Genomic DNA, 44,628 nt, shown 5'->3' with positions numbered 1-44,628 from the left:
GTTAATGGGTCCTGACCCTAGCGCAGCATTGGCCAAAGCGTTGCGGCCAGTGCCACACCCATGGCGATGTTGAACCATTTGAGGCGGACGGGATCGGCCAGAAAACCGCGCAGCGCGACCCCAAAGCCGGCCCAGACGGAAACGCTTGGAAAATTGACGACGACAAAGGCGAGCGCCACCAGAAGAACCGTGAGAAATGGTGCAGCCGGATCCGTGTAGACCGCCATCGCGGTCAACGCCATAACCCAGGCCTTCGGGTTGACCCACTGAAAGGCGGCAGCTTCCAGAAACGTCATCGGCTGGGACTTGCTGTCGCCCCCCTGACTGAGGGCCCGCGACATGGCGATGCGCCACGCAAGATAGAGCAGGTAAGCCCCCCCGGCGACTTTCAGCACCACATGAAGAGCCGGCATGGCCGTAAGCACCGCGCCGAGGCCGAAGCCAACAGCCAGAAGCAGCGAGGCAAATCCCCCTGCAATTCCAAACATGTGCGGAATGGTGCGCCGAAAGCCGAAATTTACGCCGGAAGCCAGCAGCATGAAATTGTTGGGCCCCGGCGTGACCGAGGAAACGAAAGAAAAAATCAGCAAGGCAAGGAAGACGTCGGGCGACATCCGTTTGCTCCCAGGCAGGAATCCGACAGAGGGTTTGAATGTCAGTATTATTGACCCGGTTTCCGGCGCAGGCCATTTGAAACTTGTCACCCTACGCCGAAAAATTGTCCCTTCCGCTGCCGGGAGGCCTCTACATGCCCTCCGGCCCGCGGTTCATCGCTGCAACGCCGGTACGGCAGACCTCGACAAGGCCAAGCGGCTTCATGATGGCGATGAACTGCTCGATCTTGGAAACGCGCCCCGTGATCTCGAAAATGAAGTGCTCCGTATTGGCGTCGATCACCTGCGCGCGGAAAGCATCGGCCAGACGGAGCGCCTCTACGCGGTCGTCGCCCTGTCCCCTCACCTTCACCAGCGCGAGTTCGCGTTCCATCGGGCGATCATGGCCACGCTCGTCGGCGACGACTGAAAGATCGATCACCCGGTGAACGGGCACGATACGCTCAAGCTGATGCTTGATCTGTTCGAGAACGTGGCCCGTACCGCGCGTCACGATGGTGATGCGCGAGAGATGCCGCTCGTGCTCCGTCTCCGAAACGGTCAGGCTGTCGATGTTGTAGCCCCGGCCGGAAAACAGGCCGATGACGCGGGCAAGAACGCCCGGTTCGTTGTCTACCAGAACCGCCAGCGTGTGCGTTTCGGCGGCTTCGGTCTCCTTGGTAATGAAATAGGCAGAGCCGGTGGGTTGTAGCTGCGCGTTCATTGCATGAATCTCTTTTGCAAAACCATCTTGTAACTGACTGAAAACAAAGCACCTTGCCGACCTGACAAGGCGCTCCGGCCCCGTCAGACCAGTTGCCGGCCCTTTTCGTCGATCGCGTTGGCGACCGCCTCGTCGCTGGCCTCGTCGGGAAGCAGCATCTCGTTGTGCGCCTTGCCGGACGGGATCATCGGGAAGCAGTTGGCGAGTGCCGCAACGCGGCAGTCGAAGATCACCGGCTTGTTCACCTCGATCATCTCGCGGATGGCATCGTCCAGCGCCGCCGGCTTGTCGCACATGATGCCGTGGCAGCCATAGGCCTCAGCCAGCTTGACGAAATCGGGCATCGCCTCGGTATAGGAGTGCGACAGGCGGTTGCCGTGCAGAAGCTGCTGCCACTGACGCACCATACCCATATACTGATTGTTCAGGATGAAGATCTTGATCGGCGCGTTGTGCTGGACCGCCGCACTCATCTCCTGAATGGTCATCTGCACCGAGGCATCGCCGGCAATATCGATCACCAGCGCATCGGGATGCGCGATCTGAACGCCCAGCGCCGCCGGGAGACCATACCCCATCGTGCCCAGGCCACCCGACGTCATCCAGTGATTGGGCGCTTCGAAGCCGAAATGTTGGGCGGCCCACATCTGGTGCTGACCGACTTCGGTCGTGACATAGACGTCCCGATCCCTGGTCAGTTCGTAGAGCCGCTGGATCGCGTATTGCGGCATGATCACATCCTCGTTCGGCCTGTAGGCCAGAGAATCGCGTGCCCGCCAGATATCGATCTGCGTCCACCATGGCTTGAGCGCGGCCTTGTCGGCCTTGGCCGTCGCACGCCACAGGCGCACGAGATCCTCGAGAATCCGGCCGGCGTCACCGATGATCGGCACGTCGACGCGGACATTCTTGTTGATTGAGGACGGGTCGATGTCGATGTGAATCTTGCGTGAGTTGGGAGAGAAAGCGTCGAGGCGTCCGGTGATGCGGTCGTCGAAACGCGCGCCGATACACAGCATCACGTCGCAATCATGCATCGCCATATTGGTTCATAGGTGCCGTGCATGCCCAGCATCCCGAGCCAGTTGTCGCCGGAAGCCGGATAGGCACCCAGCCCCATCAGCGTCGAGGTGATCGGAAAGCCGGTCAGTTCCACCAGTTCGCGCAGGAGATGGCTCGCCTCGGGGCCGGCATTGATCACGCCGCCACCCGAATAGATCACCGGCTTTTTGGCATGTGCCATCAGTTCGATCGCCGCCTTGATCTGGTTGATGTCGCCCTGCTCCTGCGGGCTATAGCTGGTGCGTGGCGCCGTCTGCGGCGGCGTGTATGTCCCCTTGGCGAACTGGATGTCCTTGGGAATGTCCACAACGACAGGACCGGGACGCCCCGTGGTCGCCACATGAAAGGCCTCGTGGATGATCGCCGCAAGCTGGTTCACGTCCTTCACCAGCCAGTTGTGCTTGGTGCACGGGCGGGTGATGCCGACCGTGTCGCACTCCTGGAAAGCATCGGAACCGATCAGAGCGGTCGGCACCTGGCCGCTGATGCAGACAAGCGGAATGGAATCCATCAGGCGTCCTGCAGCGGCGTCACAGCATTGGTGGCGCCCGGCCCCGAGGTCACCAGCATGACGCCGGCCTTGCCGGTGGCGCGCGCATAGCCTTCAGCCGCGTGACCTGCCCCCTGCTCATGACGCACGAGAATGTGCCGGACCTCTTCCTGCTGGAAGAGCTCATCATAGATGGGAAGCACCGCGCCGCCCGGATACCCGAAAATATTCTCGACCCCGTTATCCCTGAGCGCCTGCACGACGATTTCAGCCCCCGTCATCTCGTGATGGGCGGATGCATCCGCTGCTGGCTCCGACACTGCCTTGTTCATCTTGGTCTTTCCGTTCTGTCTGCCGGCCCATTCTGTCAACCGGCGAAGTTGGTTTAGCCGCCCGCTGCCCCCAAGGAAACACCGGGCCAATAAAAAAGGCCCCCGAAGGAGCCTGTGTTTCGCGCATGGGAGCTTTCGCCAGACGGCTACGCCGCCTTGCCCATGCGCCTTCCTACGATAAGAATGTTTCCTGTCATCATGGCTGCGCACAATAAGGTTGCTTGGCCGCCCCGTCAACCGGCTTGAGCAGACCAGTTGAACGGTCCTGTTTACCCCGCCTCAACCATCCGCAAACACAGGGTCTTAACCTTGTACGGCTATGGTTGGGGATTAGGGATAACGGGGTGGCATGATGTTTGTGGAAGGTGGAACAACGCAGGGTGAAACCACGTCGCAGGAACGACGCGCAGCCGATCAGCCGCGCAGGCGCCTGCTCGGCCATGTGGTTCACTGCGATGGCGCCCGCGCCACCATTGCCGCCGATACCGAGATCGACGAGCCCGGCCAGTCAAACCACTGGACCGTCGGCAAGATGATTTCCATCAACATGGGCGCGACCCGCACCGTCGGCCTCGTCTATGCCGTCGAACGACCCCAACACCGCTGGCGCGACGGCGAGGCCAACCCCATAGCAATCTCCGTCGAACTGGTCGGCGAAGTCCGCGACCGCGGCGCCGAACCGGTTTTCGATCGGGGCATCACCGAATACCCGCATATTGGCGCGCCCGCCCATCGCATCCGCTCACGCGACCTGCAGGCGGTCTACGATCTTGCCGGGCGCCAGCAGGCGGTCATTGGCAAGCTGTCGCAGGATGAAGCCATTGACGCCTGCATCGCCGTTGACGACACGCTCAACCGCCACTTCGCGGTGGTTGGCACAACGGGCGTTGGCAAATCCTCCGCCGTCTCGCTTCTGCTGCGCAAGACCATTGCCTCCCGGCCTGATCTGCGCGTGCTGATCCTCGATCCGCACAACGAATTTGCGTCTGCCCTGCCCGAACACGCCGTTCGGGTCGACACGAACACGCTTGACCTTCCGTTCTGGCTGTTTCGCCTCGAAGAATTGGTCGAGGTTCTGTTCCGGGGCCGCGAACCCGTCGCCGAAGAGGTGGAACTTCTCCGCGACCTCATTCCCAATGCAAAGCATCACTACCGCAACCCGGGCAGCGCGGCTGCTCTGCGACGCAACAATGATGGCGGTGGCCTGACAGCCGATACACCTGTTCCCTATAGGATGGCCGACGTCCTCAAGGAGATTGACGAACGGATCGGCCTGCTCGAAAACAAGGTGGAGCGACCGCTCTACCGCAGCCTCAAGGTGCGCATCGAAGCGGCCATCAGCGATCCCCGCTACCGCTTCATGTTTGCGGCGCGGGTCATCGAGGATACGATCCACGAAACGATCGGCAGGCTCTTCCGTGTTCCCAGCCATGGCAAGACGGTGACCTGTTTCGAGATGGCCGGCATGCCGCCGGAGGTGGTAAACTCCGTTTGTTCGGTCATGGCACGTCTCGCCTTTGACCTTGCTCTATGGAGCGAGGGCAAGCTCAATCTTCTGGTCGTCTGCGAAGAGGCTCACCGCTACATGCCGGCCGACCCACGGCTCGGCTTTGCGCCCACCCGGCATGCGCTGGCGCGCATCGCCAAGGAGGGTCGTAAATATGGCTGCTATCTCGGTGTGATAACCCAGCGCCCCGGCGAGCTTGACCCGACGGTGCTCTCACAGTGCTCGACGGTGTTCGCCATGCGGCTTGCCAACGATCAGGACCAGGCGATCATCCGCTCGGCAATTGCGGATTCGTCCGCCTCCATGCTCTCCTTCCTGTCTGCCATGGGCCGGCGCGAGGCCATTGCATTTGGCGAAGGTGTGGCGACCACCATGCGCATGAAGTTCGAAGCCCTGCCGCCTCACGCTCTGCCGGGCGTCCGGGACACCGAAAAGCAGAAGGTCTCGAACCCCGAGGAAATCGACCGGGCGGTGGACCTGGCCTCAATCGTCAGTCGCCTGCGCGATACCGGACGCTCGATGCGCACACAGGTGGAGACAGCGCCCAACATCGGCGCTCCTGTTCCCGCCGGGATGCAGGCTGGCGACCGGGGGTATGCCCCGGAGCCGTCCGAAACCACGACGCATTTGCGACCGGCCCCTTCCGCACCTGTGTCCCATGAGGCTCCCGGCAGCAGCCGCTATACAGGCGTGACACCCCAACCGCGGGGCAAATTCGGAACCCGCTGACGGGCGCCCCCCCTCTCCATTCCGAACGCCGGCCAGAGAGCTCATATCTGTGAGCTCATATCGCTACGGTTGGCATAGGCGCACGCAGGCGCAGGCCACGTGAAACTGGCACCCCGAAACCCGTTGAAGAAAAGAGCGGTTGCCGGTCAGGCGCAGACGCGGTTGCGTCCCAGACGTTTGGCCTCGTAGAGCATCTTGTCGGCACGGCGATAGAACTCTTCAGCCGATTCGCGACCGTTCCAGATCGACAGCCCGACACTGATGGTGACGCGGATGTTCACGTTCGATGACTCGATCGTCAACGCGTCGACCGCTCGGCGAATGCGTTCAGCCAGCTTCACCAGCGATTGATTGTTCATGTTTGGAGCAACGATGGCAAATTCCTCGCCCCCCATGCGCGCCACCACATCGTGATAGCGAGTCAGGTCCTTAAGGCACCGCGCCACCGCGCGAAGCACCTCATCGCCCACATCGTGACCATGTGTGTCGTTGACCTGCTTGAAGTGATCGAGATCGAGCACCATCAGGCCGACCGGCTTTTCGATGCGGCGGAATTCCTGCAGATACTCACGCAGTGCATCATCGAAGAAACGGCGGTTCTGCATTCCCGTGAGGCTGTCGGTTAGCGCGGCATGCTGGAGGGATTCGGATCGTGCACTCAACGTCTCCGTCATCGCCCGCAGCTTCCCCTCCTCCTGCACCTGGGTGCGGATCAGCGGGTAAATGAAGAACATGCCGAAGATAGTGGCCGTGGCGAGCAGCACACCCGTAATGAACAGAAGCTGGATGAAACTTCCGAGATCCTGAGGGACAGGAAAAGTGGTGATACCCGAGCGCAGCAGCCAATAGGCATAGGCAAGCAGTCCCCCCGCTCCGAGAACGAGCGAAATGAATACAAAAAACGCCGACTCCGCTTTGTGGAAACGCATGCTGGCCCCGAACGACACCCTTTGCGCCGTTCTCGCACAGTCTCACTTACGCAAGGTTAATCTCCACAGGTAGAACTGACAGACTTTGGACTATTCCAGATTGTTTCTTATAAGCTTGAGAAGTTCATCGGCTGATCCTGCTTGCGACCCGATAGGAAGCCTTAGCCAGTCCTCGTCAAGCTGATGCCGAAACCAGGTTGCCTGCCGCTTGGAATAGCGCCGCGTGGCCGTCTTTGCCCGCATGATGGCATCTTCCAGAGAACACTCGTTTCGCAGATATGCGGCCAGTTCAGGGACCCCGATCGCCTTCATCGCCGGCAGGGCAGCGGAAAGATCGAGTGCGAGCAGAGACCGCACCTCGTCGAGCGCCCCCTCCTCGACCATGCTGTCGAAGCGGCGCTCTATGCGTTCGGTGACAAAAGCGCGCTCGGGTTCAAGCACAATACAGGTGCATTCGCTTTTTTTGACCAATGGCACCGTCGTCTCATTCTGCCACGTGCTCAGCGCTCTGCCGGTTGCATCATGAACTTCCAGCGCCCGCGTGATGCGCTGCCCGTCCGTGACACCTATTGCCTCTGCGGCGGCGGCATCGCGTTCCGAAAGAAGGCGATGAAGCGCTTCCGGCCCTTCGTCCAGAAGCCTCTGCCGCCAGTGGTTTCGCACGTCCTCGGGCACTGGTGGCGTCGGCGCGATCCCATCGAGGAGTGCACGAAAATAAAGCCCCGTGCCGCCAACGAAAATCGGGCGACGGCCTGAAAGACTTCTCTTTTTTGCAAGCGCTGCCACATCCTCCAGCCAGGCGCCGGTCGAATAGGCGACGGGAGGCGGCACGTGGCCGTAAAGATGGTGCGGAACCTTGGCGAGATCGTCCGCGCCCGGTCGGGCCGAAAGGACGCGAAGCACATCGTAAACCTGCATGGAGTCGGCATTGACGATCACCCCGCCCGTTTCCATGGCCAGGCGCAGCGCCAGCGCGGACTTGCCGCTGGCGGTTGGCCCAGCTATCAGGATCGCATCATTCAGCATGCCCGCCACCCAACACTCCGGAAAGCACTCATGTCCCTCGTTGCCACACTCATCTCCCATCCGGCGAAGCGCGTACTCACACCGGACGTTGCGACTATGGCCATGAAGGCGCTCGATGCAAGCGCGATCGACTGGCTGGGGGAAAACCTTGCCTGTGACATCGCCCTGAAGCCTGGACTGGAGATCGCGGCAACAGAAGCCCTCCTGCGTGAAGCCCTTGCCGGCGCCCCCGTGGACGTGGCGGTGCAGGAAGCGGAAGGCCGGCGCAAAAAAATGCTGATTGCCGACATGGACTCCACCATGATCGACCAGGAATGCATTGATGAGCTGGCCGCCGAACTCGGGCTGAAAGATGCCGTTGCCGCGATCACCAGCCGCGCCATGAACGGCGAAATCGACTTCGAACCGGCTCTGGAAGAGCGCGTTGCCCTGCTCAGGGGCCTTCCCCTCGACGTGATCGACAGCGTGATCGAGGAGCGCATCACGCTTGCCTCTGGCGGTCCGACGCTTGTTGCCACCATGAAGGCAGCCGGCGCGTTCACCGCGCTCGTTTCAGGCGGGTTTGAACAGTTCACCGGTCCCGTCGGCGATAAGCTCGGCTTCCACACGCAGCAGGCAAACCGGCTTCTCATCGAGGAAGACAAGCTTAACGGCAAGGTCGCAAAACCCATTCTGGGCCGCGCGGCCAAAGCGGAAGCACTCGACCGTTTCGCCGACGAGCACAGCCTGACACGGCAAGAGGTTCTGGCTGTTGGCGACGGTGCAAACGACCTCGACATGCTGGGGTTGGCCGGGCTTGGCGTGGCCCTTCATGCAAAGCCAGCCGTCGCCGCTCAGGCACGCGTGCGCATCGACCATGGCGATCTGACGGCGCTTCTCTTCCTTCAGGGCTATCGCGAAACGGAGTTCGTCACATGAAACCGTTGGAGACCGAACGTCTGATACTTCGTGACTGGCGCGACGAAGATCGCCCTTTCTTTCATCGCGTCAATTCCGACGAAACGGTGATGGAGTTCTTTCCGTTTCGCCGCAATCGGGAAGAAGCGGACGCGATGATGGACTTCATCCGTGAAGGCATCGCGCAAAACGGCTTCGGTTTCGCTGCAGCGGCGCTGAAGGAGACCGGCGAGCCAATCGGCTTTGTCGGTCTGCATCGGCCTTCGGGCCTTTCCAACCTGCCGAAAGGGACAATTGAGATCGGCTGGCGTCTGGCTCCGGAGTTCTGGGGCAAGGGATATGTGACGGAAGCCGCCCGCGCCTGGCTCGCATACGGCTTTGAAACGCTTGGCCTCGATGAAATCGTCTCCTTCGCTGTGGTCGACAACGACCGCTCCATCGCCGTCATGCGCCGCATCGGCATGCGCCATGATCCGGCGGGCGATTTCAATCACCCGGGCGTCCCGGACAGCCATCCGCATCTCAAACCGCATGCACTCTACCGGCTGTCACAGGCAGATTGGCGCACCCGGCAGGGATAACGAAACGGCCCGGTTGCAATCGCTTCCGGGCCGTTTTTTATCTGCTGCAATATTGTTGAGGGGTCAGTCCATCCGCAGTGTCACGAAGCGCAGCTCCCCGTTCTTGGAAGCGAGCATCAGAAGCGCGTTGCGGCGGCCCTGCCCTTTCAGTTCCTCCAGTCGGTCCAGAGCCTCCTTGGGGGTCGAGACGGTGGCCTGAGCGATTTCCACAATCACGTCGCCTGCCGTCACACCCTTTGTGGAAGCGGGCGAATCCTCATCCACTTCGGTGACGACGACGCCATTGACGTCGGCGGAAATCTCGAACCGTTCGCGCAGCTCGTCATCAAGTGCCGCCATGTGCATGCCAAGAACGGCTGCAGATGACACCACGTCTGCCTCACCTTCGGATTTGTCTTCCTTCGTTTCAGCGGAAGCCAGTTTTTCGCTGTCTTCCAGCCGTCCGAGCGTCACCCGCACAGTCTCTTCCTGACCCTTTCGCACAACCGTGACGTCGACTTCCTTGCCAACCGGGCTCTCGGCACAATGCGCGGCAGCTCACGCACATTCTCGACGGCCTTACCGTCAAACTCCACGATCACGTCGCCGGGCTGAATGGAACCATCGTCCACCGGACCACCTTCGATGACGCCGCTCACCATCGCTCCCATGGCTTTTTCCATGCCCAGGCTTTCGGCGATTTCATCGGTGACTTCCTGAATACGCACGCCAAGCCAGCCGCGCCGCGTCTCGCCGAATTCGCGCAACTGATCGACCACCTTGATCGCCAGTGCAGAAGGAATGGAGAAGCCGATTCCGATAGAGCCGCCGGTCGGCGAAATGATGGCCGTGTTGATGCCGATCACCTCACCGTCCATGTTGAACAGCGGGCCACCGGAATTGCCACGGTTGATGGCCGCATCCGTCTGGATGAAATCGTCATAGGGACCCGACCCGATTTCGCGGTTGCGCGCTGAGACGATGCCGACCGTCACCGTGCCGCCAAGACCGAACGGGTTGCCGATTGCCATGACCCAGTCGCCGATCCGCATCTTGTCGGAATCGCCGAACGGAACATCCTGCAGCTTGCGTTTGCTGGCATCGACCTTAAGCACCGCGAGGTCGGTTTTGGTGTCGACGCCCAGCAACTCGGCGTCGAGTTTGCCACCGTCGGTGAAATTGACCACAATTTCGTCGGCGCCGGAGATGACATGATTGTTGGTAACGACGATGCCTTCTTCCGCATCGATCACAAAGCCGGAACCAAGGGACTGCGCCTGTCGCGGCTCATGATCCTGTTCAGGCTCGTCCTGGAAGAAATCGTCGAAAAACTCCTGCAGCGGTGAGCCTTCCGGCAGCTTGGGCAGCGGGACACGGCCCGACGCACCGCCACCGGTGGAGCGGGAAGTGGAGATGTTGACCACCGCGCCGGCAAGCCGCTCTGCAAGGTCTGCCACCGAAGCCGGGCCTTCCGCCCGCGCCTGCTGGCTCAGGATCACCGGCGTCGAGGTGAGACCGCCCAGCGCAATCAGAGCGGCCACTGGTGCCACCCGCGTGGCGCGTAAAATCTTCGTCGGGATCATTGAGAGCATTTCTCCAGATGGCTTGCGTGGTGGAACGGCCCGTAGTCGGAATGGAATCTTAGGCGGAACACTGCCCGAATTCCATTAACAGGCATTTCACATCTGCATGATCGAGCCTGATTACGGCACGTTTGCGGCCCGCATGGAGTTTCCATACGGGCCGCAAATTAGATTTATCCTCGAACGAGCCAGACCACGACCACCCCAAGAACCATGGCGGTGATACCGGCCGTGCGCAAAGCGCTGTCCGGCATGTCGAGAACCTGTTCGGCAAGCCGCCTGGCCAGCCTCGGCATGCCGCCATAGACCAGGCCCTCGATAACGAGAACCAGGCCCAGGGCGGCGATGAAGTCGCTCATGCCGGCCGCCGGTTACTGGCCGGCGGTCGCGCCCTGCGCGGCCGGTGCAGAGCTACGCGCGCCACCACCGCTCGAGTCGTTGAAGAAACGGAAAAACTCCGAATCGGGCGACAGAAGCATCGTGGTACCGCTCGGGTCGAGCGCCTGCTGATAGGCATTCATCGAGCGATAGAACTCGAAGAAATCCTCATCGCGCGAGAACGCCTCGGCGAAGATACCGTTGCGCTCCGCTTCGCCTTCACCGCGCAGGATCTCCGACTCGCGCTGGGCAGCCGCCAGGATTTCGACGACCTCACGGTCAGCACGGGCGCGAATGCGTGCGGCAGCCTCGCGGCCACGTGCGCGCAGACGCTCGGCTTCTGCCAGACGCTCGGCCTTCATGCGGTCGTAGGTCTGTTGCGAGACCTCCGCCGTCAGATCGGTCCGGCGAATACGCACATCCTCGATTTCAAGTCCGAGCGAAGCCGCAGCAGGCCGCAGTTCTTCGGCAACTTCACGCATCATCGATGCACGCTCTTCCGAAAGCGCCGCCTCGAAGCCACGCAGACCGTAGACACGACGCAGGGCAGCATCGAGACGCGTGCGCAGACGCTGCTCGGCCAGCGCAACACTGCCCGAAACAGTCTGTCGGAAACGGCGGGGATCGTTGATCGAATAGGCGATGAACGCATCCACTTCGTAGAACTTACCGCCCGAAACCTGCACGCGGATGTCATCGAGATCGAAGCGCAGGATGCGGTCTTCGATGATCTGGACATTGTCCGCCTCGAGGAATGCGAAAGGCAGTTTGAAGTAGAGACCGGGTTCGGTCTTCACATCGACGATTTCACCGAAGCGAAGGACGATGGCCTGCTGCCGCTCGTTGACGACGAAGATCGCCGAGTAGACCAGGAAGAGCAGAACCGCGCCGATAACGACGAGTATGGGAAGACGGTTGGACATCAATTGCTCCCTCCCGCGGTTCCACGCGGCTGCTGCTGCGATTGCTGGCGAAGTTCGGGCAAGGGCAGATAGGGCACCACACCGGGGCCGCCATTCTGCTCGACAATCACCTTGTTCGAACCCTGCAGCACGCCTTCCATCGTCTCCAGGAAGAGACGCTTGCGCGTCACCTCGGGAGCCTTGGCGTATTCATCATAAACGGAGATGAAGCGCTGCGCCTCACCTTCGGCTTCCTGAACGACACGGTTCTTGTAGGCGGCCGCCTCTTCGCGGATCTGCGCGGCTTCACCGCGCGCCTGGCCGAGCTTCTGGTTGGAGTACTGGTTGGACTCCTCGACAAAGCGGTCTTCATCCTGCTCGGCACGCTGCACCTCGTCGAACGCGTCAGCCACTTCGCGCGGCGGTGCGGCATCCTCGATCGAAAGGGCATTGACCGTCAGCCCCGTGCCGTATTCGTCGAGCGCGGTCTGGATGGTCAGGCGCACATCTTCTGCGATGCCCTGGCGGTCGTCACGGAAGATGTCCTGCGCCGGACGGCGCCCAACCACCTCACGCATGGCGCTCTCGGCCACCTGGCGAAGCGTCTCGTCGGGATTGGCGACGTTGAACAGGTAGGCGGAAGGATCAGCGACCTGATAGGCCACGGAAAACTTCACATCGACGATGTTCTGATCGCCCGAAAGCATAAGGCCGCTCGAGGCCCCGCCCCGCGTCTGGCCGATATCGACAAGCCGTTCGGCAACGGATGCCTTCTCGACGGTCTCGATCGGCCACCAGTGGAAATGCAGGCCCGGCTCGGAAAGCTCCGGCTTCGGCTTGCCGAAACGCAGCTCAACGGCCAGTTCGTCCGGCTGCACCGTATAGACGGACTTGAAAAGCCACAGACCTGCCAGCGCGATCAGCACCAGGCCGATCATCGCCGGGCTGACGCCGCCGCCACCAGGCAGCGCGCTCTTCAGGCGATCCTGGCCACGCTTGATGATCTCTTCCAGATCGGGCGGAGATCCCTGCGGTCCACTCGGCCCACGCGGCCCCTGATCCCAGGGGCCTCCGTTATTGCCGCCGCCCCAAGGGCCGCCTCCGCCACTTTGATTGTTCCAGGGCATTCTTGTTCCTTTTCTCGATCCGGGTTCCGTCCGCCGAGGACAGCTCTCCCATCCGGTCAGTTATAGGTAGCGGCAAATCCTCTTTCAACGCGGCAGCCCGCCGCGTTTCCCACTCTTTCAGCGAAAAGAGAGCCCTGCCCTGCCTCTTCAGCGTCGTTGGTAGACCACATAGGAGGTGGCGTAAACGTCCTTTTCGCCGGCAGGCACCTCCTCGCGAGACACCTCCTCCCAGATTTCAGGGTCAATTTCAGGGAACACGGTGTCCCCTTCGATCTGCGCATCCACATGGGTGACATGCAGGCGGTCGGCCTTGTCGATCGCTTCCGCGTAGACCTGCCCGCCGCCGATGACACAGACATCTGCACCCGCCTCGCCACCTGCGGCAAGTGCAAGCGCGACATCAAGCGATGACACGCATTCAGCGCCTTCGGCCGTATAGTCCGCCTGCCGCGTGACGACGATGTTGCGCCGCCCCGGCAATGGCTTGCCAATGCTCTCCCAGGTCTTGCGCCCCATGATTACGGGCTTGCCCATGGTGATGGCCTTGAAGCGCTTGAGATCGGTCGAAAGCCGCCACGGCAGATCGCCGTCACGCCCGATCACCCCGTTTTGCGCCATCGCAACGACCAGTTCGACACTCATCAGACCCTCCCCGGTCAAACCGCGATCGGCGCGCGGATCGACGGATCCGCCACATAGCCATCAAGCCGGAAATCCTCGAACCGGAAAGCGAAGAGATCGGTGACATCCGGATTGATCCACATCGTCGGCAGTGGCTTCGGCGTCCGCGTCAGCTGCTCGCGCGCCTGATCGAAATGGTTGGAATAAAGATGTGCATCGCCCAGCGTATGCACGAAATCGCCAGCGCGCAGCCCCGTCACCTGGGCCACCATCATGGTAAGAAGCGCGTAGGAAGCGATGTTGAAGGGCACGCCGAGAAAAATATCCGCGGAGCGCTGGTAGAGCTGACAGGAGAGCCGCCCGTTGGCTACATGAAACTGGAACAGGCAGTGGCATGGCGGCAGCGCCATGGAATCGACCTCCGCCGGGTTCCAGGCCGAAACCACATGCCGCCTCGAATGAGGGTTGTCACGCAGGCCTTTCAGAAGCGCCGCAATCTGGTCGATCTGCCCGCCATCAGGTGCCGGCCACGAACGCCATTGCGCGCCGTAGACCGGGCCGAGATCGCCCTTCTCATCCGCCCATTCGTCCCAGATCGAAACGCCGTTTTCTTTCAGATAACCGATATTCGTGTCGCCCTTCAGAAACCACAGCAACTCGTGAATGATCGAGCGCAGGTGCAGCTTCTTCGTGGTGAGGACCGGAAATCCCTGCTCCAGATCGAAACGCATCTGATGGCCGAAAACGCCGCGCGTACCGGTTCCCGTACGGTCGTCACGGTCGACGCCGTTTTCGAGGACATGGGAAAGAAGATCGAGATACTGGCGCATGGCGGTCCGATTCGGGCTGGCGTTATCGCCGCATCATAAAGCAGGCTACCGGCACGGAAAGTACAGGCACTGCGAATATCGGTCTCGTCCACACGCGCAAATGAAAACGCCCCCACCCGGCAGAGGAGGCGTTTGGAGGTCACGTCGCGTGGCGGCTCAGAGGCTGGACAGTTTGCCAGATGTTTTGCCACAAGATAATAGAAGGTCACACGGCCCTTCGAATTGTCGCCGGACATCGTCTCGCAGACCTTTTCGATGATGGAATCGCATTTCGCGCCGTCGGTTTCGCCGAGCTTCTTCATGCACCAGCTCTCGCGCACGCGATCGAGTTCGCTGGAATCGCTGCAAGAGACCAGAGACGAGTCCCTGTTGCGCAGCGCGATGCCAAGATGCTTCACGATCTTGTTGACGGTCTCTTCGTCAGCGGTTGCATCATATTTGCGGACATCCGCGAGATAATCGGCCATGACTTTTCCCTCGTTTCAAATCGTGGGCCCCCTTCGACACGATCCGGCCACCAACGCAACCTCAACGTTTGCCAAAGTTCCTTCCCACACCGTTGCAGACATTCCGCAAAGCATGACGTCAAGTCAATGCCGAAACGCCTTTTCGCCAGAATCCCCCTTTTCTTGGTGCGGCTGCCCCACTATATTCGCTTCGTCGGCTTGACCGACTATGGCGATAAACTGACGGTGTAATAAACCATTCGGACCCGGGGGCAGTGCCCGGCGCCTCCACCAGAAACCGCCCAGGGCAATCAGCCCACAGACGGCTTCTGATGGGGGCGAAACAGGATCGACGAGGGTGTAAAGATCGGACTTTCGCTCGGCATGATACCACCGTTATCGGGTCAAACCAGTAGTTGCAAACGACAACTATGCGGAGGCACGTCTCGCTGCTTAATGCGGTGCGACAGCTTCACTTAAACTCCTGAGGGTTCGCACTTTCAGGCGGGGTTCGAAGGCACCTGGCAACAGAAGCCTTCACTTTTCCCTTTCTTGGATATATCAATTTCCGCCTTCCCGGCGGGCATCGGGCTTTTGCGCGAAAAAGAAAGCGCCCGAGCGCCCTTCCAGAACCCACCCTGTCAGGCACACCCGACCTCACTCTGCGGCAGCCCTCGCAGGCTGTTCATCGCGTCCCAGCGTCAGATGGGTCAACGCAAGCGCAAGCACGGCACACACGGCAATGCTGGTCACCATCGGCAATGGCGTTCCGTCAAAGAACAGGCCCGAGATGGCCATCGCCATGGCCCCGATGGCAAAATGCAGTGTTCCCATAAGCGCCGAGGCCGTGCCGGCTATGGTGCCATGATCATCCATCGCAAGCACCGAAGTCGTCGGAATGACCAGGCCCAGGAACCCGTAGCCGACGAAAAGAAACGAAGCGAGCACCCAGAGTGACTGCAGGCCGGATGCCATCACCGCCAGCAGGGCCACAATGGTCGTCGCATATGAGATGACCGCAACCCTCACCACTCGGCGCAGTCCATAACGCTCGGTCAACCGCCCGGTAAGCTGCGACATGGTGAAAAACGCCACCGCATTCATGGAAAAGAACACGCTATAGAGCGTCGGCGTCAGCCGTAGTGGTCGATCAGCACAAACGACGAATTCGACAGATAAACGAAGAAGCTGGAAATGCCGAACCCGCCGATAAAGGTCAGGCCCATGAATTTCCGGTCGCCCAGGAGAAAACGATACCCGGCGAGCGCGCTGCGCAGCGAACTCCCCTTCCGTTCCCCGACGGGCCTTGTCTCCTTCAGGGCAGTCGCCAGAAGGAAAACACCCAGGACTGCCGCAATGGTCACCGACCAGAACACCGCCCGCCAGCCGAGGGTGGCGATGATCACGCTGCCCGTGAGCGGCGCCAGAATGGGCGAGATCGAGAAGACCAGCATCAGGAGAGACATCAGCCGGGCCGCTTCCGTTCCGGTGTGAAGATCGCGCACGACCGCGCGCGGCACCACCATGCCGGCCGACGCGCCCAGCCCCTGCAGGAAACGAAACGCGATCAGCATCTCGATGCTCGTCGCCAGCGCCGAACCGATGCTGCCGATGATGAAAACAGCCAGCCCCGCATAGAGCGGTGCTTTGCGGCCCACCATGTCGGAAATCGGCCCGACGATGATCTGCGCCAGTCCCATCGACAGAAAAAACACCAGAAGAGACATCTGCACCGCCACGGTGTCCGCATTCAGATCGGCGCCGATCGACGGTAGCGCAGGCAGATACATGTCGATGGCGAACGGCCCCACAGCGGTCAAAAGGCCAAGTACCAGCGCGATGCGCAGGAATCTCGAGGTCATGGATTTGCACTTTCAAAAAAGATGGCTGCCACAACGGGCGTCAAACCAAAGACGAAAGACTGGGGAGAGGCCCGACATGGCAGAGCAAAAACAGCGCGGGCAACAAACCTGATCTTGATTGACTATATTTTTGGACAGCCTTGTCTAATATGTCAATCACACATATATGTTTTTCATGCATGTGATCAACGCTACTGACAGGCTCCCGACACGCGGACACGCCGCCAAGCGCCTGTCCATTCTGGAAGCGGGTGCACGGGTTTTCTGCCGAGAAGGCTATACGGGCGCGAACATCGACATGATCGCCGCCGAAGCCGGCGTTTCGCGGCAAACCGTCTACAATCACTATGGCGACAAGGACAGGCTTTTCGCCGCTGTGGTCACCGAAATCACCCAGCGTTGCAACGCACGCAGCTTCGAGGTGCTGGCGACCTTTCCGGATCAACCCGCGGACCTTGAAGACGAACTCATCGCCTTTGCCATGCGCCTGACGCAGAAATGCGTGTGCGACGAAGATGGCAAATATCTTCGCAAGCTCATTCAAAGCGAAGGGGAACGGCATCCTCACCTGTTTGCAGGCTGGCGCACGGAAGGACCGGGCAAGGTCTGGTCTGCACTGGCAGCCCGTTTCGCCCGTCTTGCCTATGCGGGGCATCTCGAACTTGACGACCCCGACGTCGCCGCGCGCCAGTTCATCGCCCTGGTGAACGCCGAGCTCCATATCCCCGCCCTTTTTGGCGAGAAACTGGAAAACGACCAACTCCGGGAAGTAACCACCCGCGCGGTCAAAACCTTCCTGCGCGCCTACCGCAGGAACGGTAAAGAGGGCCAGGAAACGACCCGCGTCAGCAGGGCTCTCCCCGCCTGACGTAGCGGAACCCGTCTTTTGCCGGTTTACCTGAGCGCGGTCCTTGATTAGAGGTAGGTCAAAGATTCACAAACCGGTTCGCGTTGATGGCCGAAGACCGCATAAGATACGATATTCTCGCGCAGGACGCTCTACGCGGCGTGATGCGCAAGGTGCTGGCGGAAGTCGCGCGCACCGGACTGCCCGGTGAGCATCACTTCTTCATCACCTTTCTCACCAACGCTCCGGGTGTGCGCGTTTCCTCGCGCCTGCGCGAGCGTTATCCCGAGCAGATGACAATCGTATTGCAGTATCAGTACTGGGATCTCAAAGTGACCGAGACCGGCTTCGAGGTCGGCCTGTCCTTTGCGGATGTTCCCGAAATGCTGAGCGTGCCTTTCTCCGCCGTCCGGGGATTTTACGACCCGTCGGTGAATTTCGAGCTCGAGTTCGACGTAAAGCCAGAGCAGAGCGAACAGACGGCGGACATCACCGAGGTTCACCCGGAGAACACTTCGGAAGAACCGCAAAAGCCCGCAACAAAGAAGAAGCCTGCGAAAAAGGCCAAAAAGGACAAGGCGGAAGCCGAAGCCGAGCCCGTGCAGGAGGATGCGCCGGCATCCGAAAGCAAGGGAGCGGAAGTCGTCTCGCTCGACGCATTTCGGAAGAAGTGACCATGGGCGAACTGGTCAATCTCCGGCAAAGGTGCAAACGCCGCGCCCGCGAAGAGAAAGAGCAGCAAGCCACTGAAAATCGCATCCGCCACGGCCGCACCAGAGGCGAGCGCGCACTGGAAGAGAGTGCGAAGGCGGGTCTGGTCGCACGGCTAGACGGACACAGGCGCGAAAAAAGCAGGGACACCGAACCCGAATGAGCCGGATCGCCAAGCGTTCGGTCAGCATTCGCGGACACCGCACAAGCGTCTCTTTAGAAGAGCCTTTCCTGGAAGAACTGGAAGCGATCGCCCGGCGCCGCAAGATGTCGCTTGCCGCCCTCATAGCCGAGGTTGACGCCCAGCGGGACGAAGAAAGCAATCTCTCTTCCGAACTCCGTCTCTACGTGCTTCACGACCTGAAAGCCCGCACGTCCCGACCCGGCTGACCATCAGATCATCGGACCGAAAGGTGGAAGCGCTTCAGTTGACGCCCCCGTCGGTCCCCAGAAGCTCCCGGAGCCGGTCCGGCGAAAGGTTCTTTGAGCGGAAAAACTCCGAAACCGCGTCGGGAGAATTCGCCCCCTCCGGTGCCTCCAGCGGGGCACGCTCGACTTCACGCGGCGCAACGTTCCCCTCGGGACCGCGCCGCTCCTGGCGCTGGAGCGCTTCGGCTGCCCGCGCCGCCTCTGCGGCCCGGCGTGCTGCTTCAGCCTGTTCTTCCGCCCGGCGGCGGGCCTCCTCTTCCTCGCGCTTCAGGCGAAGCTCGCGCTCAAGCCTCTGGCGTTCGGCTTCAGCGCGCTCTCTTTCGGTCTGAAGCGCTGCAAAGTAACGCGTCTCGCGGCGCAGTCTCTGCTTCTCCAGAAGCACCGATTGCATTCGCTCCACCCGCACCTGCTCACGCTCCAGAGCACGCTGAGTCAGGAACTGCGCAAGCGGCCCCACCGACAGCTTCGACCCCACATCGCCGAAAGGTCCCGAAGCCGTGACATCCACACGAGGCTCCGCACCCACAACGGATTCGAGACCGGGATCGAAAACCAGCGCCCCATCCGTTGCAACCGTCATGGACTGCAGATCGGCGGAGGCTGTCGTTGTCAGCGTCGCCCTCTCGGCCTCAAGCCGCATGGGCGGCGTGCGCGCCACGCCGCCGGCGATGGTGAAGGCAAACTCGGTGCTTCCCACCTGGAAACGCCCGTCGCGGATCATTGCGGGCGCAAAAACCTCTGTCTTTGCAGTGTCGATCTCATTGCCCAGCGCATCCGCCTTTTCGAGGATCATTGCCAGTGCATCCGGGTTCAGCCCCCGAATGCTCAAATCCTTCAATGTTGCAGAACCCGACCCCGTCAACGCCGACGCCATGCCGTTCACTGTCTTGCCGCTGGCGGTAACGCTGGCACGGGCGCTCAGCCGTCCTTCGAGGCTCCCCTGCGGCATGAGCGCTTCAAGCGCCGTGTCATTCAAGCCGATCTGCGCTGTCAGAAGCCCCGTCCCGGCATTGTTCTTCAGCGTGGCAAACCCGTCGATCGAACCGTCGAAGGCCGCCGCCTTCAGATCGGAAACCGTCAGCCCTTCATCGTCGAGCTTCAGCTTCAGGCTTGCCTCCTGCCCGGCGGAAAGGAACCCCGCCCAGAGCGCGTCTGTCCGCAGTTCGAGATCGGCCGAAAACGGAAAATCGACATCGCTGCCGAAAGGCTCTTCGGGCCACGCCCCGCTTTCCTCGCCCGAAAGCACATCCGGCCCCAGCACGAGTTCCGCCGCCGGTGCAAGGTCGAAACGCGCCATGCGAAGCGCTCCGTCGATACGCGGCTTGCCGCCATCGAGCAGAATGTTGAAATCACCGCCCACGTCGCTGCCGGCCACGGCTCCGGCAAGTCCGGAAAGAACCACGACCTCCTCGCTCCACTCGAGCGCGGCTGCGAGCTCGACAGGCAATCCGAGGCCGAACCCCGGCAGCACGACACCGCCCGCCGCCAGCCACGGTTCGATATCGGTGGTCTCGATGCGCACTTTACCGTCGAGAGACGGAGCGGAAAGCGCATTGGCAAGCCCCCCGTCGAACGAGGCATCAAGTCCGTCGCCCGTGACAGTCGCCTTTGTCCTGACCGCATCCGCCAGCGAACCGGCAGCAGAGAGTTCGAGCCGGGCCTCTCCGACAAGGCCGAGCGGAAGCGCCGGCAATCCGGCGAGACCGTAGAGAACCGCCGCATCGTCGTTCCTGGCCGTGACGGAAAGCTTGAAATCCCCCTGAAGCAGTTCTTCCCGGGGACTGCGGTCGGAAAGCGAAAGACCGATATCGGTGCCACCGGCAACCCCTTCCGCGCTCACCGCAAGCCCGACAGTGCCGTCATTGTTGTCGGCAGCACTTGCGATGAGGTTGATTTCCGCATCCTCAAAAAGACCGGGAAAGCCCTGCGCCCGACGGGCTATGGCTTCGAAGAGCCGGTTCTGGGGAAATCTGCCGGCAAGCATCACCGCAAGGTCCGCCAGATCGGTCGACAGGATGGTCGCATCGATCTGTCCCGTGGGCGCCGTGGAGAAATCGCGAATCTGCCCCGTGGCGCTGAGCTGGGCGCCGGCGAGACCGCCGAGCGTCAGGCGGTCGATCTCGAGCACGCCAGCGCGCAGGCGCAGGGCCGTGTCCACTGTTTCAGCCTTCAACCCCTCGGCCGAGACAGGGCCCGCCTTCACGGCGAGGTCCACGTCATGGCCGGCAAGCCTGTTCACGCCCGCATCGTTCACGAAGAGCGACATGAAGGCTTGAATACCGTCGAGATCGAGCGCCTCCCCGTCGAGCGCGACCTCCAGAGAGGGCTTTGCATTGTCCGGTTCGCGCCGCTCCACGCGCCCGTTGAAGCGCGCATCGCCAAGAATGAGTTCCAGCGCCTCGAAGCTTTGTGTGCTGCGCGAAAGGTTCACATCCGCGCTGAAGCCGGCCGACGGAAGCCGGCGGATGGCATCGTCCACATCGCGCGAAACCCATGCGGCAAAGCCCGATGGCTGTCCGATCGCAAGCAGCATGTGTCCGTTGAAGGCAAGGGTGTCGCTTGTGGTGAGAAGACCATTGGCCTCGAACTGGGTGCGCCCCGGCAGGGTCGCCGCCACTGAGCCGATCGACCAGCCGCCCTCCGCCGGCTCCGCCCGCAGTTCGATATTGCGGATCGTCGTATCGCCGGCCACGATCGCCGGCAGGTTGATCGAGACTTGGCCTGGTATGCCCGGCGCCGGCAAAGCGCGCATCAGACCGGCAAACGCATCGAAGCGCGCGTTGAGATCAAGTCCGGCGATGGAACCGCCCTGCCCCTCCTCCGGTTCGAAACGAAGCTGGGCGCCATCCGCCTCTATGAGAAAACGCGGCGCATCGCCAAAATTGAGGCTCGCCCGCCCTTCGGCGCGGTATGGCGCATCGACCGGTCCGGTCTCGAAGCGAAACATATCCACCGCAAGCCGGTCGTGCCTCAGGTCGAAACTGCCCGACAGGCGGTTGGTCGCCGCTGCCGTGGTGAGCGCCAGTGGTCGCTCCTCTTCCTCGCGCAGGGCGGCCATCGCCTCCCGGGTATAGGTGTTGAGCGCGAACGTACCGTCATAATAGGCCGCTCCATCGTCGATATACGCCTGACCGTCCGTGGCCAGCCTGATCGGCGCTCCCTCGGGCAGAGCGTCGATCCGCAGCCGCATGCGCCCGTCATCGCCCAGCGTTCCCGTCGAGACGGAAATCCCCATTGGCAGACCGTCAAACGCGAGCGACCCTCCAATCCGCCATGGCCCCGCCAGGGTGCGCGCCGAAAGCTCCGCGTCTATATCGGAAACCTGATGAACCTGCCCGCTCGCAGCGTGGCGCAGCGTGACCGAACCATCGACGATGGTGACATTCTCGAGCGTCACCTGGCGCGGGTCGAACGGTCCGGAAGGCCGCACGGCCCAGTCGATGCCGCCATCTGCGGCGACCGCGATGCGCGCCCGCGGCCGCGTGAGCTGCATGTCGAAAATCAACACCTCGCCGCGCAGGAACGGCGCAAGCTCGGCATGCATGGAGAATTCATCCACCGTCATGCCCGGCGCATCCGGTGTCTCGCCGGCCACGACCACATCGGTGAAAGTCAGCGAAGGAAATGGCAAAAGCCGCGCCCTTGCGCTGCCCTCCACCCGCACCTCGCGGCCCAGCACCCGTCCCGCTTCGCGCTCGAAAGCGGATCGGTAGTGATTCCAGTCGATGAAATACGGGGCAACCAGCGCCGAGGTCAGCGCCAGCACCACAAGTCCACCGAAGAATACAAACAGCCGGGCCAGTTCGCTCTCCCTGGTTAAAACGCCTGTTCTTCTACACTAGAGCATCGGACCGGCAAGTGGAATCCGGTATTCGGGCTATTCCGGTGCTCCATCAATGGTTTAGATCGTTCTTTCTGCGCCCCGATCAGTGCAGCTCGATCCGATGCGGTCCAGCGGCATTAAAGAGGCGGTCGGCCACATGGTGGCACAGGGAGACGCTTATATGCGCCTCGCCCCGACGATTTTTCCCGGGTTCATGATGTTGAGCGGATCGATCGCCTCTTTGACCGCCCGCATCACATCGACCGCGTCTCCGAGCTCTTCTTCCAGAAACCGCATCTTGCCCTGCCCGATGCCATGCTCCCCCGTACAGGTTCCATCCATGGCGAGTGCCCGCTTGTTGAGCCGCGCCACAAAGGCCTCCGCCTGCTCGATCTCCTTCGGGTCCTCCATGTCCATCAGAACGAGAACGTGAAAATTACCGTCACCCACATGGCCAAGCACCGTCGCCATCAGCCCCTCCCGGGCAATGTCGGCTTCGGTCTCCACAATGCATTCGGCAAGCCGCGAGATCGGCACGCACACATCGGTGGAAAGCCCGCGCGTGCCGGGCCGCAGCGCCACACAGGCCCAGTAGGCATTGTGGCGCGCCTTCCAGAGCCTGGTGCGCTCCTCGGCGACACTCGTCCATTGAAACGGCCCGCCACCGAACTCCTCCGCGATCTCACCAAAGGTCTCGGCCTGCTCCTTCACACCGGCATCGCTGCCATGAAACTCGACAAACAGGCACGGGCTTTCCGGATAGCTCAGATCGGAATAGGCGTTGATGGCCTTCATGGCGAGCGCATTGACGAATTCGATACGTGCGACAGGCACACCCATCTGGATCGTCGTAATGACCGCCTGGCAGGCTGTTTCCACGTCCGGGAAGGGACAGACACCGCCTGAAATGGCCTGTGGAATGCCGTAAAGCTTCAGGGTCAGCGCGGTGATGACACCCAGCGTCCCTTCCGCTCCGACCAAAAGCCGCGTCAGGTCATAACCCGCCGAGGTTTTGCGCGCGCGGCGTGCCGTTGTGATCAGCCTGCCGTCCGGCATCACCGCCTGCAGGTTCACCACATTGTCACGCATCGTTCCATAGCGCACCGCATTGGTGCCGGAGGCGCGCGTGGAAGCCATGCCGCCCAGGCTCGCATTGGCGCCCGGATCGATCGGGAAAAAGAGACCCGTGTCGCGCAGATAGTGGTTCAGATCCTCACGCGTCACACCCGGTTCGACCGTGCAGTCCAGATCCTCCGCATTGACCGAAAGAATGCGGTTCATGTTCATGAGGTCGAGCGAGATGCCGCCGCCCGGCGCATTCACATGCCCTTCAAGCGAAGACCCGGTTCCGAAAGGGATGACGGGCACGCGGTGCTCGGCGCACATGCGCACCACCTCCTGCACCTCCTCGACGGTGCGGGGCGCGAACACCGCATCCGGCAATTGTGGAGGGATGTAACTCGTGGAATGGGCATGCTGTTCACGCACCGAATGGCCGGTAACAAGACGCTCCCCGTAGCGCTGACGCAAAAGGTCCAGCACCAGCCGGATGCCTTCGTCGTTCCGCAAAACCTTTTCCATTTCCGCCAGCGCCATTCAGCTTCTCCAATCAGGTGGTCCAACCCTTGCCGCACAGGATCGTTTTCGTTTCTATCCGAATCTGCCGCAAGTCGAACACAGTCCGCAGTCTAGGGACAGAACCCAGGGATACAGAAAAACAATGCCAGACGAAGCGCCGCACCGCTCACGTATATTCGAACTGCAGAAAGACTGGATCGACTTCAACGGCCATCTGAACATGGCTTATTATCCGGTTCTTTTCGACCGTGCCTATGAAGAAGTGTCGGAGGGGTTCGGCATGGGTGCCCGATACGCGGCTGAGCGGCAGCTCACCACCTATACGGCGGAAATCCACCTCTGCTACGTGCGCGAGCTTCATCTCGCAGACAGGGTTCGCGGCACCTATCAGCTTCTCGATCATGACGAGAAGCGCCTTCATTCCTATCAGGAGCTGCGCCACGCCGAAGAAGGTTGGCTGGCCGCCACCTGCGAAACGCTCACGCTGCATATCGACATGTCAGGCCCGAAGGTGACCCCGTTCCCCGCCGATGTGCTTGAACGCGTTGCGGCAATGCGCGCACTGCATAAAACCCTGCCCGAGCCTGAACGCGCTGGCCGTTCAATCGCCATCCGCCGCCGGACGCGTTAGGCTCAGGCATGCCCCTGTTCAAGCTGATACAGCGCCTGCCACAGATTTTGCGAACCTGGATCGAGCCGAATGTCAGCGCATTTCTTGAAGCGCGGCTTCCGCTGGTCTGGCTCCTGTCGCTGTTTCTCGGCCTCGCAGTGGCGATTGCCGCCATCGCCTTTCGTGAGCTGATCGGCTTTTTCCAGCTCTTCTGGCTGGGAACACGCTCAGAGCGCGTGTTTACCGCGGCTCTTGCCCTGCCCTGGTACTGGATCATGGCCGGGCCCATGGTGGGCGGCCTTCTGGTCGGCATTCTGCTTACGCGTCTGGAAGCCCGGCGCACCGGCGCCGTGGCCGATGTGATCGAGGCGCGTGCATTGTCGGGGCGCAAACTTCGGTTTCGTGAAGGCTTGCTCTCCGCCTTCGTCACCGCCCTGTCGCTCGGCTCGGGCGCGAGCGCCGGACGCGAAGGGCCGGTGGTCCATCTGGGAGCGGTGCTGGCGACGGCGATTGCGTGGCGTGCCCATCTTCCGGAGTGGTGCCGGCGCACCCTTCTGGGAGCAGGCGTAGCCAGCGCGATCTCCGCTTCGTTCAACGCGCCCATTGCCGGTGTCCTCTTTGCGCATGAAGTCATTCTCGGCCACTACGCCATGCGCTCCTTCGTGCCGATCGTCATCGCCTCAGCTGCAGGTGCTGTTGCATCGCGCTTATGGTTCGGCAGCGCTGCCGCGTTTCTTGTACCGACGCACCAGATCACCTCGTTCTGGGAGTTCCCCGCTTTCGCCCTTCTGGGCGTCACGGCTGCCGTGGTGGCGATCCTGTTCCAGTTCTCGCTTTTCGTTTCTGATTACGCGGCGCGGGGCATCCGCATCCCGCTCTGGACGCGACCCGTCGTCGGCGGTCTCATCGTCGGCGGCATCGCCGTGGTGTTCCCGCACGTGCTCGGCGTGGGCTACGAGATAACCGACATGGCGCTGTGGAACCGCCTCCCGCTCATGACCATGCTGGCGCTGATCGTCGTCAAGACGGCCGCGACGTCCATCACGCTTGCAATGCGCTTCGGCGGCGGGATCTTCTCTCCCGCCCTCTTTCTGGGCGCGCTCACGGGCGGCGCGTTCGGCATCATTGCCGCCTCCGCCTTTCCCACCATGGCATCAAGCGAAGGACTCTACGCCATCCTCGGCATGGGAGCCGTCGCAGGTGCTGTCCTCGGCGCCCCCATCTCCACCACCGTCATCGTCTTCGAACTGACCGGCGGCTACGAACTCTCCATCGCGCTCCTGCTGACCGTCGCCGTCGCACATGGCATCACCCAGACCATCCACGGCCATTCCTGGTTCCAGTGGCAGCTCGAAATGCGCGGCCTGTTCCTTGTGGAAGGCCCTCACCGGGCTCTCGGCCAGACCATCCGCGTCATGGATTTCATGGAACCGCTGGATGAAGAAGACGAGCCCGTCACCTACGACCCGGAAACCGGGGCTCCATCGCTCAGGCCAACCGATACGCTAGAGGCGTCTCTGCGCGCATTCGACAAGGGAGGCCATGACCGCCTGCCGGTGGTCGATCTGAAGGATTCTTCAAAGGTCATCGCCTTTGCGAGCCACGTCCGTGCGCTGCGTTTCTTCAACCGCGCACTCGTGGACATGAGCGAGGAAGAGCACCGATAAGCGTTGTCTTCCAGGAGTTTGGCCGCCCGAAGCGAGGAAGAAGGTTTTGTTAACCATACCGTCACGGCTAAAATCTTTGCACAAGTTTAACCATGTGCCGCGCTTGAAGCGCTCACGCCGCACGTCGACCATCCTTGGTAAACGCATTCGATTCGTAGGTGGCGGAAAGCCCGGTGTTGAACGAGGAAGCCAAAGCCCTGTCAGACGGTCTCGCGCACTCGCACGAGATAACGGATTATGACTTCTGGCGCGCGCTGAAATCCATCGAGGACGAACTCTACTGGCTGGAACGCAACCGAAGGCCGATCCCCATCGACCTTATCTATGTCCGCGCCATCGTCCGCACCGCGCGCCAGAAACGCCTCTTCATTGCCTATGACCCAGCGCCCTTCGACGCCTTTTGACATTCAGGACAGGTTTTCCTGCAGGAAGGTCACCGTTCTCTGCCAGGCAAGGTCCGCGGCTTCCTTGTCGTAACGCGCTTCCGACGTATCGTTGTTGAAGGCGTGGTTCACTCCCTCATAGACATGGATGCTGAACGTCTTGCCCGCCCCTTCGAGCGCGGTGCGATAGGCATCGATACCGGCATTGATCCGCTCATCGAGCCCCGCATAGTGGAGCAGCAGCGGCGCCTCGATCTTCGAGACTTCGCCCGCATCGGCCTGACGCCCGTAATAGGCAACGCCCGCATCGAGCTCGGGATCGTTGACGGCAAGCTCATTCACCAGCCCCCCACCCCAGCAGAAGCCGATGGCGCCGACATTGCCATTGGTCGCATCATGCCCTGCAAGAAAGGCCTGTGTCGCAACCGCGTTGCGCACGGTCTGGCCTCCATCGAGTTGGCCGATCATTTCGCGCGCCATGTCCTCATCCTCCGGCGTGCCGCCGGATGGAGACAGAAAATCGGGTGCCAGCGCAACAAACCCTTCAAGCGCCATGCGTCGCGCTACATCGCGGATATGCGGGTTGAGGCCACGGTTCTCGTGGATGACGATCACGGCCGGAAGCTTTCCCTCCACACCGGCCGGTCGGACGAGATAGCCCATCATCTCCCCGCCGTCGCCGGCATAGGCGATGTCTTCCGCCGTCACGCGCTCGTCGTCCTCGGCGACCATGGCGGCGCGCGCGGAATTCGCTGCGAGCATCGGCACAATGGCCGCGGCCGCGGCTCCGGAACCCGCCAGTTTTGTCAGTCTGCTCATGAATGCGCGTCGGTCGAGCGTGAGATGCGTGTACTCGTCATAGGCGTCAATCATCGCCTGGGTGATCTTCGGCTGATCCTGCATGAGTTCACTCCCGTTCGCTGGTTGGTTCCCGCCGAGTTTCAAGGTAAGGCCCACGTGGAAAAGGTCCATTCACAGCCGCGTGAGCGCGCGGTAGTCCTTCCACCTCCGGCGGGGACTTCCTATATCTTGCGCAAGCAGAAAAGGAGCGATGCCCATGTGGTCTATCGGAGAACTGTCGAAGCGCGTGGGCGTGAAGGTGCCAACAATCCGGTACTACGAAGAGACGGGTCTGATTGAGCCGCCCGAACGCTCGTCCGGCAACCAGCGTCGCTATGGCAGGCAGGCCATGGAGCGCCTCGCCTTTATCCGTCATGCGCGCGACCTGGGTCTCGGCATCGACGCCATCCGTTCACTCATCGAACTGAGCGGCCACCCCGAAAAACCGTGCGAGGCAGCCGACAGCATTGCGCGCGAACATCTCATAGAAGTGCGCGAACGCATCGCGCGCCTGCAAAGGCTCGAGCACGAACTGCAGCGCATTGTCGATAGCTGCGACAGCGGCGCGGTCTGCGACTGCCACGTTCTGCGGGCACTCGCAGACCATTCGCTGTGCGAAAGCGAGCACTGATCCTTTCAGGCCCCGCTTTTCTCGATAAAGCGAAGCCTGTTGCTGAACGGATCGATCACGCCGAGTTCCAGTCCCCATTCCTGCTTTTCAAGACCCGGACGATTGTACTTGTAGTCCCGTCCATGCAACTCCGCATGAAGCGCCCTGATCCCGGTCATGAACACCACGGCATTGCCACCCGGCGTCGCATCTCCGGAATGTTCACTCAGATGCAGGCTGAGTTCGCCGCGCGAAACCTGCATGTATAGGGGCATATCCGGGCCGAACCGGTGCTCCCAGTCGACCCTGAAGCCGAGAAAATCGAGATAAAAAGCCCGTGCCTTCGCTTCGTCGAATATGCGCAGGATCGGTATGGCCGGCTGGAGAACAATCTCTTCCACAACCGGCTCGGTCATCTTCGCAGCCAGAATATTCCAGCTATCGAAGCCGAACTGGCGGGCAACGATCTCCAGCGCTTCGCTGTGCGAAATCGAAACGCCCTTTGCGGAAAGCGAGGCGCGCATGGCTTTTGCCATGGTTTTCGCGTCGGAGAATTCAAGCATGGTTCAGGGTCCTTCATCGAGGCGCGTAACAATCAGTGTCCGCGTTGCCGATGTCGTCGCCGTCGGTGAAAGGAACCATGGAGACAATCAGAACGCATTCGCCATACCCCTCGGGGCGCGGACTGCCGGCTGCGTTCAGCCATGAACAGATTGGCTCCAGCCATGCAAAACGTCAACAGCGTTCCGCAACGTTCCTTTGCCGGTTCACCTCCCCTTGGTTCATGGGCCACAAACCGGTACAAATAGAAAACATCCTTGGGCTTTGCCCCCCGAATCACCATATGCAGGTCCGATGTCCGGCTTCCCTGACGATATTCCGTTCTTTGATGAGGACGACCCGACCCCGCCTCCCCCGGCAGCGCAGAAGCCTTCGGGCATTGCAGCGCGCGCCATGGCCGCGCGCTCGGGCGGTCCCGACACACGCTATCTCGATGCACTTAATCCCGAGCAGCGCCTCGCGGTGGAAACCACCGAGGGCCCGGTTCTGGTGCTCGCTGGCGCCGGCACGGGCAAGACACGGGTTCTAACGACCCGCATCGCGCATATTCTGGCCTCTGGCCGCGCCTATCCCTCGCAGATCCTCGCCGTTACCTTCACCAACAAGGCCGCCCGCGAGATGAAGCTGCGCATCGGCACGCTGGTCGGCGAGGCCATCGAGGGCATGCCGTGGCTCGGCACCTTCCACTCCATCGGCGTCAAGATCCTGCGCAAACATGCGGAACTTGCGGGCCTGAAAAGCTCCTTCACCATTCTCGACACCGACGACCAGATCCGCCTCCTGAAACAGATCATCCAAGCCGAGGGGCTGGACGACAAGCGCTGGCCGCCACGCCAGTTCGCCCAGATGATCGACGGCTGGAAGAACAAGGGGCTCGCCCCGAAGGAGATCCCCGAGGGGGATGCGCGTGCCTTCGCCAATGGCAAGGGCCGCGAGCTTTACACCGCCTATCAGGAGCGTCTGAAGACGCTCAACGCCGTCGATTTCGGCGATCTTCTGTGCCATCCGATCCGCATTCTGCGCGACAATCCGGATGTGCTCGCCGAGTATCACCGCAGGTTCCGCTACATTCTCGTCGACGAGTATCAGGACACCAACACAGCGCAATATATGTGGCTCAGGCTGCTCGCCCAGCGCCCGAAGAGCACGGAGCCGGTGAACATCTGCTGCGTGGGCGACGACGACCAGTCCATCTATGGCTGGCGCGGCGCGGAAGTGGACAACATCCTGCGCTTCGAGAAGGATTTTCCGGGTGCCGCCGTCATCCGGCTGGAGCGCAATTACCGTTCCACCGCGCATATTCTGGGCGCCGCCTCGCATCTCATCGCTAACAATGAGGGCCGGCTCGGCAAAACCCTCTTCACCGAGCATTCCGATCCCGACGATCCCAAGGTGAAGGTGCACGCCTCATGGGATTCTGAGGAAGAGGCCCGTGCCGTCGGCGAGGAGATCGAGGCGCTCCAGGTGAAGGGCCACGCCCTCAACGACATCGCCATCCTCGTGCGCGCCTCCTTCCAGATGCGCGAGTTCGAAGACCGCTTCGTCACGCTGGGGCTCAACTACCGCGTCATCGGCGGCCCGCGCTTCTACGAGCGCATGGAAATCCGCGATGCCATGGCCTATTTCCGCATCGTCGCGCAGGCCGCCGACGATCTCGCCTTCGAGCGCATCGTCAACACGCCGAAGCGCGGATTGGGCGAAGCCAGCGTCCGCCAGATCCACGATGTCTCGCGCATGCGCGAGGCCACCCTTCTGCAAGCTGCCCGCGATCTCGTCGGCACCGAAGAAATGAAGCCCAAGCCGCGCGCATCGCTGCGCACGCTGGTCGACAATATCGAGCGCTGGCAGGCCATGCTCGACCGCACGCCTCACACCGAATTGGCCGAGATCATCCTCGAAGAATCCGGCTATACGGACATGTGGAAAAACGACCGCTCCGCCGAAGCGCCGGGCAGGCTCGAAAACCTCAAGGAGCTGATCCGCTCCATGGAGGATTACGACAGCCTGCGCGGCTTCCTGGAGCATGTGGCTCTCGTCATGGATGCCGAGCGCGACGAAGAACTCGACGCCGTCAGCCTCATGACGCTGCATTCGGCCAAGGGTCTCGAATTCCCCACCGTGTTCCTGCCCGGCTGGGAGGAAGGCCTCTTCCCCCATCAGCGCGCGCTCGATGAGGGCGGCCGCTCAGGGCTTGAGGAAGAGCGGCGTCTGGCCTATGTGGGCCTGACCCGCGCCAAGAAGAACCTGCATCTGTGGTTCGCCTCCAACCGGCGCATTCACGGCCTCTGGCAGTCCACTATTCCCTCGCGCTTTCTCGACGAGCTTCCCGAAGCGCATGTGGATGTGGCCGAAGAAAGCAGCGGCTACGGCGGTTATTCCGCCGGTCAACCCGGCCGGCCCAACCCCTATGGCAAATCCCGCTTCGACGATCAGCCCGCCTTTTCAAACAGCTACGCCACACCCGGCTGGCAGCGTGCCCAGAAAAACCGGACCGAGGCGACGGCGCGCAACTGGGGCAACCGCTCCGGCCATCAGGTGGAACGCATCGGCTATGGCGAGGCGGATTCTGGCTATGGCGCCGGACGCGGTTCGGTCAAGGGCCGTGTGATCGAAGGAGAGCTGGTCGCCAAATCGGTCTCCGACACCCCCTCTGCCTTCAAGGTCGGCGATCGAGTGTTCCATCTCAAATTCGGCAATGGCAATATCGCGGCAATCGAGGGCAACAAGCTCACCATCGATTTCGACAAGGCGGGCCAGAAGCGCGTGCTCGACGGCTTCGTCCAGCGGGTTTAGAACTTTCTGCAGTCAGCCGGCTTCAGGCTTTACATATACGAACTTGCCGTCCGCATTCTTCTCGCGATTGAGTACGCCCGTGCGCGCATGGCGCGAAAGCGGTCCGGAAAACGCATTCGACTTGTAACGCATGCCAAATGCCTCCTGACAGCGGGCGACGATGTCGCCAATGGTCCGTGGCTCAGTGAAAAAATCGCTCTCAAGCAGCTCGTTCAATGCAGCAACGGCGCCCTTTGCGCTATCGGTGGTTGTCTTGCGGCGCCCCGGGCGTGCCGTATTGCGCACGACATGCATCATACCTGGGCCTGCGATAAACTCGTTAATCCCGCCTTCGGCGAAACCGCCGACCTGCCCCTCGCGTTGCCCCAGCACCAATTCGACCACGCGCAGCTGGACAGCCTCCGATTCGAACTTGTTTACCGCCTCGGACAGCTCGGTAAGCTGCTGCTTTAACTTGTCGAAATCCTTGATCATGAAATCCGCCCCGGCACCACGAACGCCCATTCTGCATGGGCGAACCGTGCACATATGTCTCCATAAGCATTCCGTGAGTCAAGAGTGCGGCCACGCCGTATAGGCTAAACGTCTACTCTGCGCCGGATATTCCCCTGATTTCCGGTGAACAGACTGCCGGCGCGCGTCAAATACAATCATAAATTGAGATCGCATTATGAGGAGTCGTCGTCTTCCTGCAGGAATTGACGAACGACCACCGCCTGATTCCGGTCAGGGTCCGTAGCGGAGAACAACAGCGTCAGAGGCCCTTTCCTGGCCGCCGCCCTCAATTGTTCGAGCCATTCTTCACGGCCGGCCAGTTCTTCCCGGTATCGCTGACGGAACGTTTCCCAGCGCTCGGCTCGTGGGCATACCATTTGCGCAGTTCGTGACTGGGGCCGATCTCCGGCATCCACGCGTCAAGTGCAGCGCGTTCCTTGCTCATACCGCGCGGCCACAGACGGTCAATCAGGATCCGCGTTCCATCCCTGTCCTCCACCGGGTCATAGATGCGCTTCAGTCGAATATCGGAAATCGTCATGACGATCCTCCCGGTAAGCCTCTCGCTGCAATCGAGTACACCTCAGGATTGAAGGTCAAGGCAATCCTTTCCAAACCATGTCTCAGTAAAGTGCGTATGTGGGGTTGAACCCGTCCCCATAGCCACATGGCAACATACAACCTCAACCCTGAACCTCCCGTCGGCCTCCAGGCGACGGGAGGTTTTCTTCATGACCTCCCTTGCGACAAGATGAGGCTTTGCATGCAGTCCGGAGTTGCGCGTAGTATGGGCTATGAAAACACAGCAACCCTGGCACACGGCCATCTGGTTCAAACTGGGCGCGGCGACACTGCTCCTGGCTGCATTCACCGGGCTGGCCTTTGCCATGTGGCTGGAAAACGGGGCAGGAATTTTTCTCGCACTCGTCGAGTCCGGGTTGTCCTGGTGCTTTTGACGCCATCTTTCAGCATTTCGTTTCGGGTAAACTTCAATGATGCGATCCATCCTCATCGGCATCCTGGCGGTCATGGCCGTCGGCGTCGGGCTCCTCACCTTCCAGTGGTATCAAAAGCAGAGTTCGGGCGAAGCCTTCGGTGTGCCATTCGAACTGGTCGATCAGGATGGCAACCCGATCACCGAAGCCGCATTCAAAGGCGGGCCTCGCGTCGTCTTCTTTGGTTTCACGCATTGCCCGGAAGTGTGTCCAACCACCCTTTTCGAACTCGATGGCTATCTCGAACAACTGGGCGATGAAGCAGCCGACATCAAACCCTATTTCGTTTCCATTGACCCGGAGCGCGATACCCCCGAGGTCATGAAGACCTATCTGTCGAATTTCTCGGACCGCATCACCGGCATCACCGGTGACCCGGAAGAAGTCGCCGCCATGGCCAAGGGGTTCTCCATCTATGTGCGCAAGGTCGAGCTGGAAGATGGCGACTACACGATGGATCACACCGCCTCGATCCTGCTGCTCGACAGCGATGGCGACTTTTTCGGCACGATCGCCTATGAAGAAAACAGTGAAACTGCCATCGCCAAGCTGAAGCGTCTGGCAAACGAAACCTGACACCGGAAATTCATGGGCCAGACACGACTTTTCCTGACGGCGCCGCGCGAGCAGGCCGAATCGATCTTCTCTATTCTCGACGCGCATTTTGAAGATGACGGGCTGCCGATCAGCATATTCGAGCCGGAGGAAGACAGCGGTATCTTCCAGATCTCGATTTACACGGAAGACGACGCCGACAGCCTAGAACAAAGGGTGCTGGAAAGCCTTGCAGATGTCTCGCCCCTTCCCCCGCTTGAGCGGGAGGACGTTCCGGAGATCGACTGGGTCAGTCATTCTCTGGAGGGGCTGCGCCCGGTTCGCGTCGGCCGCTTTCTGGTTCACGGCAGCCATGACCGCCATTTGCAGCGCATCGGCGATATCGCAATAGAGATCGACGCCGGCCTTGCCTTCGGCACGGGCCATCACGGAACGACCGCTGGTTGCCTCAGCGCGCTTGCCGATATCCTGAAGAGCGAACAACCGCGCAACGCACTGGACCTGGGTACCGGCAGTGCCGTTCTGGCCATTGCAATTGCCAGGAGCGCCCGCATTCCGGTTCTGGCGACCGACATCGACCCCGTGGCCACCGAAGTCGCCAGATCGAACGTCCGTCTCAATGGCGTTACCGGTCTGGTGGACACACACACGGCGCCCGGTTTCCACCACAGTGTTTTCGCCCGCGAGAAGCCCTTCGACCTGATCGTCGCCAACATCCTTGCGCGTCCGCTGATGGCGCTCGCACCGGCGATGGCGCACCACCTCACGCCCGGTGGCTCACTCGTATTGTCGGGCATTCTGGAGCGTCAGAGGCGCGCGGTCGTGGCAGCCTATTGCGGACAGGGTTTCCGCCATGTGCGCACACAGGCGCGCGAAGGCTGGGTCACCATTCATATGAAGCGCTGACGGAGCGCAGCACCTGCACAAACAAAAAACCCCGAAAGCAGAGCTTTCGGGGTTTTGACAGAAACGCTGGGTCCAGCGGATCAGAACATGTGCGAAACGCTGCGGCTGCGCTTGAGTTCGTCGCGGTTGTAGCCGTGCGCGCGCAGGGTTTCGTCGTCCAGCATCAGAAGCGCGCCGTTGACATAGCTCCGGACCTGCTTCTGACGAGCTTCGATCAGCGCGTCGAATGCGCCGCGGAAAAAGCCACGCTTTTGGGCCATCTGATATCTCCTTGAATGTTTGCAACGGAAGTACCGTTGTCCATGGGCCTATAAATAAGCCCGCGAAGCCCATGCAACCAGCGCCGATTGCGCATGGCTACCATCTGATTTTGCATCGCAACAAAGCAATTGTGCAGCGCAGCATAAACATTCTGTAGTCGGAAAGACGTTCCGCTTCCTGAGACCATGCTATAGGTTCGGGCCGATTTTCAGACGAAGCGGCAAGGTTCCATGTTTCAATCTTTTGACGTTACCGCCGACCCGAGCCAGGGCATCACGCGCGTTGGCCAACTGCGCAAGGCGCTGGCGAAAGCGGGCCTCGACGGCTATCTGGTTCCCCGCGCAGACGAACATCAGGGCGAATATGTCGCCCCGTCCTCCGAGCGGCTTGCGTGGCTGACGGGCTTCACCGGATCGGCAGGCGCGGCACTGGTCCTCAGGGATCGTGCCATTCTCTTCGTCGACGGCCGCTACACGCTTCAGGCGGCCGAGCAGACCGATCCGTCGATCTTCACCGTTGAAAGCCTGATAGACACACCGCCGCGCGAATGGATAGGCAGGAACGCACCTACGGGCAGCCGCATCGGTTTTGATCCATGGCTGCACACCGTCGCCGAGTTGCGGGCCCTGCGTGACAGGGCCAGGGCACGCAGCATCGAGCTCGTTCCGGTAGACGACAACATGGTCGACCTCATCTGGAACGATCGCCCCTCGCCGCCGCTGGCACAGGCCCGCATTCAGTCAAAGGATTATGCTGGCGAGCTCGCCGCCGCAAAGCTGGAACGCATGGCGAAGGCCATCCGCGAAGCCGGTGCCGACTGTACGGTCCTTACCGACCCGTCATCGATCGCCTGGGCCTTCAACATTCGTGGACAGGATGTGCCGCATACGCCACTGGCCCTTGCTTCGCCATTCTCCCCGTGGACGGGCGCCCACTGCTTTTCCTCGACAGACGCAAGCTCGACCGCGAAACCGAGGCCTATCTGACACAGCTCGCCGATCTGAAGGCGCCATCCACACTGGAGGCAGAGCTTTCCCGCTGCGCAAAGAGCACCGGTTCGATCGGCCTTGATCCCTCGCTCGCTGCCGAACGTCTGCGACTGGTTGTGGAAGAAGCCGGCGGAAGCATCACCGATCTTGACGATCCCGCCCGCCTCCCCCGTGCAATCAAAAACGCAACTGAGCTTGAAGGCGCGCGCACCGCCCATCTCCGGGACGGCGTTGCCATGGCCCGTTTTCTCTCATGGCTCGACCGGCAGGAGCCGGGCACGGTCGACGAGATCAGCGCGGTACGAAAACTGGAGGAAAGCCGGGCCGAGACGGGGCAGAGCCTGCAGATGCCTCTGCGCGACATTTCCTTCGATACGATCTCCGGCGCGGGTCCCAATGGTGCGATCATCCATTATCGCGTCACGACGAAGACCAACCGTACGCTGGCCGCAAACGAGCTCTATCTGGTCGATTCCGGCGCACAGTATGACGATGGAACCACAGACATCACCCGGACGGTCATTATCGGTCGTCCAGGCGACGAGATGCGCGAGCGCTACACGCGGGTTCTGAAGGGCCTCATCGCGCTTTCGACCATACGCTTTCCCAAAGGCACGCGCGGCATGGACCTCGACCCGTTCGCCCGCCACGCCTTATGGCAGGCAGGTCTCGACTATGCGCATGGCACCGGCCACGGTGTCGGTTCCTATCTTGCCGTCCATGAAGGCCCTCAGCGCATCGCCAGAACAGGAACGCAAGTTCTGGAAGCAGGCATGATCCTGTCCAACGAACCCGGCTACTACAAGCCCGGCAGCTATGGGATCCGGCTTGAGAACCTGATCGTGGTGAAGCCGGCCTCCGCCATTCCCGGCGGAGAGATCGACATGCACGGTTTCGAGACGCTGACGCTCTGCCCCTTCGACCGCCGCCTGATCGACACCGGGCTGCTGTCACCGCAGGAGCGCGACTGGCTCGACACCTATCATGCCCGCGTGCGTGAAACGCTGGCGCCGCTGCTCGACGGTGAAACGCTCGACTGGCTCGAAAAGGCAACGGCCCCGTTGGACTGACAGCGTCTTTACTGGCCGGTCAGGTGGCGGAGCAGAATGAGCACCGCTGCCGCGGAGAGGAACATCGGCATCATGCCGCCGGCAACAATTGAGACGATGATGCCGGTCGCCAGCGCCGCGATTTCGGGTATGCCGCCATTCATCGCCGCCGGCGCCACCAGCGTGGTCAGAACAGCGGCGGGAACGGCGTTCAGCCCGGCCTCGACGCGCGGATGAATGCGCTCGAACCGCGACAGCACCATGTGGCCGCCAATACGCGTCAGGAATGTCAGCACCGCGCCGGCAAGAATGATCCAGACCGTCGTGCTCATGAGCCCTCCTCGCGCCCGCGCGCGTTCGGTGCCATGACCGCCGCCAGCGCCACACCCGCAATGGCGCCAATGGAAACATGCCAGGGAGAGCCGACCGTGGAATAGGCAAGCATGGAAACCGCCGCGCTCATCAGCACGACCGGTAGCCAGAACGAGCGCCTGCGAAAGCTCATGACGAGGCCAAGGAAATAGATCGGCAGCAGGAAGTCGATGCCAAGCGCATGCGCATCGGGCAGAAGATTGCCAAACAGCGCTCCGAGCCAGCCTTCCACCACCCAGCAGAGATAAAGCGGCAGCGCCGCTCCCATATACCAGCCAAACGTGATCCTGCCATGGGTCTCGCTGCGCCGCTCGGCCTCGGCGAAAACGGGATCGGCCAGAAGAAAGAAACCAAGCAGCCGCTGCACCGGCCCCCAATGGGCAATGCGCCGGCCAGTGGTGGCCGAGTAGAGAACGTGACGGAAGTTGACGGCAAGGATCGACAGCACAATCAGCCACGGCGCAACCTTCTGGCCGAAGAGATCGATCCCCACCATCTGGCTAGCGCCCGCGAATACGGTCGCGCTCATCAACACGGCTTCGAACACGGTCAGACCGTTCTCGACCGCCAGCGCACCGAACAGAAAGCCGAACGGCAACGCCGCGACCACCACGGGCACGCTGTCGCGCACCCCTTGCGCAAAATCGCGCGGGCGCGCGCTTTCCTTGGCAATGTCGGCAGTCATCATCCCTCCAGAGGCCTGCAACCTAAAGCAATTCCAGGAAAAATGGGAACCGGTTTTCCGTCCGGAATTGCGCAAAAAACAACAAGATCGAGCGCTTTCTCGCTTCGATCAAAGTGATTGAGCTGTAGGTCAACAGGACTGACCAGTCACATGAATTCCGTTGAGCCACGCATCAGCGGCAGTTTATGCCCCCACCCGCTCGAACCAGGCGTCCTCGTCGATAACCTCCACGCCGAGATCCGCGGCCTTCTTGAGCTTTGATCCTGCACCGGGCCCGGCAACCACCAGATCCGTCTTCTTGGACACGGACCCTGCCACCTTCGCCCCCAGTCGTTCGGCCATGGCCTTGGCTTCATCGCGCGACATGCGCTCCAGCGCGCCGGTGAAAACAATGGTCTTGCCGGCAACGGGCGAATCCGTCGTCGGCCGTTCCGCCTCCTGCACGTCGATTTCACCCGCAAGCGCCTCGACCAGTTCGCGGTTGTGCGCCTCACCAAAGTAGTGTGCCAGCGAATCGATCACCGCATCGCCGATGTCATCAAGCGCGTCCATTTCCTCGCGCGCCTGCGCGTCGCCATTGGCCACCGCCAGCACGGCATCGTGGAACTCCTGCCAGGAGCCATAGGCCCGTGCCAGCGTCTTCGCCGTCTGCTCGCCCACATGGCGAATGCCGAGTGCATAGATCACCCGCTCCAGCGCGATGGAGCGCCGCGCCTCGATGGCGTCGAACAGATTGGCGGCCGAGGTCGCGCCCCACCCTTCCTTGTCCTTCAGCTTCTTCAGATTCTCGGCATCGCGCCTTGCGAGCGTAAAAATGTCGCCCGGCGCCTTCACCGGAAGGTCAGGGTCGTTGAAGAAGAACTCGATCTGCTTGTCGCCCAGCCCGTCAATGTCGAAAGCACGGCGCGAAACGAAATGGCGCAGATGCTCGACCCGCTGGAACGGGCAGGCAAATTCGCCCGAACAGCGGCGCACCACGCCCTCCACGCCAGAGCCGATCCCTTCGCGCACCACGGGTGTCTTCAGTTCGCACGGGCACACACTGGGAAATTCGAAAGCCTGTGCATCGGCCGGCCGTTTCTCCTCGATCACGCCAAGGATCTGCGGGATCACATCGCCGGCGCGCTGAACCGTCACCGTATCGCCGATCATTACGCTGAGCCGTTCAATCTCCTCGGCATTGTGCAGCGTTGCATTGGTCACCACCACACCGCCCACCGTGACGGGCTCGAGCCGCGCAACAGGCGTCAGCGCGCCCGTGCGTCCCACCTGAATATCGATGCCGTTCAGAATGGTCGTCGCCTTCTCGGCCGGAAACTTGTGGGCGATTGCCCAGCGCGGGCTGCGCGACACGAAACCCAGCCGCTGCTGCAGCGCCAGATCATCCACCTTGTAGACCACGCCATCGATGTCATAGGGCAGCGTCGCCCGCTTTTCCTCGATCATTCGGTATTGCGCCAGAAGCGCCTCGGCGCTCTCGCACCGCTTCATCAGATCGTTGACGCGAAAGCCATAGCGCTCCAGCGCCGCCACCATGCCCGTCTGCGTGTCGGACGGCATGTCGGAGACCTCACCCCACGCATAGGCGAAGAATTTGAGCGGCCGCGCGGCCGTCACGGAGGAGTCCAGCTGGCGCAGCGAGCCTGCCGCCGTGTTGCGCGGGTTCACATAGGTCTGCTTGCCCGCTTCCTCCTGCCTCTTGTTAAGCGCGAAAAAGTCGGCATGGGTCATATAGACCTCGCCGCGCACCTCGATCACCTCGGGCGGCTCTCCATCGAGCACATTGGAATATCCGTCACGGCCCGCGCATTGGCCGTCACGTTCTCGCCCTCCTGCCCGTCTCCGCGCGTTGCAGCCGAGACGAGACGCCCGTTCTCATAGCGCAGGGAAAGCGAAAGACCGTCGATCTTAGGCTCGGCCGTCATCGCCACCGGTGCGTCGGCGTCGAGTTTTAGATAGCGACGGATGCGCGCCACGAAATCGACCACATCCTCATCGGAAAACGCGTTGTCGAGCGAAAGCATTGGCACCTTGTGCCGCACCTTCTCGAACTTCTCCGAAACGGGAGCACCCACACGCCGGGAGGGCGAATCCTCCCGCACCAGTTCGGGAAAGCGCTGCTCAATGGCCAGATTGCGCCGCCGCAGCGCATCATATTCCGCGTCCGAGATCGTCGGCGCGTCTTCGGCATGATAGCGTTTGTCGTGCCCGGCAATCTCCTGAGCGAGCTTTTCAAGCTCGTCCCTGGCTTGGGCTTCCGTCAGACTATCAACGGCTTGCTTGGCTTTGGGCATGACAACATATCCGGATGTGAACTGGAGCGCAGTTTAGTCTATCCGCGCGCGGTTTTGGCAGCCGTCTTTTTACGCGGCTCATCCCTGCTGACAAGGCCAGCCAAAAGCCCTTGAACAGGAACCGTTCAGGAAACCGCTTCACTGCCCCTGAGCAGGCGCTGGGCGGCAGCACGCGCCTCGTCTGTCACGGTGGCGCCTGCCAGCATGCGGGCAATCTCTTCCTGCCTGGCATCGGTGTCCATGACCGAAACCCCGGTGGCGACCCGGTCGGTGCCGCCGCTCTTGGCGATGAGATAGTGTGTGCCGGCGCGCGCGGCCACCTGTGGCGCATGGGTCACCGAAAGCACCTGGATACGCTCGGCGAGCCGCGCCAGGCGCTGCCCGATGGCATCCGCCACGGCACCGCCGACACCCGTATCGATCTCGTCGAACACCAGCGTTGGCGCCGATCCGCGATCCGCCAGCACCACCTTGAGTGCGAGAAGAAAGCGCGAGAGCTCGCCGCCGGAGGCCACTTTCATCATCGGCCCTGCCCGCGTGCCGGGGTTGGTGCGCACCCAGAACTCCACATGGTCGATGCCTTCCTCGCCGCGGTCGTCGGCTTCCGTGGCAATCTCGACTATGAACTCCGCACGCTCGAGCTTCAGGGCCGGCAGCTCAGCCATCACCGCCCTGCTGAGAGAGGCTGCTGTCTCGCGGCGCAATTGCGACAGCTCCGCCGCCGCAGCGTCATAAGTGCCGACTGCCGCCCTGGCTTCCTGCTCCAGCACCGCCAGCCGCTCTTCGCCAGCGTCCAGCTCATCCAGATCGCCCACCATGCGGGCACAGAGCTCGGCGAGGTCGTCGACCTGCACATTGTGTTTGCGGGCAACGGCACGCAGGGCAAAGAGCCGCTCTTCCGTGTCTTCCAGACGCTGTGGATCAAATTCAGTAGCCCGCATCGCCTCGTCCACGGCCGATTGCGCTGCATCGAGCGAGAGCAGAGCCGAATCAAGCGGCTCGATGATCCCGTCCAGCAGACCCGGCGCATCCTGCGCCTTGCGCTGCAGCCGGCGCAAAAGGCTTGAAAGCTGCGACACCGGCGAGGCGTTGCCGGACAGCACCTCCTGCGCATCTGAAATATCGCTGGCGATCTTTTCCGCGCGCATCATCCTGCGCGCTCCTCGGCCAGCACCGCCTCTTCATCAGGTCGCGGATCGAGCTTGGAAAGCTCCTCCACCGAGGCTCTCAGAAAATCGGCCTCCCGTGCCGCCGCTTCGACACGCGCCCTGTGCCGGGCAAGGTCCTGCTCGCATTTGCGCAGGTCACGCCAGGCGAGCCGCACCCGCGCGACAGCCTCACCATGCCCGCCGAAAGCATCAAGGAGATCGCGGTGAATACCTGCGTCCACCAGCGCGCGCTCGTCATGCTGCCCGTGGATCTCCACGAGCTGGCGTCCCACCTGCCGCATCAGCGCCACGCTGGAAGCTGATCGTTAATGAAGACGCGCGTGCGCCCGTCGGCGCTCTGCACACGGCGCAGAATGATGTCGCCCTCATCGTCGATCGCGTTCTCCGCCAGCACCGCGCGTACGGGGTGAGAGCCTGGCAGGTCGAAAACGGCGATCACCTGCCCCTGATCCGCGCCATGGCGCACCAGAGACGCATCGCCGCGCCCGCCAAGCGCCAGCGAAAGAGAATCAAGAAGAATGGATTTGCCCGCACCGGTTTCACCGGTGAGCACCGAGAGCCCTCCGGAGAAATCCATGTCGAGGCGTTCAATCAGGACGATATCGCGGATCGACAGGTGAGATAGCATGATGAGGGTCAGCCGCCCAGTATCGCTGCCCCAGCCTTGGAGATCCACGAACCGGCATTCTCACGCGGTTCCAGTCCGCCAGACTGCAGCAGAGCATAGGAATCCTTGTACCAGTCGCTGTCCGGGAAGTTATGCCCCAGAACGGCAGCGGCCGTCTGCGCTTCAGAGACCAATCCCATGGCGTAATAGGATTCCGTCAGGCGCGCCAGCGCTTCCTCGACATGGCGCGTGTTGGGATAGCTCTCCACCACACCACGGAAGCGGCGCACGGCAGCGACATACTCACGACGCTCGAGATAGTAGCGTCCGATCTGCATCTCCTTGCCGGCGAGCTGGTCGCGGGAGAAGCGGATTTTGGCCTGCGCATCCTCGACATATTCCGAATCGGGCCAGCGCTGCACCACCTCTTCCATCGCCTCCAGCGTACGGCGTGCCTCACGCTGATCCTGCGTCACGTCGCGTATCTGGCGGAAATAGCTCAGCCCCACGAGATACTGCGCATAGGCCGCATCGTCCGTGGTGGGATAAAGCGCCACATAACGCTTGCCGCCGTTGATCGCCTCTTCGTACTTGCCCTGCCGGTAGTTGGCGAAGGTGTTCATCACCATCGCCTTGCGGGCATACTCGGAATAGGGATGCTGCCTGTCGATGGACTCGAACTTCGCGCTCGCCTCTTTAAGGCGACCTGCATTCATATTCGCCAGCGCCTGATTGTACAGAACGTCAGCCGGATCGGTCTGCTCGACATAGGTCGACAGATCGAGATCCTTCTCCGCATTGCATGCAGAAAGAAGAAGCGAAACGCCAAGCACCGAAGCTGTCGTAACGGCAGCTCTGCCTGTTCTGGTCATGCCGGCAACAAAAGTTGAACGCATTTCGCCTCTCGCAAACGGAAACTCGATTTCGGAACGCAGTCATAGAGCATATGACCGCCACGCGGCAACGCTATTGCCCGCCAATCGTACAATTTTGTGGCGTTTGACGAGGAAAGCCCGTTCGCAAATGCAGCAAAAGCGGATTTCAGAGTGTCCAGGGCGCGTAGACCGGCGCACTCACAGCCACCATTTCAGCCCGGCGTCCCTGCTCACGGCGTGTCGTTTCGACGATCTCGTAGGCAGAACGGTCGGTCAGAAGATGACGCAGAGCCGCTGCATTGAGTCGGTGACCACCGCGATAGGAACGGAAGCAGCCGATGAAGCGCGCGCCGGCAAGGGCCAGATCGCCGACCGCATCCAGCATCTTGTGCCGGACGAACTCATCGGGATAGCGCAGGCCTTCCATATTGATGACCTTGTGGTCTTCACCGATCACGACCGAGTTCTCCAGAGAAGAGCCCAGCGCATAGCCGGCAGCCCACAACCGTTCGACGTCCTTGATGAAACCGAACGTGCGTGCGCGCGCAACCTCCTGCCGGAAGTTGGCTGCATTGAGATCAAGAGCGAGCGACTGGCGGCCGATGGCCGGTGTGTCGAAGTCGATTTCCACTTCAAAACGCGTTCCGTCATAAGGGCGGAATTCCGCCCAGGAGCCGCCATTGTCGATCCGCACAGGCTTCACGACGCGGATATAGCGCCGCTTGACGGGGAGCGTGGCAATTCCGGCCTGCTCGAACGCATCGATAAATCCGATGGCGCTGCCATCGAGAACAGGCACCTCACCGCCATCGATTTCAATCGCTACATTGTCGATGCCGACAGCCAGAAGGGCAGCCATAAGGTGTTCGACGGTTGCGACGAACTCGCCGCGTGCATCACCAAGAGCAGTACAGAGATCCGTCTGGCAGACCTCGGAAGCAAGCGCTCGAATCACACGACCGGTACCGGCGTCATCGATTCGCTGGAAAACGATTCCCGTGTCGGGTTCGGCGGGGGAGAAATGAATGGAGACGGGCTTGCCGCTATGGACACCGATGCCCGAGAGCGAGCAGCGTGCTTTGAGTGTCGTCTGATATTCGAGCAAAATGGTCCCCGTGAGCTCTTCAAGGCCTGCGCTATTAAAGCGCCAGCGTGTCCAACGTTTCAGGACGACACCCCCAAAATGCGTCCCACACCCCACCTTTAATCGCAACGAAAGATAATGTTGCGGAATACAGACTCCAAATCACGGTTTCTTACTTGATGTTACGGCATAAGAAAAACGCGAGTGTCATATAACTTTCTGAATTATTTACGGAATTTTAACAAAAAGGGGGATGCGGCGCATCCCCCTTCCCGATCTTTGTAACAGATTCCATGGCCAGAAGCACCGAACCTGAAAGCGGCAGCGCTCTAGTTGGCTTGCCGGCGAAGAAACGCGGGAATCTCCAGATGATCGTCTTCCTGCACACTGCGCGGCTGCGTGGTGAGACGGCCATGCTCATCCAGACGCCCCTGACGCGGTGCGTAGAGCTGTCCCTCGTTCTCCGGCGTGCGGCGCGGCTGAGGCGTCGCCTGACGCAGCTTCGGCTCGCGCGGCTGCTCCACATAGCCCTGCTCGCCATCGCGGCGGGAAAGGCCGTGCGTAAGACGCTTGATGAGCCCCATCGGACCGCGATCTTCATGCTCCTGCGTCTTGGCTTCCATCTCGGCCTTCACAACCGGCGGGAAGTCTTCCACGCGCGGCATGCGCGGTGCGGAGAACTGCTCTTCCTCAACCCGCGCCTGCTGCTGCGGCGGCTGAGAGTGAACCTGCTCGGCTGCCGGAGCGGCGGGAGCCGGCCTGGGTGCCGGTGCAGGGGTACGCGGAGCCGGCTGAACCGGCTGGGCACCACGGAACAGCGAGCTCTGCGGCTGGAAACCGCC

At 61.5% G+C, this 44,628-nt stretch carries 34 protein-coding genes, 1 other RNA gene and 9 pseudogenes; 17 read left to right on the top strand and 27 right to left on the bottom strand.

Annotated elements, in window-relative coordinates; genetic code table 11:
• Positions 1-17: 17 nt before the first annotated feature.
• From JCM21793_RS10595 to JCM21793_RS31465, 3 genes and pseudogenes are all read right to left on the bottom strand, one after another.
• Positions 18-614 carry a LysE family translocator gene (locus tag JCM21793_RS10595; protein ID WP_007007757.1) on the bottom strand — a complete coding sequence of 199 codons (597 nt, stop codon included), beginning with the start codon at positions 612-614 and terminating at the stop codon, positions 18-20.
• A gap of 130 nt (positions 615-744) precedes the next feature.
• Complete coding sequence (gene ilvN / locus JCM21793_RS10590; RefSeq protein ID WP_007007756.1) at positions 745-1,317, bottom strand: acetolactate synthase small subunit; 573 nt, start codon at positions 1,315-1,317, stop codon at positions 745-747.
• An 83-nt stretch (positions 1,318-1,400) separates the two neighbouring features.
• Positions 1,401-3,150, bottom strand: a pseudogene (locus tag JCM21793_RS31465) (acetolactate synthase 3 large subunit).
• A gap of 403 nt (positions 3,151-3,553) precedes the next feature.
• Between JCM21793_RS31465 and JCM21793_RS10580 the strand changes: the two are divergent.
• Complete coding sequence (locus JCM21793_RS10580) at positions 3,554-5,437, top strand: ATP-binding protein (protein WP_025030333.1); 1,884 nt, start codon at positions 3,554-3,556, stop codon at positions 5,435-5,437.
• Positions 5,438-5,583: 146 nt separating this feature from the next.
• Here the strand turns inward: JCM21793_RS10580 and JCM21793_RS10575 are convergent, their stop codons facing one another.
• Positions 5,584-6,366, bottom strand: a complete 783-nt coding sequence (locus tag JCM21793_RS10575) for a GGDEF domain-containing protein (RefSeq protein ID WP_025030332.1) — start codon at positions 6,364-6,366, stop codon at positions 5,584-5,586.
• 90 nt (positions 6,367-6,456) lie between these two features.
• Positions 6,457-7,392 carry a tRNA (adenosine(37)-N6)-dimethylallyltransferase MiaA gene (miaA, locus tag JCM21793_RS10570; protein ID WP_025030331.1) on the bottom strand — a complete coding sequence of 312 codons (936 nt, stop codon included), beginning with the start codon at positions 7,390-7,392 and terminating at the stop codon, positions 6,457-6,459.
• A 30-nt stretch (positions 7,393-7,422) separates the two neighbouring features.
• Here miaA and serB point away from each other — a divergent pair, with 30 nt between their 5' ends.
• Both serB and JCM21793_RS10560 read left to right on the top strand, forming a co-directional pair.
• A complete protein-coding gene (serB, locus tag JCM21793_RS10565; RefSeq protein WP_025030330.1) occupies positions 7,423-8,310 on the top strand; it encodes a phosphoserine phosphatase SerB in 888 nt (295 codons plus the stop codon).
• Positions 8,307-8,870 carry a GNAT family N-acetyltransferase gene (locus JCM21793_RS10560; protein ID WP_025030329.1) on the top strand — a complete coding sequence of 188 codons (564 nt, stop codon included), beginning with the start codon at positions 8,307-8,309 and terminating at the stop codon, positions 8,868-8,870. Before serB ends, JCM21793_RS10560 begins: the two co-directional genes overlap by 4 nt.
• 63 nt (positions 8,871-8,933) lie before the next feature.
• On the opposite strand, the pseudogene JCM21793_RS25305 reads toward JCM21793_RS10560, so the two are convergent.
• From JCM21793_RS25305 to JCM21793_RS28730, 7 genes and pseudogenes are all read right to left on the bottom strand, one after another.
• Positions 8,934-10,432: pseudogene (locus JCM21793_RS25305) on the bottom strand (DegQ family serine endoprotease).
• A gap of 173 nt (positions 10,433-10,605) precedes the next feature.
• A complete protein-coding gene (locus tag JCM21793_RS10550; RefSeq protein WP_007007749.1) occupies positions 10,606-10,791 on the bottom strand; it encodes a DUF2065 domain-containing protein in 186 nt (61 codons plus the stop codon).
• A 12-nt stretch (positions 10,792-10,803) separates the two neighbouring features.
• Entirely contained in the window at positions 10,804-11,733 is a 930-nt protein-coding gene (gene hflC / locus JCM21793_RS10545; RefSeq protein WP_007007748.1) for a protease modulator HflC, read from the bottom strand.
• Entirely contained in the window at positions 11,733-12,839 is a 1,107-nt protein-coding gene (hflK, locus tag JCM21793_RS10540; RefSeq protein WP_007007747.1) for an FtsH protease activity modulator HflK, read from the bottom strand. The genes hflC and hflK overlap by 1 nt, the downstream gene beginning before the upstream one ends.
• A 147-nt stretch (positions 12,840-12,986) precedes the next feature.
• Positions 12,987-13,481 carry a dihydrofolate reductase gene (locus JCM21793_RS10535; protein WP_025030328.1) on the bottom strand — a complete coding sequence of 165 codons (495 nt, stop codon included), beginning with the start codon at positions 13,479-13,481 and terminating at the stop codon, positions 12,987-12,989.
• A 14-nt stretch (positions 13,482-13,495) separates the two neighbouring features.
• On the bottom strand, positions 13,496-14,290 hold the full coding sequence (locus tag JCM21793_RS10530) for a thymidylate synthase (RefSeq protein WP_025030327.1): 795 nt from the start codon (positions 14,288-14,290) through the stop codon (positions 13,496-13,498).
• A gap of 233 nt (positions 14,291-14,523) precedes the next feature.
• Positions 14,524-14,757: pseudogene (locus JCM21793_RS28730) on the bottom strand (DUF2853 family protein); the annotation flags it as partial.
• A 153-nt stretch (positions 14,758-14,910) separates the two neighbouring features.
• Here JCM21793_RS28730 and ssrA point away from each other — a divergent pair.
• Positions 14,911-15,278, top strand: a transfer-messenger RNA (tmRNA) gene (ssrA, locus tag JCM21793_RS28725).
• Between the two features lie 115 nt (positions 15,279-15,393).
• Here the strand turns inward: ssrA and JCM21793_RS25300 are convergent.
• Positions 15,394-16,598: pseudogene (locus tag JCM21793_RS25300) on the bottom strand (multidrug effflux MFS transporter).
• A 166-nt stretch (positions 16,599-16,764) separates the two neighbouring features.
• Here JCM21793_RS25300 and JCM21793_RS10515 point away from each other — a divergent pair.
• From JCM21793_RS10515 to JCM21793_RS28720, 4 genes are all read left to right on the top strand, one after another.
• Positions 16,765-17,466, top strand: a complete 702-nt coding sequence (locus JCM21793_RS10515) for a TetR/AcrR family transcriptional regulator (protein ID WP_081784688.1) — start codon at positions 16,765-16,767, stop codon at positions 17,464-17,466.
• An 86-nt stretch (positions 17,467-17,552) separates the two neighbouring features.
• Positions 17,553-18,119, top strand: coding sequence for an SspB family protein (locus JCM21793_RS10510; RefSeq protein ID WP_007007742.1), 567 nt, complete (start codon positions 17,553-17,555; stop codon positions 18,117-18,119).
• A 2-nt stretch (positions 18,120-18,121) separates the two neighbouring features.
• Positions 18,122-18,319 (top strand): DUF4169 family protein, encoded by a 198-nt coding sequence (locus JCM21793_RS10505; protein WP_025030324.1) that lies wholly within the window; start codon positions 18,122-18,124, stop codon positions 18,317-18,319.
• On the top strand, positions 18,316-18,546 hold the full coding sequence (locus tag JCM21793_RS28720) for a ribbon-helix-helix domain-containing protein (protein WP_081784687.1): 231 nt from the start codon (positions 18,316-18,318) through the stop codon (positions 18,544-18,546). Before JCM21793_RS10505 ends, JCM21793_RS28720 begins: the two co-directional genes overlap by 4 nt.
• A 34-nt stretch (positions 18,547-18,580) precedes the next feature.
• Here the strand turns inward: JCM21793_RS28720 and JCM21793_RS10495 are convergent, their stop codons facing one another.
• Together JCM21793_RS10495 and JCM21793_RS10490 are read right to left on the bottom strand one after the other, a co-directional pair.
• Positions 18,581-22,378, bottom strand: coding sequence for an AsmA family protein (locus JCM21793_RS10495; RefSeq protein ID WP_155983416.1), 3,798 nt, complete (start codon positions 22,376-22,378; stop codon positions 18,581-18,583).
• A gap of 207 nt (positions 22,379-22,585) precedes the next feature.
• On the bottom strand, positions 22,586-24,004 hold the full coding sequence (locus JCM21793_RS10490; protein ID WP_025030322.1) for an FAD-binding oxidoreductase: 1,419 nt from the start codon (positions 24,002-24,004) through the stop codon (positions 22,586-22,588).
• Positions 24,005-24,128: 124 nt separating this feature from the next.
• Between JCM21793_RS10490 and JCM21793_RS10485 the strand changes: the two genes are divergently transcribed.
• From JCM21793_RS10485 to JCM21793_RS10475, 3 genes are all read left to right on the top strand, one after another.
• Positions 24,129-24,617, top strand: a complete 489-nt coding sequence (locus JCM21793_RS10485; RefSeq protein ID WP_007007737.1) for a thioesterase family protein — start codon at positions 24,129-24,131, stop codon at positions 24,615-24,617.
• A gap of 8 nt (positions 24,618-24,625) precedes the next feature.
• Positions 24,626-26,263 carry a chloride channel protein gene (locus tag JCM21793_RS10480; protein ID WP_025030321.1) on the top strand — a complete coding sequence of 546 codons (1,638 nt, stop codon included), beginning with the start codon at positions 24,626-24,628 and terminating at the stop codon, positions 26,261-26,263.
• 173 nt (positions 26,264-26,436) lie between these two features.
• The gene (locus tag JCM21793_RS10475) at positions 26,437-26,667 is read left to right on the top strand and encodes a hypothetical protein (RefSeq protein ID WP_244423389.1); all 231 of its coding nucleotides are present in this window, start codon (positions 26,437-26,439) and stop codon (positions 26,665-26,667) included.
• Positions 26,668-26,670: 3 nt separating this feature from the next.
• Here the strand turns inward: JCM21793_RS10475 and JCM21793_RS10470 are convergent, their stop codons facing one another.
• Positions 26,671-27,549, bottom strand: coding sequence for a dienelactone hydrolase family protein (locus JCM21793_RS10470; protein ID WP_025030320.1), 879 nt, complete (start codon positions 27,547-27,549; stop codon positions 26,671-26,673).
• Positions 27,550-27,703: 154 nt separating this feature from the next.
• Here JCM21793_RS10470 and JCM21793_RS10465 point away from each other — a divergent pair, with 154 nt between their 5' ends.
• A complete protein-coding gene (locus JCM21793_RS10465; RefSeq protein WP_025030319.1) occupies positions 27,704-28,117 on the top strand; it encodes a MerR family transcriptional regulator in 414 nt (137 codons plus the stop codon).
• 5 nt (positions 28,118-28,122) lie between these two features.
• On the opposite strand, the gene JCM21793_RS10460 is transcribed toward JCM21793_RS10465, so the two are convergent.
• Complete coding sequence (locus tag JCM21793_RS10460; RefSeq protein ID WP_025030318.1) at positions 28,123-28,659, bottom strand: glyoxalase superfamily protein; 537 nt, start codon at positions 28,657-28,659, stop codon at positions 28,123-28,125.
• A 292-nt stretch (positions 28,660-28,951) separates the two neighbouring features.
• Between JCM21793_RS10460 and JCM21793_RS10455 the strand changes: the two genes are divergently transcribed.
• Positions 28,952-31,450, top strand: coding sequence for an ATP-dependent helicase (locus JCM21793_RS10455; protein WP_007007732.1), 2,499 nt, complete (start codon positions 28,952-28,954; stop codon positions 31,448-31,450).
• A 12-nt stretch (positions 31,451-31,462) separates the two neighbouring features.
• On the opposite strand, the gene JCM21793_RS10450 is transcribed toward JCM21793_RS10455, so the two are convergent.
• Positions 31,463-31,924 carry a hypothetical protein gene (locus tag JCM21793_RS10450; RefSeq protein WP_025030317.1) on the bottom strand — a complete coding sequence of 154 codons (462 nt, stop codon included), beginning with the start codon at positions 31,922-31,924 and terminating at the stop codon, positions 31,463-31,465.
• 194 nt (positions 31,925-32,118) lie between these two features.
• Positions 32,119-32,486, bottom strand: a pseudogene (locus JCM21793_RS25295) (DUF488 domain-containing protein).
• A 253-nt stretch (positions 32,487-32,739) separates the two neighbouring features.
• Between JCM21793_RS25295 and JCM21793_RS29735 the strand changes: the two are divergent.
• From JCM21793_RS29735 to JCM21793_RS10430, 3 genes are read left to right on the top strand one after another with little or no spacing between them, the layout of a single operon-like run.
• Positions 32,740-32,901: a hypothetical protein gene (locus tag JCM21793_RS29735; protein ID WP_162829773.1), complete on the top strand. Its 162-nt coding sequence runs from the start codon at positions 32,740-32,742 to the stop codon at positions 32,899-32,901.
• 36 nt (positions 32,902-32,937) lie between these two features.
• Positions 32,938-33,516, top strand: coding sequence for an SCO family protein (locus JCM21793_RS10435; RefSeq protein WP_025030316.1), 579 nt, complete (start codon positions 32,938-32,940; stop codon positions 33,514-33,516).
• Between the two features lie 12 nt (positions 33,517-33,528).
• The gene (locus JCM21793_RS10430; protein WP_025030315.1) at positions 33,529-34,401 is read left to right on the top strand and encodes a 50S ribosomal protein L11 methyltransferase; all 873 of its coding nucleotides are present in this window, start codon (positions 33,529-33,531) and stop codon (positions 34,399-34,401) included.
• 80 nt (positions 34,402-34,481) lie between these two features.
• On the opposite strand, the gene JCM21793_RS10425 is transcribed toward JCM21793_RS10430, so the two are convergent.
• Entirely contained in the window at positions 34,482-34,661 is a 180-nt protein-coding gene (locus tag JCM21793_RS10425; RefSeq protein WP_007007727.1) for a hypothetical protein, read from the bottom strand.
• Between the two features lie 231 nt (positions 34,662-34,892).
• On the opposite strand from JCM21793_RS10425, the pseudogene JCM21793_RS25290 reads away from it, so the two are divergent.
• Positions 34,893-36,721: pseudogene (locus JCM21793_RS25290) on the top strand (aminopeptidase P family protein).
• 8 nt (positions 36,722-36,729) lie between these two features.
• Here the strand turns inward: JCM21793_RS25290 and JCM21793_RS10415 are convergent.
• The 7 genes and pseudogenes from JCM21793_RS10415 to JCM21793_RS25275 all read right to left on the bottom strand — a co-directional run.
• Positions 36,730-37,032, bottom strand: coding sequence for an AzlD family protein (locus JCM21793_RS10415; protein WP_007007725.1), 303 nt, complete (start codon positions 37,030-37,032; stop codon positions 36,730-36,732).
• The gene (locus JCM21793_RS10410) at positions 37,029-37,757 is read right to left on the bottom strand and encodes an AzlC family ABC transporter permease (protein ID WP_007007724.1); all 729 of its coding nucleotides are present in this window, start codon (positions 37,755-37,757) and stop codon (positions 37,029-37,031) included. The genes JCM21793_RS10415 and JCM21793_RS10410 overlap by 4 nt, the downstream gene beginning before the upstream one ends.
• A gap of 183 nt (positions 37,758-37,940) precedes the next feature.
• Positions 37,941-40,051: pseudogene (ligA, locus tag JCM21793_RS25285) on the bottom strand (NAD-dependent DNA ligase LigA).
• 125 nt (positions 40,052-40,176) lie between these two features.
• Positions 40,177-41,848, bottom strand: a pseudogene (recN, locus tag JCM21793_RS25280) (DNA repair protein RecN).
• A gap of 8 nt (positions 41,849-41,856) precedes the next feature.
• A complete protein-coding gene (locus tag JCM21793_RS10395) occupies positions 41,857-42,699 on the bottom strand; it encodes an outer membrane protein assembly factor BamD (RefSeq protein ID WP_036540120.1) in 843 nt (280 codons plus the stop codon).
• A gap of 169 nt (positions 42,700-42,868) precedes the next feature.
• On the bottom strand, positions 42,869-43,807 hold the full coding sequence (lpxC, locus tag JCM21793_RS10390; protein ID WP_025030314.1) for a UDP-3-O-acyl-N-acetylglucosamine deacetylase: 939 nt from the start codon (positions 43,805-43,807) through the stop codon (positions 42,869-42,871).
• Between the two features lie 308 nt (positions 43,808-44,115).
• Positions 44,116-44,628 (bottom strand): annotated as a pseudogene (locus JCM21793_RS25275) (cell division protein FtsZ); the annotation flags it as partial.

It is taken from the genome of Nitratireductor aquibiodomus NL21 = JCM 21793 (assembly GCF_000615975.1).
In the GTDB taxonomy this organism is placed as follows: domain Bacteria; phylum Pseudomonadota; class Alphaproteobacteria; order Rhizobiales; family Rhizobiaceae; genus Nitratireductor; species Nitratireductor aquibiodomus.
The sequence above is the reverse complement of the archived record's forward strand: the minus strand, read 5'-3'. Positions and strand labels throughout refer to the sequence as shown.

Excerpts from the sequence above, each read along its gene's own strand:
- JCM21793_RS10595 (WP_007007757.1), bottom strand. The coding sequence starts at position 614 with ATGTCGCCCGACGTCTTCCTTGCCTTGCTGATTTTTTCTTTCGTTTCC.
- ilvN (WP_007007756.1), bottom strand. The coding sequence starts at position 1,317 with ATGAACGCGCAGCTACAACCCACCGGCTCTGCCTATTTCATTACCAAG.
- JCM21793_RS10580 (WP_025030333.1), top strand. The coding sequence starts at position 3,554 with ATGTTTGTGGAAGGTGGAACAACGCAGGGTGAAACCACGTCGCAGGAA.
- JCM21793_RS10575 (WP_025030332.1), bottom strand. The coding sequence starts at position 6,366 with ATGCGTTTCCACAAAGCGGAGTCGGCGTTTTTTGTATTCATTTCGCTC.
- miaA (WP_025030331.1), bottom strand. The coding sequence starts at position 7,392 with ATGCTGAATGATGCGATCCTGATAGCTGGGCCAACCGCCAGCGGCAAG.
- serB (WP_025030330.1), top strand. The coding sequence starts at position 7,423 with ATGTCCCTCGTTGCCACACTCATCTCCCATCCGGCGAAGCGCGTACTC.
- JCM21793_RS10560 (WP_025030329.1), top strand. The coding sequence starts at position 8,307 with ATGAAACCGTTGGAGACCGAACGTCTGATACTTCGTGACTGGCGCGAC.
- JCM21793_RS10550 (WP_007007749.1), bottom strand. The coding sequence starts at position 10,791 with ATGAGCGACTTCATCGCCGCCCTGGGCCTGGTTCTCGTTATCGAGGGC.
- hflC (WP_007007748.1), bottom strand. The coding sequence starts at position 11,733 with ATGTCCAACCGTCTTCCCATACTCGTCGTTATCGGCGCGGTTCTGCTC.
- hflK (WP_007007747.1), bottom strand. The coding sequence starts at position 12,839 with ATGCCCTGGAACAATCAAAGTGGCGGAGGCGGCCCTTGGGGCGGCGGC.
- JCM21793_RS10535 (WP_025030328.1), bottom strand. The coding sequence starts at position 13,481 with ATGAGTGTCGAACTGGTCGTTGCGATGGCGCAAAACGGGGTGATCGGG.
- JCM21793_RS10530 (WP_025030327.1), bottom strand. The coding sequence starts at position 14,290 with ATGCGCCAGTATCTCGATCTTCTTTCCCATGTCCTCGAAAACGGCGTC.
- JCM21793_RS10515 (WP_081784688.1), top strand. The coding sequence starts at position 16,765 with ATGTTTTTCATGCATGTGATCAACGCTACTGACAGGCTCCCGACACGC.
- JCM21793_RS10510 (WP_007007742.1), top strand. The coding sequence starts at position 17,553 with ATGGCCGAAGACCGCATAAGATACGATATTCTCGCGCAGGACGCTCTA.
- JCM21793_RS10505 (WP_025030324.1), top strand. The coding sequence starts at position 18,122 with ATGGGCGAACTGGTCAATCTCCGGCAAAGGTGCAAACGCCGCGCCCGC.
- JCM21793_RS28720 (WP_081784687.1), top strand. The coding sequence starts at position 18,316 with ATGAGCCGGATCGCCAAGCGTTCGGTCAGCATTCGCGGACACCGCACA.
- JCM21793_RS10490 (WP_025030322.1), bottom strand. The coding sequence starts at position 24,004 with ATGGCGCTGGCGGAAATGGAAAAGGTTTTGCGGAACGACGAAGGCATC.
- JCM21793_RS10485 (WP_007007737.1), top strand. The coding sequence starts at position 24,129 with ATGCCAGACGAAGCGCCGCACCGCTCACGTATATTCGAACTGCAGAAA.
- JCM21793_RS10480 (WP_025030321.1), top strand. The coding sequence starts at position 24,626 with ATGCCCCTGTTCAAGCTGATACAGCGCCTGCCACAGATTTTGCGAACC.
- JCM21793_RS10470 (WP_025030320.1), bottom strand. The coding sequence starts at position 27,549 with ATGCAGGATCAGCCGAAGATCACCCAGGCGATGATTGACGCCTATGAC.
- JCM21793_RS10465 (WP_025030319.1), top strand. The coding sequence starts at position 27,704 with ATGTGGTCTATCGGAGAACTGTCGAAGCGCGTGGGCGTGAAGGTGCCA.
- JCM21793_RS10460 (WP_025030318.1), bottom strand. The coding sequence starts at position 28,659 with ATGCTTGAATTCTCCGACGCGAAAACCATGGCAAAAGCCATGCGCGCC.
- JCM21793_RS10455 (WP_007007732.1), top strand. The coding sequence starts at position 28,952 with ATGTCCGGCTTCCCTGACGATATTCCGTTCTTTGATGAGGACGACCCG.
- JCM21793_RS10450 (WP_025030317.1), bottom strand. The coding sequence starts at position 31,924 with ATGATCAAGGATTTCGACAAGTTAAAGCAGCAGCTTACCGAGCTGTCC.
- JCM21793_RS29735 (WP_162829773.1), top strand. The coding sequence starts at position 32,740 with ATGAAAACACAGCAACCCTGGCACACGGCCATCTGGTTCAAACTGGGC.
- JCM21793_RS10435 (WP_025030316.1), top strand. The coding sequence starts at position 32,938 with ATGATGCGATCCATCCTCATCGGCATCCTGGCGGTCATGGCCGTCGGC.
- JCM21793_RS10430 (WP_025030315.1), top strand. The coding sequence starts at position 33,529 with ATGGGCCAGACACGACTTTTCCTGACGGCGCCGCGCGAGCAGGCCGAA.
- JCM21793_RS10425 (WP_007007727.1), bottom strand. The coding sequence starts at position 34,661 with ATGGCCCAAAAGCGTGGCTTTTTCCGCGGCGCATTCGACGCGCTGATC.
- JCM21793_RS10415 (WP_007007725.1), bottom strand. The coding sequence starts at position 37,032 with ATGAGCACGACGGTCTGGATCATTCTTGCCGGCGCGGTGCTGACATTC.
- JCM21793_RS10410 (WP_007007724.1), bottom strand. The coding sequence starts at position 37,757 with ATGACTGCCGACATTGCCAAGGAAAGCGCGCGCCCGCGCGATTTTGCG.
- JCM21793_RS10395 (WP_036540120.1), bottom strand. The coding sequence starts at position 42,699 with ATGACCAGAACAGGCAGAGCTGCCGTTACGACAGCTTCGGTGCTTGGC.